The 56,327-nt window shown below is 70.3% G+C and carries 57 protein-coding genes, 1 pseudogene and 1 riboswitch (2 of these 59 running past the window's edge); of the genes and pseudogenes, 32 read left to right on the top strand and 26 right to left on the bottom strand.

Going from position 1 to position 56,327, the window contains the following annotated elements; translation table 11 throughout:
* Positions 1-3,259, top strand: partial view of a WD40 repeat domain-containing serine/threonine protein kinase gene (locus QSK17_RS03790; protein ID WP_285702958.1) — the 3' portion only. Its footprint begins 59 nt before the window's first position; 3,259 of the gene's 3,318 nt are visible here — the last part of the coding sequence; its start codon lies off the left edge, out of view; it ends in the stop codon at positions 3,257-3,259.
* 69 nt (positions 3,260-3,328) lie between these two features.
* Here QSK17_RS03790 and QSK17_RS03785 read toward each other — a convergent pair whose 3' ends face one another.
* The 8 genes from QSK17_RS03785 to QSK17_RS03745 form a co-directional block, all read right to left on the bottom strand.
* Entirely contained in the window at positions 3,329-3,751 is a 423-nt protein-coding gene (locus tag QSK17_RS03785; protein ID WP_285702957.1) for an SHOCT-like domain-containing protein, read from the bottom strand.
* 11 nt (positions 3,752-3,762) lie between these two features.
* On the bottom strand, positions 3,763-4,020 hold the full coding sequence (locus tag QSK17_RS03780; RefSeq protein ID WP_285702956.1) for a hypothetical protein: 258 nt from the start codon (positions 4,018-4,020) through the stop codon (positions 3,763-3,765).
* Positions 4,020-4,433, bottom strand: coding sequence for a DUF2089 domain-containing protein (locus QSK17_RS03775; RefSeq protein WP_285702955.1), 414 nt, complete (start codon positions 4,431-4,433; stop codon positions 4,020-4,022). The genes QSK17_RS03780 and QSK17_RS03775 overlap by 1 nt, the downstream gene beginning before the upstream one ends.
* Before the next feature lie 438 nt (positions 4,434-4,871).
* Positions 4,872-5,255, bottom strand: coding sequence for a VOC family protein (locus tag QSK17_RS03765; RefSeq protein ID WP_285702954.1), 384 nt, complete (start codon positions 5,253-5,255; stop codon positions 4,872-4,874).
* Positions 5,256-5,359: 104 nt separating this feature from the next.
* Complete coding sequence (gene glyA, locus QSK17_RS03760; protein WP_285702953.1) at positions 5,360-6,619, bottom strand: serine hydroxymethyltransferase; 1,260 nt, start codon at positions 6,617-6,619, stop codon at positions 5,360-5,362.
* Between the two features lie 29 nt (positions 6,620-6,648).
* A riboswitch (ZMP/ZTP riboswitch) is annotated at positions 6,649-6,745 on the bottom strand.
* Positions 6,746-6,924: 179 nt separating this feature from the next.
* Positions 6,925-7,872: a YihY/virulence factor BrkB family protein gene (locus QSK17_RS03755; RefSeq protein ID WP_285702952.1), complete on the bottom strand. Its 948-nt coding sequence runs from the start codon at positions 7,870-7,872 to the stop codon at positions 6,925-6,927.
* 65 nt (positions 7,873-7,937) lie between these two features.
* Positions 7,938-8,333, bottom strand: coding sequence for a YccF domain-containing protein (locus tag QSK17_RS03750; protein WP_285702951.1), 396 nt, complete (start codon positions 8,331-8,333; stop codon positions 7,938-7,940).
* Between the two features lie 40 nt (positions 8,334-8,373).
* The gene (locus QSK17_RS03745) at positions 8,374-9,168 is read right to left on the bottom strand and encodes a TIGR03084 family metal-binding protein (RefSeq protein ID WP_285702950.1); all 795 of its coding nucleotides are present in this window, start codon (positions 9,166-9,168) and stop codon (positions 8,374-8,376) included.
* 220 nt (positions 9,169-9,388) lie between these two features.
* On the opposite strand from QSK17_RS03745, the gene QSK17_RS03740 reads away from it, so the two are divergent.
* From QSK17_RS03740 to QSK17_RS03710, 7 genes are all read left to right on the top strand, one after another.
* On the top strand, positions 9,389-9,559 hold the full coding sequence (locus tag QSK17_RS03740; protein ID WP_285702949.1) for a putative leader peptide: 171 nt from the start codon (positions 9,389-9,391) through the stop codon (positions 9,557-9,559).
* Between the two features lie 204 nt (positions 9,560-9,763).
* Positions 9,764-11,443: a nitrite/sulfite reductase gene (locus QSK17_RS03735; protein WP_285702948.1), complete on the top strand. Its 1,680-nt coding sequence runs from the start codon at positions 9,764-9,766 to the stop codon at positions 11,441-11,443.
* Positions 11,444-11,479: 36 nt separating this feature from the next.
* The gene (locus QSK17_RS03730) at positions 11,480-11,635 is read left to right on the top strand and encodes a DpnI domain-containing protein (RefSeq protein ID WP_067131354.1); all 156 of its coding nucleotides are present in this window, start codon (positions 11,480-11,482) and stop codon (positions 11,633-11,635) included.
* Positions 11,636-11,666: 31 nt separating this feature from the next.
* The gene (locus QSK17_RS03725) at positions 11,667-12,395 is read left to right on the top strand and encodes a phosphoadenylyl-sulfate reductase (RefSeq protein ID WP_285702947.1); all 729 of its coding nucleotides are present in this window, start codon (positions 11,667-11,669) and stop codon (positions 12,393-12,395) included.
* A gap of 178 nt (positions 12,396-12,573) precedes the next feature.
* The gene (locus tag QSK17_RS03720) at positions 12,574-13,323 is read left to right on the top strand and encodes a sirohydrochlorin chelatase (protein ID WP_285702946.1); all 750 of its coding nucleotides are present in this window, start codon (positions 12,574-12,576) and stop codon (positions 13,321-13,323) included.
* Between the two features lie 100 nt (positions 13,324-13,423).
* Positions 13,424-13,708, top strand: coding sequence for a type II toxin-antitoxin system Phd/YefM family antitoxin (locus tag QSK17_RS03715; protein ID WP_285702945.1), 285 nt, complete (start codon positions 13,424-13,426; stop codon positions 13,706-13,708).
* A 5-nt stretch (positions 13,709-13,713) separates the two neighbouring features.
* Positions 13,714-14,109 (top strand): type II toxin-antitoxin system VapC family toxin, encoded by a 396-nt coding sequence (locus QSK17_RS03710; protein ID WP_285703250.1) that lies wholly within the window; start codon positions 13,714-13,716, stop codon positions 14,107-14,109.
* A 91-nt stretch (positions 14,110-14,200) separates the two neighbouring features.
* Here the strand turns inward: QSK17_RS03710 and QSK17_RS03705 are convergent, their stop codons facing one another.
* Entirely contained in the window at positions 14,201-15,127 is a 927-nt protein-coding gene (locus tag QSK17_RS03705) for a DUF1707 SHOCT-like domain-containing protein (protein ID WP_285702944.1), read from the bottom strand.
* Between the two features lie 81 nt (positions 15,128-15,208).
* Here QSK17_RS03705 and QSK17_RS03700 point away from each other — a divergent pair, with 81 nt between their 5' ends.
* The 4 genes from QSK17_RS03700 to glgX all read left to right on the top strand — a co-directional run bounded on the left by QSK17_RS03700 (position 15,209) and on the right by glgX (position 21,230).
* The gene (locus QSK17_RS03700; RefSeq protein ID WP_285702943.1) at positions 15,209-16,684 is read left to right on the top strand and encodes an ankyrin repeat domain-containing protein; all 1,476 of its coding nucleotides are present in this window, start codon (positions 15,209-15,211) and stop codon (positions 16,682-16,684) included.
* Between the two features lie 15 nt (positions 16,685-16,699).
* Positions 16,700-18,343 (top strand): isovaleryl-CoA dehydrogenase, encoded by a 1,644-nt coding sequence (locus QSK17_RS03695; protein ID WP_285702942.1) that lies wholly within the window; start codon positions 16,700-16,702, stop codon positions 18,341-18,343.
* Positions 18,344-18,532: 189 nt separating this feature from the next.
* Positions 18,533-18,961: an OsmC family protein gene (locus tag QSK17_RS03690; RefSeq protein ID WP_285702941.1), complete on the top strand. Its 429-nt coding sequence runs from the start codon at positions 18,533-18,535 to the stop codon at positions 18,959-18,961.
* Between the two features lie 139 nt (positions 18,962-19,100).
* Positions 19,101-21,230 carry a glycogen debranching protein GlgX gene (gene glgX, locus QSK17_RS03685; RefSeq protein ID WP_285702940.1) on the top strand — a complete coding sequence of 710 codons (2,130 nt, stop codon included), beginning with the start codon at positions 19,101-19,103 and terminating at the stop codon, positions 21,228-21,230.
* Between the two features lie 16 nt (positions 21,231-21,246).
* On the opposite strand, the gene QSK17_RS03680 is transcribed toward glgX, so the two are convergent.
* Complete coding sequence (locus QSK17_RS03680; RefSeq protein ID WP_285702939.1) at positions 21,247-22,032, bottom strand: Clp protease N-terminal domain-containing protein; 786 nt, start codon at positions 22,030-22,032, stop codon at positions 21,247-21,249.
* Between the two features lie 159 nt (positions 22,033-22,191).
* On the opposite strand from QSK17_RS03680, the gene QSK17_RS03675 reads away from it, so the two are divergent.
* The gene (locus QSK17_RS03675) at positions 22,192-22,902 is read left to right on the top strand and encodes an AzlC family ABC transporter permease (protein WP_285703249.1); all 711 of its coding nucleotides are present in this window, start codon (positions 22,192-22,194) and stop codon (positions 22,900-22,902) included.
* On the top strand, positions 22,899-23,207 hold the full coding sequence (locus tag QSK17_RS03670; RefSeq protein WP_285702938.1) for an AzlD domain-containing protein: 309 nt from the start codon (positions 22,899-22,901) through the stop codon (positions 23,205-23,207). Before QSK17_RS03675 ends, QSK17_RS03670 begins: the two co-directional genes overlap by 4 nt.
* 71 nt (positions 23,208-23,278) lie before the next feature.
* On the opposite strand, the gene QSK17_RS03665 is transcribed toward QSK17_RS03670, so the two are convergent.
* On the bottom strand, positions 23,279-24,361 hold the full coding sequence (locus tag QSK17_RS03665) for an ATP-dependent DNA ligase (protein ID WP_285702937.1): 1,083 nt from the start codon (positions 24,359-24,361) through the stop codon (positions 23,279-23,281).
* A complete protein-coding gene (locus QSK17_RS03660; protein WP_285702936.1) occupies positions 24,345-25,082 on the bottom strand; it encodes a pyrimidine reductase family protein in 738 nt (245 codons plus the stop codon). The genes QSK17_RS03665 and QSK17_RS03660 overlap by 17 nt, the downstream gene beginning before the upstream one ends.
* A gap of 144 nt (positions 25,083-25,226) precedes the next feature.
* Here QSK17_RS03660 and QSK17_RS03655 point away from each other — a divergent pair, with 144 nt between their 5' ends.
* The gene (locus QSK17_RS03655) at positions 25,227-25,634 is read left to right on the top strand and encodes a hypothetical protein (protein WP_285702935.1); all 408 of its coding nucleotides are present in this window, start codon (positions 25,227-25,229) and stop codon (positions 25,632-25,634) included.
* A gap of 44 nt (positions 25,635-25,678) precedes the next feature.
* Here the strand turns inward: QSK17_RS03655 and ligD are convergent, their stop codons facing one another.
* Positions 25,679-26,677: a non-homologous end-joining DNA ligase gene (gene ligD, locus QSK17_RS03650; protein ID WP_285702934.1), complete on the bottom strand. Its 999-nt coding sequence runs from the start codon at positions 26,675-26,677 to the stop codon at positions 25,679-25,681.
* 367 nt (positions 26,678-27,044) lie between these two features.
* Between ligD and msrB the strand changes: the two genes are divergently transcribed.
* Positions 27,045-27,446, top strand: coding sequence for a peptide-methionine (R)-S-oxide reductase MsrB (gene msrB, locus QSK17_RS03645; protein ID WP_285702933.1), 402 nt, complete (start codon positions 27,045-27,047; stop codon positions 27,444-27,446).
* Between the two features lie 30 nt (positions 27,447-27,476).
* On the opposite strand, the gene QSK17_RS03640 is transcribed toward msrB, so the two are convergent.
* The 3 genes from QSK17_RS03640 to hemG form a co-directional block, all read right to left on the bottom strand.
* The gene (locus QSK17_RS03640; RefSeq protein ID WP_285702932.1) at positions 27,477-28,013 is read right to left on the bottom strand and encodes a hypothetical protein; all 537 of its coding nucleotides are present in this window, start codon (positions 28,011-28,013) and stop codon (positions 27,477-27,479) included.
* A gap of 295 nt (positions 28,014-28,308) precedes the next feature.
* Positions 28,309-29,010 (bottom strand): hydrogen peroxide-dependent heme synthase, encoded by a 702-nt coding sequence (hemQ, locus tag QSK17_RS03635; protein WP_285702931.1) that lies wholly within the window; start codon positions 29,008-29,010, stop codon positions 28,309-28,311.
* A gap of 18 nt (positions 29,011-29,028) precedes the next feature.
* Positions 29,029-30,483: a protoporphyrinogen oxidase gene (gene hemG, locus QSK17_RS03630; RefSeq protein WP_285702930.1), complete on the bottom strand. Its 1,455-nt coding sequence runs from the start codon at positions 30,481-30,483 to the stop codon at positions 29,029-29,031.
* A gap of 152 nt (positions 30,484-30,635) precedes the next feature.
* Between hemG and QSK17_RS03625 the strand changes: the two genes are divergently transcribed.
* Entirely contained in the window at positions 30,636-31,682 is a 1,047-nt protein-coding gene (locus QSK17_RS03625; RefSeq protein ID WP_285702929.1) for a DUF4349 domain-containing protein, read from the top strand.
* 40 nt (positions 31,683-31,722) lie between these two features.
* On the opposite strand, the gene hemE is transcribed toward QSK17_RS03625, so the two are convergent.
* Positions 31,723-32,781: a uroporphyrinogen decarboxylase gene (hemE, locus tag QSK17_RS03620; RefSeq protein WP_285702928.1), complete on the bottom strand. Its 1,059-nt coding sequence runs from the start codon at positions 32,779-32,781 to the stop codon at positions 31,723-31,725.
* 526 nt (positions 32,782-33,307) lie between these two features.
* Between hemE and QSK17_RS03615 the strand changes: the two genes are divergently transcribed.
* Both QSK17_RS03615 and QSK17_RS03610 read left to right on the top strand, forming a co-directional pair.
* Positions 33,308-33,904 carry a DUF3000 domain-containing protein gene (locus tag QSK17_RS03615; RefSeq protein WP_285702927.1) on the top strand — a complete coding sequence of 199 codons (597 nt, stop codon included), beginning with the start codon at positions 33,308-33,310 and terminating at the stop codon, positions 33,902-33,904.
* Positions 33,905-33,907: 3 nt separating this feature from the next.
* The gene (locus QSK17_RS03610; RefSeq protein WP_285702926.1) at positions 33,908-35,131 is read left to right on the top strand and encodes a ribonuclease D; all 1,224 of its coding nucleotides are present in this window, start codon (positions 33,908-33,910) and stop codon (positions 35,129-35,131) included.
* A 90-nt stretch (positions 35,132-35,221) separates the two neighbouring features.
* Here QSK17_RS03610 and QSK17_RS03605 read toward each other — a convergent pair whose 3' ends face one another.
* A complete protein-coding gene (locus tag QSK17_RS03605; protein WP_285702925.1) occupies positions 35,222-36,352 on the bottom strand; it encodes a DUF1648 domain-containing protein in 1,131 nt (376 codons plus the stop codon).
* Entirely contained in the window at positions 36,349-36,750 is a 402-nt protein-coding gene (locus tag QSK17_RS03600) for a GntR family transcriptional regulator (RefSeq protein WP_285702924.1), read from the bottom strand. The genes QSK17_RS03605 and QSK17_RS03600 overlap by 4 nt, the downstream gene beginning before the upstream one ends.
* A gap of 64 nt (positions 36,751-36,814) precedes the next feature.
* Between QSK17_RS03600 and QSK17_RS03595 the strand changes: the two genes are divergently transcribed.
* The 3 genes from QSK17_RS03595 to QSK17_RS03585 are packed head-to-tail and all read left to right on the top strand — an operon-like array spanning position 36,815 to position 38,894.
* A complete protein-coding gene (locus QSK17_RS03595; protein WP_285702923.1) occupies positions 36,815-37,171 on the top strand; it encodes a hypothetical protein in 357 nt (118 codons plus the stop codon).
* Complete coding sequence (locus QSK17_RS03590) at positions 37,168-38,085, top strand: ABC transporter ATP-binding protein (protein ID WP_285702922.1); 918 nt, start codon at positions 37,168-37,170, stop codon at positions 38,083-38,085. Before QSK17_RS03595 ends, QSK17_RS03590 begins: the two co-directional genes overlap by 4 nt.
* A complete protein-coding gene (locus tag QSK17_RS03585) occupies positions 38,082-38,894 on the top strand; it encodes an ABC transporter permease (RefSeq protein WP_285702921.1) in 813 nt (270 codons plus the stop codon). The genes QSK17_RS03590 and QSK17_RS03585 overlap by 4 nt, the downstream gene beginning before the upstream one ends.
* A 31-nt stretch (positions 38,895-38,925) precedes the next feature.
* On the opposite strand, the gene QSK17_RS03580 is transcribed toward QSK17_RS03585, so the two are convergent.
* The 3 genes from QSK17_RS03580 to QSK17_RS03570 all read right to left on the bottom strand — a co-directional run bounded on the left by QSK17_RS03580 (position 38,926) and on the right by QSK17_RS03570 (position 41,786).
* On the bottom strand, positions 38,926-39,171 hold the full coding sequence (locus QSK17_RS03580) for a YbdD/YjiX family protein (RefSeq protein WP_285702920.1): 246 nt from the start codon (positions 39,169-39,171) through the stop codon (positions 38,926-38,928).
* Between the two features lie 7 nt (positions 39,172-39,178).
* A complete protein-coding gene (locus QSK17_RS03575) occupies positions 39,179-41,419 on the bottom strand; it encodes a carbon starvation CstA family protein (RefSeq protein ID WP_285702919.1) in 2,241 nt (746 codons plus the stop codon).
* A 163-nt stretch (positions 41,420-41,582) separates the two neighbouring features.
* Positions 41,583-41,786, bottom strand: coding sequence for a DUF3311 domain-containing protein (locus tag QSK17_RS03570; RefSeq protein ID WP_285702918.1), 204 nt, complete (start codon positions 41,784-41,786; stop codon positions 41,583-41,585).
* A gap of 401 nt (positions 41,787-42,187) precedes the next feature.
* On the opposite strand from QSK17_RS03570, the gene QSK17_RS03565 reads away from it, so the two are divergent.
* The 3 genes from QSK17_RS03565 to QSK17_RS03555 are packed head-to-tail and all read left to right on the top strand — an operon-like array spanning position 42,188 to position 44,612.
* A complete protein-coding gene (locus QSK17_RS03565; protein WP_285702917.1) occupies positions 42,188-43,756 on the top strand; it encodes a sodium:solute symporter family protein in 1,569 nt (522 codons plus the stop codon).
* Positions 43,753-44,352: an RNA polymerase sigma factor gene (locus QSK17_RS03560; protein ID WP_285702916.1), complete on the top strand. Its 600-nt coding sequence runs from the start codon at positions 43,753-43,755 to the stop codon at positions 44,350-44,352. The genes QSK17_RS03565 and QSK17_RS03560 overlap by 4 nt, the downstream gene beginning before the upstream one ends.
* Positions 44,352-44,612 carry a hypothetical protein gene (locus QSK17_RS03555; RefSeq protein ID WP_285702915.1) on the top strand — a complete coding sequence of 87 codons (261 nt, stop codon included), beginning with the start codon at positions 44,352-44,354 and terminating at the stop codon, positions 44,610-44,612. The genes QSK17_RS03560 and QSK17_RS03555 overlap by 1 nt, the downstream gene beginning before the upstream one ends.
* 87 nt (positions 44,613-44,699) lie before the next feature.
* Here the strand turns inward: QSK17_RS03555 and QSK17_RS03550 are convergent, their stop codons facing one another.
* A complete protein-coding gene (locus tag QSK17_RS03550) occupies positions 44,700-46,151 on the bottom strand; it encodes an aminotransferase class V-fold PLP-dependent enzyme (protein ID WP_285702914.1) in 1,452 nt (483 codons plus the stop codon).
* Positions 46,152-46,189: 38 nt separating this feature from the next.
* The gene (locus QSK17_RS03545) at positions 46,190-46,693 is read right to left on the bottom strand and encodes a RidA family protein (RefSeq protein WP_285702913.1); all 504 of its coding nucleotides are present in this window, start codon (positions 46,691-46,693) and stop codon (positions 46,190-46,192) included.
* A 213-nt stretch (positions 46,694-46,906) separates the two neighbouring features.
* On the opposite strand from QSK17_RS03545, the gene QSK17_RS03540 reads away from it, so the two are divergent.
* The 6 genes from QSK17_RS03540 to QSK17_RS36040 all read left to right on the top strand — a co-directional run bounded on the left by QSK17_RS03540 (position 46,907) and on the right by QSK17_RS36040 (position 52,402).
* Positions 46,907-47,686 carry a hypothetical protein gene (locus QSK17_RS03540; RefSeq protein WP_285702912.1) on the top strand — a complete coding sequence of 260 codons (780 nt, stop codon included), beginning with the start codon at positions 46,907-46,909 and terminating at the stop codon, positions 47,684-47,686.
* A gap of 54 nt (positions 47,687-47,740) precedes the next feature.
* Positions 47,741-48,925 carry a thiolase family protein gene (locus QSK17_RS03535; protein WP_285702911.1) on the top strand — a complete coding sequence of 395 codons (1,185 nt, stop codon included), beginning with the start codon at positions 47,741-47,743 and terminating at the stop codon, positions 48,923-48,925.
* The gene (locus QSK17_RS03530) at positions 48,922-51,024 is read left to right on the top strand and encodes a 3-hydroxyacyl-CoA dehydrogenase NAD-binding domain-containing protein (RefSeq protein WP_285702910.1); all 2,103 of its coding nucleotides are present in this window, start codon (positions 48,922-48,924) and stop codon (positions 51,022-51,024) included. Before QSK17_RS03535 ends, QSK17_RS03530 begins: the two co-directional genes overlap by 4 nt.
* A gap of 160 nt (positions 51,025-51,184) precedes the next feature.
* Positions 51,185-51,499, top strand: coding sequence for a DUF6247 family protein (locus QSK17_RS03525; protein ID WP_285702909.1), 315 nt, complete (start codon positions 51,185-51,187; stop codon positions 51,497-51,499).
* Entirely contained in the window at positions 51,496-51,744 is a 249-nt protein-coding gene (locus tag QSK17_RS03520; RefSeq protein WP_285702908.1) for a hypothetical protein, read from the top strand. The genes QSK17_RS03525 and QSK17_RS03520 overlap by 4 nt, the downstream gene beginning before the upstream one ends.
* Positions 51,745-51,862: 118 nt before the next feature.
* Positions 51,863-52,402 (top strand): LysE family translocator, encoded by a 540-nt coding sequence (locus tag QSK17_RS36040; RefSeq protein WP_352231765.1) that lies wholly within the window; start codon positions 51,863-51,865, stop codon positions 52,400-52,402.
* A 21-nt stretch (positions 52,403-52,423) separates the two neighbouring features.
* Here the strand turns inward: QSK17_RS36040 and QSK17_RS03515 are convergent.
* Together QSK17_RS03515 and dxs are read right to left on the bottom strand one after the other, a co-directional pair.
* Positions 52,424-53,848 (bottom strand): annotated as a pseudogene (locus tag QSK17_RS03515) (amino acid permease); the annotation flags it as partial.
* Between the two features lie 98 nt (positions 53,849-53,946).
* Positions 53,947-55,848 (bottom strand): 1-deoxy-D-xylulose-5-phosphate synthase, encoded by a 1,902-nt coding sequence (dxs, locus tag QSK17_RS03510; protein ID WP_285702906.1) that lies wholly within the window; start codon positions 55,846-55,848, stop codon positions 53,947-53,949.
* A 246-nt stretch (positions 55,849-56,094) separates the two neighbouring features.
* On the opposite strand from dxs, the gene QSK17_RS03505 reads away from it, so the two are divergent.
* On the top strand, positions 56,095-56,327 hold the beginning of the coding sequence (locus tag QSK17_RS03505; RefSeq protein WP_285702905.1) for a neutral zinc metallopeptidase. The gene runs 454 nt beyond the window's last position; the window shows 233 of its 687 coding nt (coding positions 1-233); the start codon lies at positions 56,095-56,097; its stop codon lies beyond the right edge, outside the window.

Here is a 56,327-nt window from a genome sequence, read left to right as displayed (position 1 = left end):
GCTGGGCGCCGGCGGCCAGGGGGTGGTCTACGAGGGCTACGCCGAGGACGGCACCCGCGTGGCCATCAAGGTGCTGCACGGTGATCAGGTGGCGCAGCTGGCCAAGGAGGCCGCGGCCGCGCAGCGGGTCTCCTCGTTCTGCACGGCGCGGGTGATCGAGGCGAACCTGGAGGGACCCAGGCCCTACCTGGTCAGCGAGTACGTTCCCGGACCCAGCCTGCGCAGGGCGGTAGTGGACGGGCGCAGATTCCACGGCGGTGACCTGCACCGGCTGGCGACGGCCGTGGCCACCGCGCTGACCGCGATCCACGACGCGGGCGTGGTGCACCGCGACCTCAAACCGGACAACGTGCTGCTCGGTCCCGACGGGCCACGCGTCATCGATTTCGGCATCGCCAGGACCGCCGAGATGTCGCTGACCGCGACAGGAATGGTGACCGGCACCCCCACGTACATGGCGCCCGAGGTGTTCAGCGGGCAGCGGGCGGGCGCGCCCGCCGACGTGTTCGCCTGGGGCGGCATCGTGCTGTTCGCGGCGACCGGGGTCGACCCGTTCCAGGCGGAGAGCCTGGGCGGGGTGATGCACCGGGTCCTGTCCTCCAGCCCCGACCTGAGCGTGCTGCCCGAGTCCGTGCGATCGCTGGCCGCCGCCGCGCTCATGAAGGACCCGCGGGAACGCCCGTCCGCGCGGCAGCTCCTGCTCGCGCTGGTCAGCGGCGACGGCAGGATCGACACCGGGCGGCTGCTCGCCCGGGGCAACCAGGCCGCCGCCCAGATGATCGGGGCCGATGACGACCCGGCGCTCGGCACGCTGGCGGAGAAGTCGTACGAGCTGCTCGGCCCGGCCGAGCGCGAGCTGGCGCCGGAGGTGTTCCTGCGGCTGGTCACGGTGGGCGAACGCGACGAGCTGTCAGTACGGCACGCCGGCCTGTCCGAGTTGGTGGAGGACAGGCCGCTGCCCGAGGTGTCGGCGATCACCAGGATCCTGGAGGTGTTCGCGTACCTGCTGGGCAGAGACGGCGAGGAGATCTGGCTGGCCCACCCCGCGCTGCCGCTGGCCTGGCCCCGCCTGCGCCGCTGGGTCGACGCCAACCGTGACGGGCTGAGCGTGCACGGGCAGATCCTGGCCGCCGCCAAGCGGTGGGCGGTCGGCGGGCACAAGGACGGCGACCTGTTCCAGGGCACCGCTCTGGAGAACGCGCTGCAGTGGGCGGCCACCTCGCGAAGGAACATCACGCTCTCCCTCGCCGAGCGCGACTTCCTGGAGTCGTCGGCGCGACAGACCAGACGCCGGGCCAGGCGAACCAGGCTGGTGTCGCTGAGCCTCGCGGGCGTCCTGGTCATCGCGGTGGCGGCGGGCGGGCTGGCCGTATGGCAGGGCGCGGTCGCCGACTCCCGGGCCGAGCTGCTGGCGGCGCAGTTGAACACGTCGGAGTCGATCCGCCTGGCCGCACTCGCCGACACGACCAGGCGAACGGATCCGCGCCTGGGCATGCTGCTCAGCGTGGCGGCCTGGCGGCTGCAGGCCACGCCGCAGGCCAGGGCGGCGCTGAACGCCTCGCAGGCCCAGCGCGAGCGGGCCATGTTCCGCGACCCGTACGGATCGAGCCTGGCGGAGCTGGGTGCCGACGGGCGCACGCTGGTGAGCATCGGCGACGGCCAGGCGCGGCTGTGGGACGTACGCAGCGGCAGGCAGATCGCGTCGATCCTCGATCTCCGGCTCGACGGCGGCAAACTGACGTGGATCCAGCTGTCGCCCTCCGGTCGCACGCTCGTCGGCGCGAACGGCACCCACGCCGGGGCCTGGGACACCCGCTCCGGGAAACTCGTCAGCTCGTGGGCGTACCGCCGCCTGGCCTATCTGACCAGCGGTTGGATCGCGGCCGTCAAGAAGAACGAGGGCGCCGAGGCGACCATCGACTCCTCGCGGCGTGTGAAGGGCAAGAACGGCGTCGTAAGCCCCGACGGCACCTGGCACGTCGCGTACGACAGCTTTCTGACGATGACCAACCTCAAAGAGGGCTGGTCCGAGGACGTCGGCAAGGGCACCTACAACAGAGGTGAGCCGATCTTCAGCGGAAACGGCCGGTTGCTGGCCACGCTGTCGCGGGAGGGCGTCCAGTTCTGGCGGCTGCCCGACTTCGAGCTGCTCACCAAGGCCGAAGTCCTGGGCGACGGCGACACGGGGATGATGCCGACCGGCGGCGCCTTCGACGGCTCGACGTTCCGGTATCTCATGGGCGATCAGGTCTTCTCCGTGGACGTCTCCGACCTGATGGCGTCGCGTGAGGGTCCGCCGGAGGAGGAGCCCGTGGACCGGGCGACGTTCAGCAAAGACGGCCGGTACCTGATGGTCACCGACGACGAGGGCTCTGCCACGATCCGCGCGGTCGCCACGGGGAAGACCACGGCCACCATCCCTACCCCGGACACCTTCGACTTCAGCGGTGACGGCCGGCTGGCGGGCACAGCCGGCGGCCAGGTCAAGGTGACGGATCTGGCCACGGGCAAGGCGCTGGCCGCCTTCGCGGCAGGGAAAGGGAGCTCTCTGCCGTTCTTCAGCCCTGACGGGACCAGGCTCGCGATCGTGCGGAGGTCCACCGTCGAGCTCTGGGACTGGCGCTCGGGCCGCAGGCTGTGGCAGGCGGCGGTCCCGGCGCCTGCGGCGGCGGCGTTCTCACCTGACGGGCGGCGTATTGCCGTCACCGGACGAGACCAACGGCTCCTGGACATGGCCACCGGCAAGCAGATCGGCCGGCCCTTCGGCGACGAAGGTGGCCTCGAGGCGTGGTTCACTCGCTCGGGCAAAGTGCTGGCCGTGTTCGACGACAGGGGACGTTTCACCCGCTGGGACATCGACAGCCGCGCAGTCGTCGGGGTCCCAACGCGGAACTTATTCGGGCGCGAAGCCGCGTACTCGCCCGTCGAAGACCTCATGGCGCTCCCGGGTGTCAAGGGCAGGGCGCTGCTGCTTGACCCGGTGTCCGGCACCCTGCTGGGCCACTCCGCCGACACGGGCGGCGGGCTCGACCCCGGGATCGACATGCTCTGGTCCGTGGCCTTCACCCCCGACGGGAGCGAGCTGCTCACCGCGGACAGCAGCGCCAGGATCAGACGGTTCCCCGTGGCCGCGCCGGCCGTGGCCGCGGCGGTCTGCGCCAAAGCCGGACGGTCGCTGACGACCCAGGAGTGGGCCCGCTTCGTTCCCGCGCTCCCCTACCGGGAGATCTGCCCGTCCACGACCCCGCGCGTGCCGTGACGCCGTCTGGGCGCGGCCTCGGGAGGGTGTTCCAGCACCCTCCCGGGGGCCCGTCCAACGGGACGGCGCCTACTCGCAGAAGATACGCACCTGGGCATCGGGCTGGTCGATCTCCACGGTCATCTCGTCGAGGTGCTCCACGAGCGCCTCGAGTTGTTCGGGCTTGATCTGTTTCAGGTCGAACGGCACGCCCGACTTGTTGAGTTCGGTGTTGGCCCGATCCAGCGCCTGCGGCGGGATCAGGGCCGCCAGCTGTACGCCGGCCCGGATCAGCTGCAGCGGTACCCGAATGTCGACCCGCCCCGGCTCGCCGTCCTCAAGGGTGTTCACCATCAGTCGCAGGTACTTCGCCTTGCCCTTCGGTCGGGCGTCGAGTCTCGACGCCGCCGACGGCTGGTCCCGTTCGAGCGCGGCGATGAGCTGCTCCGCCTCTTCTGTGGTGATCTTGCCCTCGGCCAGCATGTCGAGGATGTCCTTGCGCTGTTCGTTCATCGGAATCTCTCCTATCGGATAGCTACGAGCACTCCCGTACGGCCCTGTTCGATGTCGAACCGGGTGCCGGGCAACGCGGAGACGATGCGCCAACCGGTGCCGAGCGCCCGCACCACATCGATGCGGTACACCAGGCAGGCCACGGCCGCCCCCAGGACGGCCAGGACCACCACCGGTGAGAGCACGAGCACGACGGGAAGCACCGGGACCCAGATCCGGATGGGGCGACCGTCCCGGCGTTTGACCCGTACGGTCAACAACTGCGGCATCACGTCCGGCCCTCCATTTCGGACAATGCCTGCTGTGCGGTGATCTCGCCGCGGCGCAACCGATCGATGACCTCGGCCCGTGACGGCCCCGGATCGATCTCGACGAAGTCGAGCATCTGGGTGATCCGGTTCAGTCGTGACTTGATCGTCGGGTAGCTCACCCCGAAGATCCGTTCCATCTGCTTGATGGAACCGTGGCACCGCACGAACGCCGTGACGAAGATCTGATCCTCGACGCTGAGCTGAGCCAGTTGCGGTAGCTCGAACTCGCCCTCGATCGCGATGCCGCTTCCTGCCAGGCGCACCCGCTCGACGACGAACGGCTGGCCCCGGGTCAGGTTCGTGAGTTCCTGCCAGTCCATCGCCTGTTCTGTCATATTTAAAGCTATACCGGGCTCGCATTCAACTTTCAAGATGTTGATCTTGATTTTCTTAAAGCAGCACTTCCTTTGGGCTCCTTGCTGGTCCGCCGCCCCGCCCTGCCGCCCGAACGGCGTCCGGACGCAACTCTTGAAGCGAAAACCCCGGTGGACCGCTGACCTCGTCCAAGTCGCCGGGGCTAGGGCGTTACTTTCGGATCACCTTGCCGTGCAGATGAGGATGGCTGCGAGGTGGAGTGCGGCCCGGTAGGCGGTGGCGGTCTTGTCGCATCGCATGGCCAGGCCGCGCCAATGCTTGAGCGTGTTGATGCACCGTTCGACGGTGTTGCGCTGCTTGCAGGCGTCGCGGTCGAAGGCCGGCGTCGATGAACAAGGCGGAACTCAAGCGCAAGCTCGGGTGCTGACACCGACGAGCAAAAACCCCCGGCCTCACTCGAACGGCCGAGCGGCTTGGCGCCAGGAAGCACGTGGTCAGAGGGGCTTGAGCCGGGTGTGCAGGAGGCAGAATTCGTTGCCTTCTGGGTCGGCCAGGACGTGCCAGTTCTCGGTGCCGGTCTGGCCGACGTCGACGGGCCTGGCGCCGAGAGCGAGCAGCCGCTCCAACTCGGCGTCCTGGTCGCGGTCGGTGGCGTTGACGTCGATGTGCAGTCGGAGCTTCCCGGCCCGCGGGTCGCTGCTGGGGCTGAGGATGAGGGTGGGCTGCAGGCCGCCGAAGCCGACGCCGGGCGGCCCGATCTCGATGCTTCCGTCGTCCTCCCGGCCGAGTTCGACGTAGCCGAGGACCTTGCTCCAGAATGCGGCGAGCCGGTCGGGGTCGGCGGCGTCGATGACCAGCTCACTGATGCGGCATGCCATGCCCGTCAGTGTACGTAGACAACCCGGGACGCACCGGCTGGGGACGCCGTGAACGACGCGTGGCCACGCCCCCGGAAGGGACGTGGCCACGCGTACGCGAACGGTCAGGAAAGTCCGGGCGCCGGGAACTTGGCCGTCAGCTCGCTGACCTCGCCGTGAACGCGAGCGATCACGTCCTCGGCGTCGCCCTTGGCCACCGCGGTGACGACCTCGTCGATCCAGGCGCCGATCTGGCGCATCTCCGCCTCGCCCATGCCGCGCGAGGTGACCGAGGGGGTGCCGATGCGGATGCCCGACGGGTCGAACGGCTTCCGCGTGTCGAACGGGACGGTGTTGTAGTTCGTCTCCAGACCCGCCCGGTCGAGCGCCTGGGCGGCGGGCTTGCCGCCGACGCCCTTCGGGGTCAGGTCCATCAGGATGAGGTGGTTGTCGGTGCCGCCGGACACCAGGTCGAAGCCCCGCGAGGACAGCTCCTCGGCGAGCGCCTTGGCGTTCTTCACGACCTGCGCGGCGTACGCCCTGAACTCCGGCTGGGACGCCTCGCGCAGGGCGACGGCGATGGCGGCGGTCGTGTGGTTGTGCGGACCGCCCTGCAGACCCGGGAAGACCGCCTTGTTCAGGGCCGTCGCGTGCTCGTCGGAGGTGGCCATCAGCATGGCGCCGCGCGGGCCGCGCAGGGTCTTGTGCGTGGTCGTGGAGATCACGTCGGCGTACCCGACCGGCGACGGGTGGGCGCCGCCGGCGACGAGACCGGCGATGTGCGCGATGTCGGCGGCGAGGACCGCGTCCACCTCACGGGCGATCTCGGCGAACGCCGGGAAGTCGATGGTGCGCGGGATCGCGGTGCCGCCGCAGAAGATCAGCTTGGGCCGGTGCTCCAGCGCGAGGGCGCGGACCTCGTCCATGTCGATGCGGCCGTTGTCCTTGCGCACGCCGTACCGGACGGGGTTGAACCACTTGCCGGTCGCGGAGACCGACCAGCCGTGCGTGAGGTGCCCGCCGAACGGCAGGCCCATGCCGAGGACGGTGTCGCCGGGCTTCAGGAACGCCATGTAGATCGCGAGGTTGGCCGGGGAGCCGGAGTACGGCTGGACGTTGGCGTGGTTCACGCCGAACACCGACTTGGCCCGCTCGATCGCGATGGTCTCGATCTGGTCGATGACCTGCTGGCCCTCGTAGTACCGCTTGCCGGGGTAGCCCTCGGAGTACTTGTTCGTCAGAACGGTCCCGGTGGCCTCCAGCACGGCCCTGGAGACGTAGTTCTCCGAGGCGATGAGCTTGACGGTGTCGGCCTGCCGCCGCTCCTCCGCCTTGATCAGCTCGGCGATCTCGGGATCGACGACGTTCAGCGAGTTCTCAGCCATTGGCGCCTTTCCTTGTCAACATCGACAGCCGCGGTGACCCAGGCGCACGGCCTCCGCACGTTCGCTTCCCAGTGGTGCCCCACCTAGCACGTGCCCGAGGGCACGTCAGCGCCAGTCGCGACGTCTCCACCCTATCTGAGCCTCGGGTACGGCTCACGCCCGCGAGACCCGGAACGTCACGGAACGCCCCGGCCTGGAGGCGTACGCGCCGGGCGACCCGCTTCGCCGTCCCGACGTCGTCCCGCCGACAATCATCCGGCGATCATCCAGCGGTCACCCAGCGATCATCCGGGGCCATCCGGCGGTCATTCGGACTGGCGGCGGGCCGTGCCGGCCAGGGGCCACATCCGGTCCACCTCGGCGTTGAGCGTCGCGCCGATGAGCACGGCGAGCGCCGTGATGTAGAGCCAGAGGAGCACGGCGATCGGAGCGGCGAGGGAGCCGTAGATCGACAGCGGCGTGAACCACGCCGCGAGCACCTCGCGCAGGACGGCGCCGCACACGATCCAGATGATGAGCGCGAGCACGGCTCCGGGGACCTCGCGCCACCAGCGGGTCCGCATCGGCACGCTGACGTGGTAGAGCAGCGTGAGCATGAACACGGAGCCGACGATCACCACGGGCCAGTAGAACACCGTGACGAGCACGCTGTAGCTCGGCAGCGCCCCCGCGAGCAGCGTCGGGCCGATGACCAGCACGGGCATGACGATCATGCCGATGAGCAGGGCGGCCAGGTAGAGCCCGAAGGACATGACCCGGGTCCGGATGATCCCCCGGGTCTCCCCCAGGCCGTACGCGATGGAGATGAGGTCCACGTAGACGAAGAGGGCCCGGGAGCCCGACCACAGCGACAGCAGGAACCCCACCGAGATGAGCGAGACCTGCCCCCCGCTGAGCACGTCGTTGAGCAGCGGCTGGACGACCCGGTCCACGGTGTTCGCGGTGAACAGCAGCTCGGCCTGGTCGATCACCCACTGCTTGATCTGCAGGACGGTCTGGTCGCCGAGCAGGCCGCTCAGGTGGCCCATCACACCGAGTAGCCCGAGCACGAACGGCGGCAGGGAGAGGAGCGCGAAGAAGGCCGCCTCCCCGGCGAGCCCAGTCACGCGGTAGTTGACTCCCGCCAGGGTGGTGGACTTGGCCAGCGCCCACGCGCTCGACCCTCGGACCCAGTCCATGCGGGCCCGAGCGCGTGCCATGCCCCGGCGCGAGTCGTGTCTCGGCCGGTGGGTGGGCGCGTCGGCGGACGTCATGGCATCTAACCGTATTCGCACAGGCGGTGTGTCATGACACCGATGAGTGAATCAACGACTACCCGTTACCGTGACGAATAGTACGGATTGTCCGCGTCCACGATACGGGCGCCGAGCGGCAGAAGCGATACGGGAATCATCTTGAGGTTGGCGATACCCAGCGGAATGCCGATGATCGACACGAACAGCGGGATCGCGGTGACGATGTGCCCGATCGCCAGCCAGATCCCGGCGAAGATCAGCCAGATGACGTTTCCGATCGTCGTCAGGACGCCCGCCCGAGGATCCCGGACGACGGTGCGCCCGAACGGCCACAGCGCGTACGCCGCGATCCTGAACGACGCGATGCCGAACGGGATGGTGATGATCAGGATGCAGCAGATGATCCCGGCGAGCACGTAGCCCAGGGCGAGCCACACGCCGGCGAAGACCAGCCAGATGACGTTCAGCAGTGTCCGCATATGTTCATCATGGCTCACGCTATCTCCCGATATGGCGGGCCTATCCGCGCGTTCCGGGCGCTCGTCCCTTACCCGCCGGCCCCGCGAACGCCTGGGCGACGGACATCCACGCGCGGGCGGTCTCGCCCGTCACGGTGAGGGAGGTGTCGGCGACGTGGCACCGCTGCGTGACGACCAGGCAGAAGTCGGCGACCGAGCCGCGCACGACGTCCGGGACGCCGTCCGGCCCGGAGACCCACCACGTGCCGTCCGGCATGGCGAGCTCCACCCTGACCGGCGCCTCGGGCACCGGCAGCCCCCGCACCGCGAAGCCGTACGGCAGGGCGCGCACGCCCAGCATGGCCACATGGCGCAGCCTCATGCTCGGCGCGCGCTCGATCCCGAGGGCGTCGGCCACGTCCTGTCCGTGCGCCCATGTCTCCATCAGGCGCGCGGTGGCGAACGAGGCGGGCGACATGTCCGGGCCGTACCACGGGAGCCGCGCACTGGGGTCGACCGCGCCCAGCGCCTCGGCCATCCGGGCTCGTGCCGTGCGGAACCACTCCAGGACCTGCGGCGGGGCCAGCTCGCGGGCGGCGGCGGCCAGATCGTCCACGGCGGCCTCGCCCCTGGCCATCAGGGCCGCGCGCGCGGCGCGGAACCCGTCGGGGTCGGTCAGGGCGGAGGTGGCGGCGTCGTCGAACCAGGCCAGGTGGGTGATCTGGTCGCGGACGGCCCACCCCTCCGCGGGAGTGGGCAGTTCCCAGCCGGGAAGGTCCAGAGCACGCACCATCGCGTACAGCTCGCTCAGGTCGGCGATCAGTTCGGACATCAGCTCGGACTTGGAAACGACCATGGCACACCCTCCTGAACGGCGAGCGTAACGGAATATTCTTCTACCGGAAACAGCGAGATCATGATCTGCGACGCCTGCAAGAACCGGCGGCACGACGAGTGCCGCGGCGGTTCGTGGTGCGACTGCCAGCACCACGAACCGGCCGAAGAGGCCACCCGGACGGAGCCGGCGCAGAACTGGATCAGTCAGGGCTGACCGCGCCGTCCGCGTCGACGTCCACATGGACGCTCGCATCGACATGCACAGCGACGTCCACATCGTGAAACCGAACTTGGACATCAAGGACGCCCCGGGTATCGTCTGGGACATGCCAGCGGACCCGTTGCTCGTCGTGCGACGCCACGTCGACCTTCTGCGCGTCCGCAGCGCCATCTGTATCGACGCCCGTTGACCGTCGCCCGTCTGCTTCTGACATTGGGCGCGTGATCAGGCGTCTTTTTCGTGTTTTTCCGTGTTCGCTCCCCGTACTCGACGATGAGGCGGGACCGCCTGAGGCACGCGTTCGAGGTCACTTCTGTGACCTTCCACCTGGTTTTCGACCTGGTTTTCGACCTTAAGGATCCGCAGTCGGATCCTTCGGATTAAGGACGCCCTCATGAGCACCCCGGCCCGCCCGGCGAACCGCCACCACAAGCGCCCGCGCGGCGAAGGCCAGTGGGCTCTCGGTTACCGTGAGCCGCTGAACAAGAACGAGGAGAACAAGAAGGCCGACGACGGGCTCAACGTCCGTCAGCGGATCATCGACATCTACTCCAAACACGGGTTCGACTCGATCGACCCGGCCGACCTGCGCGGCCGGATGCGCTGGTACGGGCTGTACACCCAGCGCAAGCCCGGGATCGACGGCGGCAAGACCGCGATCCTGGAGCCGGAGGAGCTCGACGACCGCTACTTCATGCTCCGTGTGCGCGTCGACGGCGGCCAGCTCGACCTGGAGCAGCTCCGCGTCATCGCCGACATCTCCAACGAGTACGCCAGGGGCACGGCCGACATCACCGACCGGCAGAACATCCAGCTCCACTGGATCGAGATCGAGTCGGTGCCGGACATCTGGAACCGTCTGGAGGCCGTCGGCCTGTCCACCACCGAGGCGTGCGGCGACACCCCGCGCGTCATCCTGGGCTGCCCGCTCGCCGGGATCGACGCCGACGAGGTGATCGACGGCACCGCCCAGATCGCCGAGATCACCAGCCGGTACGTCGGCGACAAGGCGTTCTCCAACCTGCCGCGCAAGTTCAAGACCGCCATCAGCGGCTGCTCCGCCCACTGCACCGTGCACGAGATCAACGACATCGCGTTCGTCGGCGTGACCCACGAGGGCGAGCAGGGCTTCGACGTCTGGGTCGGCGGCGGCCTGTCCACCAACCCGATGTTCGCCAAGCGGCTCGGCGCGTTCGTCCGGCCGGAGCGGGTGCACGAGGTATGGGCCGGCGTCTGCGGCATCTTCCGCGACTACGGCTACCGCCGGCTGCGCCACCGGGCCAGGATCAAGTTCCTGATCAACGACTGGGGCGCGGAGAAGTTCCGCGAGATCCTGGAGACCGAGTACCTCGGCTACCGGCTGCCCGACGGGCCCGCCCCCGAGGAGCCGCGCGGCGGACGCCGCGACCACGTCGGCGTCTTCCCCCAGAAGGACGGCAACTTCTACGTCGGGTTCGCGCCCAAGGTCGGCCGGGTCAACGGCGACAAGCTACGCGAGATCGCCGACATCGCCGAGCGGCACGGCTCCCGCCGGGTCCGCACCACGGTCGAGCAGAAGATGGTCGTCCTGGACGTGGCCCCCGACCAGGTGGACTCGATCGTCGCCGAGCTGGAGGCCGCCGACCTCCGCGTCACCCCGTCGACGTTCCGCCGCCAGACCATGGCCTGCACCGGCATCGAGTACTGCAAGCTCGCCATCGTCGAGACCAAGGCCACCGCGGCGAAGCTGATCGACGAGCTGGAGACCCGGCTGCCCGACTTCGCCGAGCCGCTCACGATCAACGTCAACGGCTGCCCGAACTCCTGCGCCCGCATCCAGGTGGCCGACATCGGCCTCAAGGGGCAGCTCGTCGTGAACGACAGGGGCGAGCAGGTCGAGGGCTTCCAGGTCCACCTCGGCGGCTCGATCGGTGTCAACCCGAACTTCGGCCGCAAAGTCCGCGGCCTGAAGGCCACCGCCGAGGAACTCCCCGACTACGTCGAGCGCGTCGTACGGAACTTCGAGAAGCAGAAGAACGACGGCGAGACGTTCTCCGAGTGGGTCCACCGCGCCAACGAGGCGGACCTCACGTGACGGCCGGCACCGGGCGAGACGGCAGGCGACATCGTCATGAGTGAGCGCGCGGCCCCCTACTACTGCCCCTACTGCGGTGACGAGGACCTGGAGCCGTACGCCTCCGAAGAGGAGAGCTACGGCTGGTACTGCCGCTCCTGTGCCCGCGCCTTCCGCGTGAAGTTCCTGGGCATCGGCGTACGGCACAGCTAGCCCCCTCGAAGTACGACGTTTAGGAGTAGTCATGACCCTGGTGGAGATAGAGGCCGGTCTGGAACGCCAGCGCGGCGTGCTCGACCTGCAGAGCATCGTCGAGTCCGCCGCGCGCTTCCTGGAGGACGCTCCCGCCCGCGAGATCATCCGGTGGGCGGCGGCCACGTTCGGCGACCGCCTCTGTCTCACCTCCTCGATGAGCGACGCGCTGCTGATCGATCTGGTGAGCCGGGTCAAGCCGGGCGTCGACGTGCTGTTCATCGACACCGGCTACCACTTCGCGGAGACCATCGGGACGCGGGACGCGGTCCAGGCGGTCTACGACGTCAACGTGATCGATGTGACGCCGTCCCGGACGGTGGCGGAGCAAAACCGCGACCTCGGGCCCCGGCTGCACGGCCGTAACCCCGACCTGTGCTGCTACCTGCGCAAGGTCGAGCCGCTCAACCGCGCGCTCGAGCCGTACCTCGCCTGGGTGTCGGGCATCCGGCGCGACGAGTCGCCGACCCGGGTGACCACGAAGGTCGTCGAGTGGGACGCCAAGCGCCAGATGGTCAAGATCAACCCGATCGCGCGGTGGACCCAGGACGAGGTCGACAACTACATCGCCGACAACGGGGTGCTGATCAACCCGCTGCACTACGACGGCTACCCCTCGATCGGCTGCGCACCCTGCACCCGCCGGGTCGCTCCCGGCGAGGACCCGCGCAGCGGCCGGTGGGCCGGGCTCGGCAAGATCGAGTGCGGCATCCACCTGTGAACCTTTGCCGCTGATCTGGCCGGGGTTTCCGCCCCGCTTGGATTACCGGCGGACCACTGCCGGCCATGCCGCGCGTGACCGCGCGCGGACGTCCCGTTGACCTGGCCGACATCACGTCCAGAACTCCCGGAAGAGTCCAGAAGAGCCCACCGGAAGAGCCCACAAAAAGAGCCCATCTGTGAACACGAATCCGACCGGCCCGCCGCTGATCGCCGTGGCACACGGGTCACGCGACCCACGCGCCGCCACGGCGGTCGAGGCGCTGCTCGACGGGGTGCGGCTCGCGCGCCCGGATCTGGACGTGCGGACCGCCTACCTGGACCACGCGCCGCCGACGCTGGGGCGGGCCCTGTCCGGGCTGGACGAGGCCGTGGTGCTGCCGCTGCTGCTCACCGCGGCCTACCACAGCCGGGTGGACATCCCGGCCGCCCTGCGCGAGGCGTCCGCGCGTCGGCCGCGACTGCGGGTCCGCCTCGGGCCGACCCTTGGCCCGCATCCGCTGCTCGTCACCGCCCTGGAGCGCCGCCTGGCGGAGGCGGGGGTGGAGATCGGCGATCCTGGCACGGCCGTCGTGCTGGTCTCCGCCGGTTCGAGCGACACCCGGGCCAACGCGGTCGTGGCGCGCGTGGCTCGCTCTTGGGCGCGACACCGTTCCTCGTGGTCGGTGACCCCCGCCTACGCCTCCGCCGCCGCTCCGGCCCCTCAGGACGAGGTCGTACGGCTGTCGCGCGCCGGGGCGTCCCGGGTGGTCGTCGCCCCCTACCTGCTCGCCCCCGGCCATTTCGCCGACAAGGTACGCCGCGACACGCTCGCCGCCGGGGCGCACCGGGTCGCCGACGTCCTCGGCCCGGCCCCCGAACTCGTCACGCTCCTCCTCGATCGCTACGGGCAGGCCGTCCACCGGCCCGAGCCCGCTGCGACCGCCTAGAACCACCCAGAGCAATATTCCGACTACCCATCGTGTCGTTTCGGCCACAAACCGGAGTGCGCGGCTCTACGGTGACCTCGTGAAACGCATCATGGAAGCTATGGAACGCATCGGAGTCACCGAGTTCGCCGATCACGCCGCGGACTGCCTCGACAAGGCCCTGGCAGGCGAGACCATCGAGGTGATCAAGGACGGTCGCACTGTCGCGCGGCTGGTTCCCGTCCCAGGCCCGACGACGATCCTCGACGAGTGGGTCGCCCAAGGCCGCGCCACCCCGGCGACACGCCGATTCAGCGACGTGGTAGCCGAGATGGACACCGAACCGTACGACGACGTCAACGCCGCGGAGGACATCATCCGCACGAGGGAGGAGGAGCGCTTTTGATCTACATGGACAGCGCCGCCATCGTCAAGATGATCCACCCCGAACCGGAATCGCTGGCACTGCGAGAGTGGCTGACGAGCCGACCGGACAATCCCCCACTCAGCTCAGCGCTGGTCGAAGTCGAGGTGCCACGAAGCATACGGCGTGTCGCCCCGGAGCGCCTCGATCGAGTTCCTCCCGTCCTTGCCGGCATCCAGAGGATCGACATCGACGTGGCCGTTCGCGGCGTGGCCGCCACCTTCTCCGATTCGATGTTGCGTAGCTTGGACGCGATCCATCTCGCGACGGCGATGCAGTTCGGGGTTGTCGTGGATCATTTCGTGACCTACGACAAGCGTCTGCTGGCCGCCGCCTCCGCACTCGGCCTGCCGGTCGCCTGCCCCGGCTCATCGCTCAACTGACGCGACCGATCGACTGACCTGACGCCCCCCGAGCCGAGCCGGGCCGGGCCGTTGCACGCGGGTCAGTCGGACACGGGCCGGGTCCGGGCGATCACCAGCGGGGCGCCTGCGGCGGCTCCGGGGGAGAGGGGGGCTCGGGCAGGTAACCGTCGCGGGCCGCGCGCCACGCGTCCCGTTCCTCTCTGCGCGTCTCCCGCGCATCCCTGCGCATCTCCCTGTGGGTCTCCCGGACTTCCCGGCGCATCTCGCGAAAGGCGTCCCGCGCCTCGCCGAGCGCCTGGCGGGGGTCATGGTGGAGATCGCGGTGGAGATCGCGGTGGAGATCGTGGTGGAGATCGTGCCGCATGTCGTGACGGAGGTCGTGGCGAGGGCCGTAGCCGGTCTCTCCGCGGCGCTCCTGCCACCAATCGCTCCACGCGAACCAGCCGCGCTTGATCGGCTTGGCCCGGGAGTCACCGATGATCTTGATGTCACCCATCACGGCGTACGCACGCACCCGGACCACGGGGGCGTTCTGGTTCGGCGGGGCCTCGACCACCTGAACCTTCTTGTCGCCCATGATGGCCATGCCGGAGAGCTCGACGTCCACACCGTCGGGCACGATGATCTTGATGTCCCCCATCACGCAGGTCGCCACGATGTCGATCGTGTTCGAGCGGACCTCGGCCTCGCGCAGGTCGAGCGTGACATCGCCCATCACGCAGACCGCGCCGATCTCCTGGTCGACGCGCCAGCTGCCCTGCCGCTTGGTGTCGCCCATCACCGCGACGATCCACTTGCGGACCTTGCCGCCGCCACCGCCGGTGGCCGGCGGGCGATAGGAGGGAGCGGGCGCTCCACCGGGAAGGTCCGAGGTGAGCTGCGCGAGCTCGGCGTGAGTCTGGGCCAGGTAAGCCGCCTCCGTGCGCTCCGTCAGCTCGGCGAGGGTCAGCCGTCCATCGACGGACGCCTCTCGCAGCCGCTCCACCACGGCCTCTCGTTCCGCGTCCGACGCCCGCATTCCACCCAGATCACTCACGGGACAACAGTATCCCGGTGAACGCGGCCGCCCATCCTCCCTGGGAAGGAACCATTTGTCCACCTGTGTGACCATGGAAGAGTGACATACCGTGAGCTTTTGCACGCGGTTTCGGAGGGTGACGTCGGCAGGGTGCGACGGATGCTCCATCCCGACACGGATCTGAACCGCGCACCGGGGACCACTCCGCTCTATCGGGCGGCCGTCAACGGCGACCACGAGATGGTGCGGCTGCTGCTGGAGTACGGGGCCGACCCGGACCGGCCGAGCGGGGGCAAGGACGAAGGGCTACCTCTCTGCGCGGCCACCTGCTGGAACCACTGGGAGACCATCCAGGCCCTGGTCGACGGAGGTGCCGACCCGAACGCCGCGGAGGGCGGCGGCTTGACCGCCCTGCTCTGGGCCGCCGCCCAGGGGCATCTCAGGTCCGCGGACGTCCTCCTCGACGCCGGCGCGGATCCGGACATCGCCGACGAGGAGGGCACCACGCCGCTCACCGCGGCCGCGCGCTTCGGCGCGTACGGGATCGTCTGGTCCCTGCTGGAGCACGGCGCCGACCCGGCACGGCCGGACGGCGCGGGCGACACGGCCCTGGACGTCGCCAGGCGCTGGGCGGGCGCCGACCTGGAGGCCGAGATGCGGGAGGAGGTCGCCCGGCACGCCGAGCCGGGGTGGGCCGTCATGGTGGCCAGGGGCCACGCCGACGACGGCACCGAACTGATCACCGCCGAGGCCAGGGACGCGAAGGGCGACGGCTTCTGGACCGCGCGCCAGCGTGGCCACGCGGCGATCACCATCCTCCTCGAAGAGGCACTGGGCCTGCGCACGCCGGCCGAGGACCTGGTCGCCCGCGCCGCGCCGTACCGGGACGTGGACGAGGACGGCGAGACCTGGTGGGCGGCGGTCCACGCGTTGCAGAAACGCCATGACGACGTGACGTTCGAGGCGGCGGCGGAGCTGTGCGAGAGCGGCGATCCGCTGGACCGCGAGTTCGCGGTGGACGTCCTCGCCCAGTTCGGCTACGACGCGAGCGATCGGCCCTTCCACGAGCGCAGCCTGGCGATCCTGCGGCGGCTGGCCCGGACCGAGACCGAACCCAAGGTCGTCGACGCGGTCCTCGGCGCGATCGCGCACCACGGCGACACGGAGGCGCTGCCCGAGGTGCTGGAGATCGTGGACCGCCCGGGGCGGCAGCCCTCCACGAGCGACGCCATGGCGCTCGCCGCCGTGCTGCCCCCGGATGACGAGGAGGGGCTGTCCCGGCTGGTACGGCTGAGCCAGGAGGGCGACACCGAGGTCCGCGACTGGGCGACCATGGGCCTCGCCGGCCTGGACGCCGACACCCCGCGCATCCGTGAGGCGCTGGCCGCGCGGCTGGCCGACGGCGACATCACGACGGTCGCCGAGGCCGTGCGGGGGCTGGCGGCCAGGGGCGACCGGCGGGCGATCGGCGGAATCCACCGGGTGCTGTCGGAGACGGACGACGACTACGCGCGCGACCTGGCCCTGGACGGCGCGACGCAGCTAGGCCTGGACATCGAGACCGTCATCCGCTGACCCTGTTCAGAGGAGATGTTCGAACGAACCAGGACGAGTTTCACAGGAGGGGCACCGGTGACCCACGACGTCTTCAACCAGGTACCGCCGCTCACGGGACACGACGTCTCATCGGACGCGGCGCTCCTCGACGGGCTGGCCCGGGAGGGCGCGGACTGGGCCGCGGGCGAGCTCCGGCAGCTCGGCGTGCTCGCCGGTTCGGCCAGGGCGCAGGAGTGGGGCCGGCTGGCCAACGAGCACCCGCCCACGCTGCGGACCCACGACCGGTACGGCAACCGGATCGACGAGGTGGAGTTCCACCCGGCCTGGCACGAGCTGATGGGCGTGGCGGTCGAGAACGGGCTGCACGCCGCGCCATGGACATCCGCGCGGCCCGGCGCGCACGTCGCGCGAGCCGCCAAGTTCTACGTCTGGTCCCAGGTCGAGGCGGGGCACGGCTGCCCGATCTCGATGACGTACGCGTCGGTGGCGGCGCTGCGGCACTCGCCCGCGCTGACGGCGGAATGGGAGGCGGCGCTCGCCTCGCGCAGCTACGACTTCGGGCTGCGCCCGCCCCACGAGAAGCGCGGCCTGCTCGCCGGGATGGCGATGACCGAGAAGCAGGGCGGCTCCGACGTCCGGGCCAACACGACGACGGCGGATCCCCTCTCCGACGGCTCTTACGCGATCACCGGGCACAAGTGGTTCAACTCCGCGCCGATGTGCGACGTGTTCCTCGTGCTCGCCCAGGCTCCGGGCGGCCTGTCGTGCTTCCTGCTCCCCCGCGTGCTGCCGGACGGTACCCGCAACGCGATGCGGCTGATGCGGTTGAAGGACAAGCTCGGCAACCGCTCGAACGCCTCGGCCGAGGTGGAGTACGAGCGCGCGGTGGCGTACCTGGTCGGCGAGGAGGGCCGCGGGGTCCGGACGATCCTCGAGATGGTCAACATGACCCGGCTCGACTGCGTGATCGGCTCGGCCGCCGGCATGCGGTACGGCGTGACCCAGGCGGCGCATCACACGCGGCACCGGCGCGTGTTCGGCAAGGCGCTGATCGACCAGCCGCTGATGCGCAACGTGCTGGCCGATCTCGCGCTGGAGTCGGAGGCGGCGACGACGCTCATGATGCGCCTCGCCGGGGCCACGGACCGGTCGATCGCCGGCGACGCGGCCGAGGGCGTGTTCCGGCGGACCGCGCTCGCCGCCGCGAAGTACTGGGTGTGCAAGCGGGCTCCCGCGCACGCGGCGGAGTCCCTCGAATGCCTCGGCGGCAACGGATACGTCGAGGAGTCCCAGATGCCACGCCTGTTCCGCGAGTCGCCGCTCAACGGCATCTGGGAGGGCTCGGGCAACGTGGCCGCCCTGGACCTCATGCGGGCCCTGACGCGGGAGCACGACGCCGCCGAGGCGTTCTTCACCGAGGTCGAACTGGCCGACGACCGGCGGGTGAAGGAGGCCGCGGCCCGGGTCCGCGCGACCCTCGCCTCCTCCGGCGAGTCCGGCGCTCGCCGGGTGGCCGAGGAGATGACCGTGCTCCTCCAGGCGTCCCTACTCGTACGGCACGCGCCCGCCGCCGTGTCGGACGCGTTCTGCGCCTCGCGGCTGGGCGGCGACTGGGGGCACGCCTTCGGCACGCTGCCGGACGGCCTCGACCTGGAGGCTCTCATCGAGCGCTGCTGACCTCCGCTCCTGGACGCGCTCCCGGACCTCCCGGACACGCTCCCGGACGCGCCCGCGGCCGGGTCCGTGGCCGCCTGCTTCGGAGTCACGGGATCTGATCGCGGGCCGGTTCCGTGATGTCGCTCCCGGCGGCGTTAGGGTCGCTCATTGAAACTGAAGCTGAGGACTTACGACTGAAGGGATATCGCCATGGCGACCACCCGTACCGCGACCACCCAGTGGAAGGGCGCGCTCCTCGACGGCTCCGGCACGGTCTCTCTGGACTCGTCCGGCGTCGGCACCTTCGACGTCTCCTGGCCGTCCAGGGCGGAGCAGGCGAACGGCAAGACCAGCCCCGAGGAGCTGATCGCGGCCGCTCACTCCTCCTGCTTCTCGATGGCGCTGTCCAGCGGCCTGGCCAAGGCCGGAACTCCGCCGCAGTCGCTGGAGACCAGGGCGGACGTGACCTTCCAGCCCGGCGAGGGCATCACGGGCATCGTGATCTCCGTCCGCGGCCAGGTTCCCGGCATCTCGGCCGCGGACTTCCAGCAGGCGGCCGAGACCGCCAAGGCCAACTGCCCGGTGAGCAAGGCCCTCGCGGGCACCACCATCACCCTGAACGCCGAACTCGTCGGCTGAACCGCCTCACGGGCCCCCGCTCCGGCCGTCCCGGCCCGGCGGGGGCCCGTGCGTCTGCATGAACACCGGCAAGACGGGCTGGATCTCGCAGATCTTTTGGGGTACACGAAGGCCCCTCCCAGGAGGAGAATGGGGTCACATGCGCGAAGTCTGGCCTGGAGAGCCGTATCCACTCGGCGGCACCTGGAATGGCGTGGGCACCAGTTTCTCGGTGTTCTCCGAGGTCGCCGAGCGGGTCGAGCTGTGCCTGTTCGACGACGGCGGCGCCGAGACCCGCGTCGATCTGCCGGAGATGGACGGCTTCGTCTGGCACGGCTACCTGCCCGGGATCACTCCCGGCCAGCAGTACGGCTTCCGCGTGCACGGGCCGTACGAACCGGAGCACGGCCACCGCTGCAACCCCGCCAAGCTGCTCCTCGACCCGTACGGCAAGGCCATCGAGGGCGACGTGCGCTGGAACGAGGCGCTGTTCTCCTACCACTTCACCGATCCGGGGCGGCTGAACACCGACGACTCCGCGCCGCACATGCCGAAGAACGTGGTGATCAACCCGTTCTTCGAGTGGGGAAACGACCGCCCGCCGCGCACGCCGTACCACGAGACCGTGATCTACGAGGCGCACGTGCGCGGGCTGACGATGCGGCATCCGGACGTGCCGGACGAGCAGCGCGGCACCTACGCCGGGCTGGCCCATCCCGCGGTGATCGAGCACCTGCTGTCGATCGGCGTGACGGCGGTGGAGCTGATGCCGGTCCACCAGTTCGTGCCCGAGCACGCCATGGTGGCGCGCGGCCTGACGAACTACTGGGGCTACAACACCATCGCCTATCTCGCGCCGCACAACGCGTACTCAAGCGCGGGGCAGCGGGGCGAGCAGGTGCTGGAGTTCAAGGCGATGGTGAAGGCCCTGCACGAGGCCGGCATCGAGGTCATCCTCGACGTGGTCTACAACCACACGGCCGAGGGCGACCACATGGGACCCACCCTCGGCTTCCGGGGCATCGACAACGCGGCCTACTACCGGCTGCACGACTCCGACCGGCGCTACTACCTCGACTACACCGGCTGCGGGAACTCGCTGAACGTCCGCTCGCCGCACGCGCTGCAGCTGATCATGGACTCGCTGCGGTACTGGGTGCTGGAGATGCACGTCGACGGCTTCCGGTTCGACCTGGCCGCCGCGCTCGCCCGCGAGCTGCACGACGTGGACCGGCTGTCCGCGTTCTTCGACCTGATCCAGCAGGATCCGGTGATCTCGCAGGTCAAGCTGATCGCCGAGCCGTGGGACGTCGGCCCCGGCGGCTACCAGGTCGGCAACTTCCCGCCCCTGTGGACCGAGTGGAACGGAAAGTACCGCGACTCGGTCCGTGACTTCTGGCGGGGCGGCTCACGCACGATGCCCGAGTTCGCGTCACGCCTCACCGGATCGAGCGACCTGTACGCCACGAGCGGCCGCCGGCCGGTGGCGTCCATCAACTTCGTCACCTGCCACGACGGGTTCACTCTCACCGACCTGGTCTCCTACAACCGCAAGCACAACGAGGCCAACGGCGAGGACAACCGCGACGGCACCGACGACAACCGCTCGTGGAACTGCGGGGCCGAGGGCCCGGTCGTGGACCCCGGGATCGTCCGGCTCCGCCACCGGCAGCGGCGTAACTTCCTCGCCACGCTGTTCGCCTCTCAAGGCGTCCCGATGCTGCTCGCGGGGGACGAGTTCGGACGCACGCAGCGCGGCAACAACAACGCCTACTGCCAGGACAACGAGATCTCCTGGGTGGACTGGTCGCTGGCCAAGACCGAGGCGGACCTCCTGGAGTTCGTCCGAACGCTCGCCGCGCTCCGGCGCGACCACCCGGTGTTCCGCAGGCGCCGGTTCTTCTACGGCCGCAGGGCGGACGACGACCTGCGCGACATCGTCTGGCTCACGCCGTCGGGCAAGGAGATGGTCTCCTCCGACTGGCACGCGAGCTACGCCAAGTCGCTGGCGGTGTTCGTCAACGGCGACGCCATCTCCGAGCCCGGCCCCCGCGGCGAGAGGATCACGGACGACTCGTTCCTGCTGCTGATCAACGCCCACCACGAGAGCCTCGCCTTCACCCTGCCCGGCACGGAGTTCGGCGACCGCTGGCACCCCGTACTCGACACGGCCGACGAGGCTCCCAGCCACGGGCCCTTCCCCGGCGAGGTCTGGCCGGCGGGCGTGGACGTGTCCGTCGCCGCCAGGTCCCTCCAGATCCTGCGCCGCCCCAGGGAAGACCCCGCCTGAGGGGGCGGGCCCGGGGTCACCCCTCCGTCCGGCCCTCCTGCCCCTGCCCCGCCTCCCCGGCCTGCTCGTGCTCCCGGGCCGCGAGGATGGCGGCCAGGGTGGCCCTGATGTACTCCTCCGCGGCCGGCTTGGCGATGCCGAGGCCGGAGAACACGCCCGCGCCGTCCTCCAGCTCCAGCAGCGCGAGCAGGATGTGCTCGGTCCCGACGTAGTTGTGACCCATCAGCAGGGCCTCGCGGAAGGTGAGCTCCAGCGCCTTGCGCGCCTGCGCGTCGTACGGGATGACCTCGGGCACCCGTTCGGCGGCCGGCGGCAGCGTCGCCGCCACGGCCTGCCGTACGGTCTCCAGCGCCACCCCCTGGGCGACGATGGCCTTCGCGGCCAGGGCCTCCGGCTCGCTCAGGAGGCCCAGCGCCAGGTGCTCGGGCCGGACCTCGTCGTTGCCTGCCGCTTGTGCCTCGTTGTGCGCGGCCATCACGACGTTCCTGGCACGCGGGGTGAACCGCCGGAATCCCTGGTCGGGGTCAAGCGTCGACGGCTCCGCGGAGGCCTTCGGCACGAACCGCTTCTGGGCGGCCTGCTTGGTTACGCCCATGCTCCTGCCGATGTCGGTCCAGGACGCGCCTGAGCGCCGCGCCTGGTCGACGAAGTGGCCGATCAGGTGGTCGGCGACCTCGCCGAGGTGATCGCCGAGGATGACCGCGTCGGCGAGCTGGTCGAGCGCGTCGGAGTGCGCCCTCTTGATGGCCTCGATCAGGTCGTCGAGCCGGACCGGGTGCGTGAACGGAACGGGATTCGTCATACCGTCAACGTTAGGTTGACGATGTCCGATCGTCAACCCGCAGTTGACGACACCCCTCACTTCACCCGCGTCCCCGGCGTGCCTCCCGGGGCGTGCCAGCGCGAGCGAAAGAACGTACAAGACCGTTTTGGCGGCGCCGCGTAATCTCGGCGCGTGACCATGGAATCTGCACAAATCCAACGAGAACGGGCACCAAGCCGTCCCCGGGCGGCGGTCATCCGTGACGCCCTGGGGGTGGGGATCGCCGTCGGCCTGTCCGGGTTCGCGTTCGGCGTAACCTCGGCCGGGTCCGGGCTGAGCCTGGCGCAGACGTGCGCGCTCTCACTCTTCGTGTTCACCGGGGCGTCCCAGTTCGCTCTCGTCGGCGCGCTGGGAGCGGGCGGCAACCCCGTCGCCGCTGTGGCGGGCGCCCTGTTCCTGGGCGTGCGCAACGCGTTCTACGGGCTGCGGCTGTCGCACCTGCTGGGCCTGCCCCGGGCGGTGCGCCCGTTCGCCGCGCAGTGGATCATCGACGAGACCTCGGCCGTGGCCATGGCCCAGCCGGACCGGGACAGCGCCAGGCTCGGCTTCACGGTCACCGGGGCCAGCCTGTACGTGCTCTGGAACCTCACCACCTTCCTCGGCGCGCTGGGAGCCGCCGCACTCGGCGACCCGTCGGCCTGGGGGCTGGACGCCGCCGGACCGGCCGTCTTCCTGGCGCTGCTCGCGTCCATGCTGCGCGGGCGGCAGGAGGCGCTGGTCGCGGTCCTCGCCGTCGTGCTGGCGTTGGCCTGCCTGCCACTGCTGCCCACCGGCGTCCCCGTCCTGGTCGCGGCCCTCGCCGCGCCGATCGTCCTGGCCGTCACCCGCCGCGAGGAGGCACACCCGTGATCGTCTGGATCTCCATCGCCGTCACGGCGCTTGGCTGCTACGCCGTCAAGCTGCTCGGCCTGTCCGTGCCCGCCGGGCTGCTGGAGCGGCCCCTGGTGCGGCGGATGGCGTCTCTGGTGCCCGTCGCGATGCTGGCCGCGCTCACCGCCATCCAGACCTTCGGGAGCGGGCAGGCGCTGGTCGTCGACGCGCGGGCCGCCGGGCTCGCGGCGGCGGCCGTCGCGCTTCTGCTGCGGGCGCCGTTCCTCGTGGTCGTCGGCGCGGCCGTCGTTGTGACCGCCGCTGTCCGCGCGCTGACCGGCTGAGGCGCCGGTCTCCCCCGCTCCCCCGCTCCCCCGCCCTCCCGGGCGAATCGGCGCGGATCAGCGCGGGCCGGTCAGCGCGGCAGGATCTCGTCGAGGTCGTAGGCGACGGGACGTTCGAGCTGCTCGTACGTGCACGAGGACGGCTCGCGGTCGGAGCGCCAGCGGCGGAACTGGGTGGTGTGCCGGAACCTGTCGCCCTCCATGTGGTCGTAGGCCACCTCTACCACCAGCTCGGGCCGGAGCGGGATGAACGACAGGTCCTTCTTGGCGTTCCACCGGGAGACCGCGCCGGGCATCCGCTGGCCGCCGTCGAGGGCCGTCTCACCGGTTTGCGCCGCCCACGACGCCCACGGGTGCTCGCTCAGGTCCTCCAGCCGGTACGGCGCGAGCTCCCCCACCAGCTCGGCGCGGCGCTTCATGGAAAACGCCGCGACCACGCCCACGTGGTGCAGCCGCCCGTCGGCGTCGTACAGCCCCAGGAGCAGCGAGCCGACCACCCCGCCGGTCTTGTGCTCGCGGTAGCCGGCGACGACGCAGTCGGCCGTCCGCTCGTGCTTGACCTTGAACATCACCCGCCGGTCCGGTTCGTACGGCAGGGTGCCCGGCTTGACGACGATGCCGTCCAGCCCCGCCCCCTCGAACGTGTCGAACCACTCGGCCGCCTGCCGCTCGTCCCGCGTGACCGGCGTCAGCCGGATCGAGCGGCCGGCGCCGGCCAGCGCCTTCTCCAGCCGGGCCCTCCGGTCGGCGAACGGCGCGCCCATGAGGTCCTCGTCGCCGAGGGCGAGCAGGTCGAACGCGACGAACGACGCGGGCGTCCGCTCGGCGAGCAGCCGCACCCGGGACTCCGCCGGATGGATGCGCTGCTGGAGCGCGTCGAAGTCGAGCGTCTGACCGCTCATGACGACGATCTCGCCGTCGACGACGCACCGCTCGGGCAGCTCCTCGCGCACGGCCTGGACCAGCTCGGGGAAGTATCTGGTGAACGGCCGCTCGTTCCGGCTGCCGAGATAGACCTCGTCGCCGTCGCGGAACACGATGCAGCGGAAGCCATCCCACTTCGGCTCGTAGAAGAGCGAGCCGTCCTGGCCCGGTAGCCGCTTCACCGCCTTGGCCAGCATCGGGGCCACAGGTGGCTCAACCGGCAAGCTCATCCGACGTCTCCCTCATGTAGCGGCAGAACAGGAATCCCTCCTCCTGGAGGACCTGGGCGAGCGCCAGCCGGGTCTGGGACGCGGCGCCGTTCAGGATGCGGGCCGCGTCGCCGCCGATCAGCAGCGGGCTGACGGTGAGGCACAGCTCGTCCACCAGACCCGCGGAGGCGAGCTGGGCGTTCAGCCGGGGGCCGCCCTCGCACAGGATCGCGGGCAGGCCGCGCTCGCGCAGCTCGCGCGCCGCCAGCGTCAGATCGACGCGGTGTTCCCCCGCGGTGATCACATCGGCCTTCTTGGCGGCCTCCGCCCGCCGGTCGGGCGGCGCTGACTCCGTGGTGATCACGATCGTCCGCGCGTACGGCTCGGTCTCGGTGAACAGCGGGCTGCCGAGGTCCAGGTCGAGCCGCCGGGTGACGACCGCCACCGGCGGGGCGGGCGGGCGGCCCACGCGAAGGGCGCGCCACGACGCGCGGGGCCGGGCCGGACCGTACCCCTCGGTGCGCACGGTGGCGGCACCGGCGAGGATCACGTCGGCGAGACCGCGCAGGATGCCGAACACCCGGCGGTCCCCCTCGCTGGAGAGCCCGCCGGACAGGCCCTTGAGCCAGGCACCGCCGTCCGCGCTGGCCACCATGTTGATCCGCAGCCACTCGCCCGGGGGCTGAGCGTAGGCGGCGACGAGATCAGGATCGTCTTCGAAGTCGGGATGTATGCGGCGCACGCTCTCTACAGTGACACATCCGCCCGACAGATAACGGTTCGATGTCCCCTGTTCCCGCCTGCGGAAGGACGGTGTTGGATCGTGCCAACGGGACCGACGGGCCGACCAGGACGCCCGCTTCCGGGTCCGCTCCGGAGGGGACGCTTGGAACTCGCCGCGCTCGCAGTCTGGATCCTCACCGCGCTGGCCGGGCTCTACCTGCTGGTCCTGTGGCTGGCGGGCAGCGGCCTGCGGCAGCAGGCGACGAAGGTCACCGCGTTCCCGACGGCCCTGATCCTCACCCATCCCGCCCTCGCGGTCGCGGGACTCGGGCTGTGGGTCGGCTTCCTGCTCACCCACGAGAGCGGGTACGCCTGGGGGGCCTTCGCGGTGCTGACCGCCGTCGCGCTGCTCGGCTTCACGCTGTCCACCCGCTGGCTGGGCGGAGTGGGCCGCCACGCCCGGGGCACGGAACGCCGCTTTCCGATGATCGCGGTCGCCCTGCACGGCGTCGCCGGGATCTCCACGTTCGTCCTGGTGCTGCTGACCGCCTCGATGGTCCAGCGGTTCTAGCCCGCAGCGACCGCAGTAGGCCAAAAAGATCCACGAAACACGACCTAACCTTCCGGGCGGGCTTTGGACGGCTGGACGCGCTTGGGCTCGCCGGGCATCTTCGGATAGTTCGGCGGGTACGGCAGGTCACCGCGATCGTCGGCGGCGTACCGCTCCAGCAGCGCCTCGATGCCGAACGCCTCGTCGTCGATGGCCCGCTGCACATCGCCGAGCCGGGCGAAGCGCTCCGGCATCGTCCTGATGTCGAAGTCGCGCGGATCGCACCCGGCCAGCTCGTCCCAGGTGACCGGCGCGGACACCTGAGCCTCCGGCCGGGCGCGCACCGAGTAGGCGGCGACCACGGTGCGGTCCCTGGCGTTCTGGTTGTAGTCGATGAAGACCCGCTCGCCGCGCTCCTCCTTCCACCACGCCGTGGTCGCGAGGCCGGGAGCGCGCCGCTCCACCTCGCGGGCCAGCGCGATGGACGCGTGCCGCACCTCGGTGAAGGTCCACTCCGGCCGGACGCGCACGGCGACGTGGATCCCGCGGCTGCCGGAGGTCTTCGGGAAACCGCGCATGCCCAGGTCGGCGAGGACCTCCCGGACGACGAAGGCGACCTTGCGCGCCTCGTCGAAGCCGGTGCCCGGCTGCGGGTCGAGGTCGATGCGAAGCTCGTCGGGATGCTCCACGTCGGCCGCCCGGACGGGCCAGGGGTGGAAGTCGATCGTGCCGAGGTTCGCGCACCAGGCCACGGCGGCGATCTCGGTCGGCCGGAACGCGTCGGCCGTGCGCCCGCTGGGGAAGCGCACCGTCACCGTCTCGATCCAGTCGGGGTGCTTGGGCATCCGCTTCTGGTAGATCGCCTCGGTCTCGACACCGTCGGGATGCCGCTTGAGGTGCGTGGGGCGGTCGCGCAGCGCGCGCAGGACCCCCTCTCCCACGCTCACGTAGTACTCCACCAGGTCGCGCTTGGTGGCCCCTACGCCGGGGAAGTAGATCTTGTCCGGATTGGTCACTTTGACGGTCCGGCCGCCCGCCTCGATCTCTATGTACGGCGAAGCCATGCCTGCGACCCTACCCGGGACGGAGCGGGTCCGTCCCGGACCTCGGCGTTCGGCGATCGGTGCTCGGCACTGGGCACCGGCCGCCTCGGCCGGAAGGTCGGATGGGACGGACCCGGCGTGCCGCCCCTTCGGACGGCAACCCTCCTGCCGTACGGGCGGCGTCCAGCACGGGTAGGGCGCTTCGCCGCCGCGACGGCGGGACGGCCGATCCCTCCCTCTCGGGGAGGATCAGCCCTCTCACCAGTGAAGACGCCAAAACGACCTCCGAAGGATGCTTCACCCGGAAAGAACTCCGCCGGGAAGGTCTCAGGGTGCCGTGTGGTTCTACGCGTTGACCACGCGACCGATCCCACATAGGCAGGCGAACATGGACAAGGTCATCAAGAGTGACGCCGAGTGGCGCGTCCAGCTTTCCCCCGAGGAGTTCCGCGTGCTGCGCCAGGCGGGTACGGAGCGTCCCTTCACCGGTGAGTACGTCGACACGAAGACCGTGGGGGTCTATTCCTGCCGCGCGTGCGGAGCCGAGCTGTTCCGTTCGGAGGCCAAGTTCGACTCGCACTGCGGCTGGCCGTCGTTCTTCGAGCCGTCGGCGTCGAAGGCGGTCACCCTGCACCAGGACGACTCGCTGGGCATGACCCGCGTGGAGGTCCGCTGCGCCCGGTGCGACTCGCACCTGGGGCACGTCTTCCACGGCGAGGGGTACGCCACGCCCACCGACGACCGCTACTGCATCAACTCCGTCTGCCTGACTCTCGAACCGGCCGAGTGAGACCCGGCTCCGCCGATCACCTGGGGCCGATCACCTGGGCTTGGGGTGGGTGACGCGGCAGGTGTGATCGTCCGGGCCGAGGATGTTGGCCAGGACGGGGTTGCCGTTCCCGCCGAACTTCGCCTGGACGAACACCACCGGGTTGGTCTCCCCGATGTCCTTGAGGTACTCCAGGCCCCTCTTGCACAGGGTGATCGCGGACTTGGAGTTGTCGGCGGTCTCGGGGAGGTCCGTATAGATCCGCAAGTATCGGCCGGCCGTCCGGATCTCACGCACCCGCTTGGTCGTCTTGTCGTTCCACCGGCTCGTGAAGTAGGTGAGCGCCTGCTCGTCGGTGTACTTCGACCGTCCGGACGCCATCACCTCGCCCTTGGATCCGCCGACCCGGCCGGACTTCGCGGCGCCGCCCGCGCTGGTGACGGTCAACTCGCCCACGGGGCCGGGGCTCGCCATCGGCGCGACGGCGGCCGCGCGGACGGGGGACGGCTCGCCCGAGCCGGCGAGCAGCGGCCGCGACGCGGCCACACCGGCGGCGACCGCCGCCAGGCCGATGGACACCTTGATCACGCGCGATCTGGTCCGCCGCTTCCTGCGACGGCCTCTGGAACGTGCCAGAACCCTCGACACCTCGCCTCACAACGACATAAGGGCTTTGCCCGAGTATGACAAAGATAACGAGATCATATCGGTGTTCCCGGCATTTGGTACAGCGAGGGTCATCCTCTCGTATAGGGAGGGTGATGCACGGGGGTCCTACCCGCGCGGTGGGCGCCGTACGCGCCCGGGTCCGGACACGCACGACGCCCGCCGGTGTCACCGGCGGGCGTCGCGGTTGGAACGTGGCTGGAACGCGGCAGGAGGGTCAGGGCAGGGCCGTGACCAGCTCGCTCACGGGCTTCCTGTGCCCGGTGAAGAACGGGATCTCCACCCGGGTGTGGCGGCGCGCCTCGGCCGCGCGCAGGTGGCGCATGAGGTCGACGATGCGGTGCAGCTCGTCGGCCTCGAACGCGAGCATCCACTCGAAGTCGTTCAGCGCGAAGCAGGCCACGGTGTTCGCCCGTACGTCCGGGAAGTCACGGGCCATCCTGCCGTGCTCAGCGAGCATGGTGCGGCGCTCGATGTCGTCGAGGAGGTACCACTCCAGGGAGCGCACGAACGGATAGACCGAGACGAACGCCCTCGGCTCCTCCTCCGCCAGGAACGCGGGGATGTGCGACTTGTTGAACTCGGCCGGGCGGTGCAGCGCCATCGCCGACCAGACCGGCTCGCTCGCGCGGCCGAGCGCGGTGCGGCGGAAGCGGGAGTAGACCTCCTGCAGGTCCTCCGCCGCCGGAGCGTGCCACCAGAACATGTAGTCGGCGTCCGCGCGGAACCCGGAGACGTCGTAGCAACCGCGGGTCACGACGTCCTTGCCGCCCGCCTGTGCGAGCAACTCGTCGACCTCGTCAGCGACGCCCTCGCGACCCGGGGGCAGCTGGTCGCGCAGCCGGAAGACCGACCACATGGTGTACCGGATCACCTGGTTGAGATCACGCGCCTTTGGACGCGATGTGCCCTCCGTCATGCGTTCCATTCTGCCGTCTCACCCCTCCGGGTCTTCGGCCGCCCCGGCGGCTGACCGGGGCTCGCTCGCGGCGAGATGGTCGAGGATCAGCGCCGCGGCCGTACGGGCGGTGGCGACGCACGCGGGGATCCCGACGCCGTCGTAGGCCGCACCGCAGACCGCGAGGCCGGGCTGGATGGCCGTCGCCGCGCGGATGCGGGCGACCCGGTCGAGATGGCCCACGTTGTACTGCGGCAGGGAGCCGCCCCAGCGGGTGATCCGGGTGTCGATCGGGAACCCCCGCACCCCCGTGATCTCGGCCATCTCACCCACCGCCGTGGCCACCAGCTCGGCGTCGTCCCGCTGCAGGACGTGCTCCTCGCCCAGGCGCCCCATGGAGCAGCGGACGATCACCACGCCGGGATCGGCCTCGGCCAGGTGCGGCCACTTGATCGTGCTGAAGGTGGCGGCCTTGACCGGTCTGCGCTCGACCGGCGGGACCAGGTAGCCGCTGCCCGACGGCAGCACGGGGAACGCGTCCCTGGGGTAGGCCAGGGTGGCGATGGCCATGCTGGCGTACTCGATCCCGGCGAGCTCGGCGGCCGCGCCCGGCACCTCGCGCCGCAGCAGCCGCGCCGCGGCGATCGCGGGCACGGCGAGCACGACGGCGTCGGCCTCGACGATCTCCTCGTCCCTGGTGGGGCCGGTGACGAGCCGCCAGCCGCCCGGCATCCGGATCAACTCGCGCACCGTCACGCCGGTTCTGACGTCGGCGCCCGACGCCTTCGCGACCGCCTCCGGCAGGCTGCCCATGCCGTTCCTGAGCGTGGCGAAGACCGGGCCGGCGTCCTTGGGCGCCGCCGCGACGATGTCCGCCGCGGCCTTCGCCAGGGAGGGCTCCGTACGCGCGACGGCGGCGATCTGCGGCATGGTCGCGTCAAGCGAGAGCATCTCGGACCGGCCGGCGTAGACCCCGCCGAGCAGCGGCTCGACAAGGCGGTCGACGACCTCGGTGCCCATGCGGGCCCGGATGTACGCGGCCACGGAGACGTCCGTGGTGACCAGGCTCGGGGGAAGGACCCGATCGAGCGCGGCCCGGGCCAGTCCCCCGGGGGACAGGACGCGCGAGCGGGCGAGCGCGGCCAGGTCGGAGGGCACGCCCATCACCTGGCCGCTGGGCAGCGGGTGGAGCGCTCCCCTGGACAGGATGGACGCGTGCGTCGCGTCGGGATGGACCAGCATGTCCTCCAGCCCGGCGAGCCGGGCCAGCTCCTTGCCCTCGGGCCTGCGGGCCAGCATGGCCTCGGCCCCGGCGTCCACCTCCAGGCCGGCCACGTCGGACGCGTGGAGCTTGCCGCCGATCCGCGGCGCCCCTTCCAGAACGGTGATCCGAATCTCGCGGGTGGCGCCGCGCCGCAAGTAGAGTGCGGCGGCCAGGCCGGCGATTCCACCGCCGACGACCACGACATGGCGCGGAGCTGGGGTTCCTTCCATAGTCGTCAAAGCTACCGGGCAGGAGGCGCGCCCCCCGAACCGCCGTGACCGCACCGACCATGAGCGCCCCGTGACCGCACGGTGCGGAACCCGTGACAGGACCGTGACGCCGATCACCGAACCCGCCCGCTCCACAGCCCGTCTTCACGGACATGACCAGATTCCGGTACGGAACGGCTGTTATCGTCACGGCCGCCTTTCTGCTCTCCGGCTGCGGAGGGGTCGACGGCGGCTCCTCGCCGGCCGTGGCCCGCGACGAGGCGGCCTCCGCTCCACAGTTCGCGCAGGCCGACCCGGCCAGTGGCGGCGCAGGCGCAGGCGCCGACTCCACCGGTAAGTCGGCACGCACGCCCCAGAAGGCGAAGATCGCGCTCGACGACCGGGCGGTGATCTACACGGCCCAGCTGACCGTCCGAGTGAAGGACGTCACCGCGGCCGCCGACCAGGCCAAGCAGATCGTGACCGGCGCGGGCGGCTACGTCTCCGAGGAGCGGAGTAACTCCTACTCCAAGCGGGACGAGGCGGTCATCGCGTTCAAGATCCCCCCGGCCGGCTACCCCGACGTGCTGGCCCGGCTCAGCCGTGACCTCGGCAAGCGCGAGTCGCTGAACCAGGGTGCGCAGGACGTCACCGAGGAGGTCGCCGACGTGGCCAGCCGGGTGAAGTCGGCGGAGTCGGCGCTCGGCCAGTTCCGCACGCTGCTGAGCAAGGCGCAGAAGATCGGCGAGATCCTGGAGATCGAGCGCGAGATCTCCAGCCGCGAGGCCGAGCTGGAGGCGCTCCAGGCGCGGCAGAAGGCGCTCGCCGCCCAGACCGGCATGGCGACCGTCACCCTCAACCTGGCCGGGCCCGCCGCCACGCCTCCCAAGCCCAAGCCGAAGAAGACGTCCGGGTTCCTCGCCGGCCTCGACGCCGGCTGGACCGCGCTGGTGACCGCTGTCGGGATCGGCCTCACCGTGCTGGGCGTACTGCTCCCCTGGCTCGTCCTGGCCGCCATCCTCGGGCTGCCCTTCTATCTTGTCCGCCGCCGGGCCGGCACCCGCCGTACGGCGAGGACGGAGGCGCCCAGGGCGGAGGCCAGCAGGACGGAGGCGTGGCAGGAGGAGGACCGCCCGTACGGGGACACCGCCGGGAGCACTCCCGCCGTGGAGCACCCGTCCGGCGACGGCGAGGACGGTTCACCCCGGACGTCCGGCTGACGGCCGCCCCGGTGCGACTCCCGCACCGGAGCGCCGGGCGTCAGCGGGCGGACGCCTCGTGGACGAAGTCGGCCAGCCGCGCGAGCTGGTCGGGGTCGGTGGAGGGCAGGACGCCGTGGCCGAGGTTGAAGACGTGTCCCTCGGCCACCCGGCCCCGCTCGAGCACGTCACGGGCACGGGGCTCGACGACGTCCCAGGGCGCGAACAGGACGGCCGGGTCGAGGTTGCCCTGGAGGGCCTTGCCCGCGCCGACGCGCAGCGCGGCCTCGTCGAGCGGCACCCGCCAGTCGACGCCGACGACGTCCGCGCCGGCCTCCCCCATCAGTCCGAGCAGCTCGCCCGTGCCCACGCCGAAGTGGATGCGGGGCACGTTCAGGTCGGCCAGGCCCGCGAAGATCTTGCTGGTGTGCGGCAGCACGTAGGTGCGGTAGTCCACCGGGGCGACCGCGCCCACCCACGAGTCGAAGAGCTGGATCGCGGAGGCGCCCGCGGCCACCTGGATGCGCAGGAAGGCCAGCGTGATCGTGGTGAGCCGGTCCATCAGCTCGTGCCACAGCTCCGGCTCGCCGTACATCATCGCCTTGGTGCGGTCGTGGTTCTTGGAGGGCCCGCCCTCGATGAGGTACGACGCGAGCGTGAACGGGCCGCCGGCGAACCCGATGAGGGGCACGCCGTCGAGCTCCTTCACGAGGGACTGCACGGACTCCGTGACGTACGGCACGTCGCCCGGCTCGATGGGCCGCAGGGAGGCGACACCGGAGGCGTCGCGGATCGGGCTGTCCACCACGGGACCGACGCCCGGCACGATGTCGAGGCCGACGCCGATGGCCTTGAGCGGGACCACGATGTCGCTGAAGAAGATCGCGGCGTCCGTGGAGTATCGCCGTACCGGCTGCATGGTGATCTCGACCACGAGGTCCGGCGTCGCGCACGCGGCGAGCATCGAGGTGCCCTCGCGCACCCGGCGGTACTCCGGGAGCGACCGCCCGGCCTGGCGCATGAACCAGACGGGCGTGTGCGGGACGGGCTCGCGACGGCAGGCACGGAGAAAGGCTGAGTCGGCAAGGTGGGCAGTCACCGTCCCAGCGTCCCACGTCATGGGTCCGGGCCACGCACCGGTCGCGCGATACGGCCGGCCCCGCGCACCGGCCACAGCGCGCCGACGGTACGCTCCGGGCCAAGCATCGGTATGGTGAACCTCTCCGCATCGTGAGGTACGCCTCACAGCTCGGCAAAGTGTTCGCAATCGTGCTTCCAGCATCGATTCCAATACCACTTTCGAGACACGCCGAGCGCGTTGCGGGGAAATGTCGGCGGGACATGTCAACGTCAGAGCAGTCCCGATCACTAGGGACACAACCGTGGATCCGACGAGAGGCCCCGGAGCGATGACGTCGATGTGGAGTTCCCCCGAACACCGCACTGAGCACTGTGCCGGTTGCGACGCCGAGCGCGCGTTGGAACGGCCGCCCTGCCCTGACGCTCACGACGATTGTCCCGAACGGGTGTGCACGACCTGCGGATTCGCCCTGTTGCTTGCGACGGCTTCGGTTTGATCGGTACGTATGCCCCCCACAGCCATCCCCCTGCTTCGTGCACTCCCGACTCCGGCCTACGCTTCGGCTATGACCCTCGGTGACGCACCCGTGCCTCCGGCCGCCTTCCGGCGGGCGCTGGAGACGTTGCGGCCCGCCAAGGTCAGGCCGGAGATCGAGCTGGAGGACATCCCCGCGCCACAGCGCCTTGCGCCCTACTCCGGGGCGGTCGGTGCCTCCGTCTACCGCGACGACGACGAACTGGCCGTCGGCCGCCTGATCATGCTGTTCGACCCGGACGGCCAGCGCGGCTGGGAGGGGCAGTTCCGCCTCGTCGCGTACGTCCGCGCCGACATGGAGCCGGAGATCACCACGGACCCGCTGCTCGGCCCGGTGGCCTGGAGCTGGCTCACCGAGTCGCTCGACGCGCACGGAGCGGCCTACGCCGCGGCCGGCGGCACGGTGACCCGTGCGGTCTCAGAGGGTTTCGGGAACAAGTCCGGCGATCCCGTGACCACCGAGCTGGAGCTGCGGGCCTCCTGGTCTCCTCTCGACGAGGACCTGTCCGCGCATGCCGCCGCCTGGTGCGATCTGATGTGTCTCGCCGCTGGCATCCCACCCCTTCCACCCGATGTCGCGGCGCTGCGGCTCCGCCCGGCGCGTCGTGAAGATCCGAAAGCCCCGTAACTCGTGACCGAACCTGAAGTTCAGCTCTTGTTGGAGCCGCGTGAAGGAATCCCGCCCGTCATCGAGGACGACTCCGCGCTCGCGGCGGTCGTGCGCGCCTTCTCCGGGGGGAGCGGCCCCATCGCGGTGGATGCCGAGCGCGCCTCCGGCTACCGCTACAGCGGCCGTGCCTATCTCGTGCAGTTGCGCCGCGCCGGGTCGGGCACCGCGCTGATCGACCCGGTGGCCTGCCCCGACCTGACCGCCCTGGATCAGGCCGTCGCCGACGGCGAGATCGTCCTGCACGCGGCGACGCAGGACCTTCCGTGCCTGACGGAGCTCGGCTTCCGGCCGCGGAAGCTGTTCGACACCGAGCTCGCGGGACGGCTCCTCGGCTACGAGCGGGTCGGGCTGGGCACGATGGTCGAGGTCGTCCTCGGCCTGCGACTGGAGAAGGGCCATTCGGCCGCCGACTGGTCGAACCGCCCCCTCCCTGAAGACTGGCTGCGCTACGCGGCGCTGGACGTCGAGGTGCTGATCGAGCTCAGGGACGTGCTGTTCGCGGAGCTGGCCTCCAGCGGCAAGCTGGAGTGGGCCCTGGAGGAGTTCTCCTCGATCCTCGCGGCCCCGACCGCCCCACCGCGCAGCGATCCGTGGCGACGCACCTCGGGCGTCCACCGCGTGCGGTCGTTGCGCGGGCTCGCCGTGGTCCGCGAGCTGTGGACGCTGCGGGACGAGATCGCCCGGGAGATCGACCTCGCTCCCGGCAGGGTGCTGCCGGACTCCGCGATCGTGCAGGCGGCACTCGACCAGCCGCGCACCACGAAGGCACTGACCGAGGTCGCCCCGTTCACCGGCAGGAGCGCGCGTCGTCACCTGCGCGACTGGCTGGCTGCGGTCACCCGGGGCCGGACGATGCCCGACGCGGAGCTGCCGCAGCCGATGGGGCCGGGTGACGGCCCGCCCCCGGCCAACCGGTGGGCCGACCGCGATCCGGCCGCGGCGAAGCGGCTGGCGGCGGCCCGGACGGTGGTCGCCGCGCTCGCCGACGAGCACCGGATGCCGACCGAGAACCTGCTCCAGCCGGACGCGGTGCGACGGCTCACCTGGGAGCCGCCCGACGACCTGTCGCGGGAGTCCATCGCCGTGCGCCTCGGCGAGCTGGGCGCCCGCCAGTGGCAGATCGGCCTGACGGCCGTCCCGATAGCGAAGGCGCTGCAGCGGTTGGACGCCAAGAGCACGGCCTGACCTCCGTCCCCTGCTTCCGGGACGGCGAACGCCGAGCGTCGGCCGGCGCTCGGCGTTCGGCGCTTGGGGTTCGGCGCTTGGGGTTCGGTGTCAGAGGCCGCTGTGCCGTACGGGCAGGTCGATGACGCCGAAGGCGGCGAGCAGGCCGGCCACGACGAGGACGGCGAGGAGGACCCATGCGACGGGGTGCCCGAGGTTGAGCGTCCAGGACGCCCCGATCCGGGCATGGAGCAGGATCGCCGGGTCACGGCGGTTCACGTACACGGTTCCGGCCAGAAACCAGTGCCGGTCGTCGTCGCGCTGCGTGACGCCGGAGTCCTCGTCCTTCTCCCCGGGCAGCGCGGGCAGCCGATGTCCCGCGTGGCCCACCCGGCTCTCCCAGACCAGCCACGCGACCAGCAGGGCGACGAGCGGCAGGTAGGTGACGACGGTCCATAGCATCGAGGGTTCGACGACCGTCCACAGCTGGAGCGCCGAGGCGAGCAGGCCGAGGTTGAGGCACGCCGCGCCGAGGAGCGACAGGCGCGCCACGCCGCCCAGGTAGGCGCGGTATCTGCGGGCCGAGCCCATGGGGCGGGCGGCGTCGAGGTCGGGGCGGGCGTGCAGCAGGAGCAGCGTCACGGCGGGGATCAGCAGAGAGATCGCGAGCTGATACAGCACCGGTGCGAAAGCGGTCAGCACCGTGACGGGTTCCCGCCGGGCCGCGTCGACGCCATAGCCGGGAAAGCCCGGCAACGTGGCGGGCAAGTCGCCGTACCGCCACCAGCCGAGGCCCGCGGTGAGGAGGAGGATCGCCGACGCCGGGAGCGTCCAGGACCAGGGCAGCCGCACCGGATCGGTGCGGAAGGTGGTGTCCACGGTGACGCCCTGGCGCTGCTCGTCCCGCCACCCTCCGGCCAGCTTGGCCGCGCTCAGCCGGCGCGCGGCCCGCCAGTACAGCAGCAGATCCGCCACGATCAGGGCCGTCGCGGTGGCGCCGATGACGGTCGCGGACCCTCCTCCCACGAGGACCGGCACGGAGACGGCCACGGCGCACACGCCCGCCGCGAGCGCCAGCCTGGCGTAGGCGCGCCGCTGGGCGATCACGGCCGGATCGGCGGCCCTGGCGCGGGACACGCGAACGCCGAACGGCGTCGTCGGCCCGGCCATCGCGGGAACGGCCAGCATCAGGCAGGTGACCAGCACGACGACGGTCAGGTCGGCGGCGATCAGCGGTGTCATGGTGTCGCCCTCTCCTCGGCGCGGAATCCCGACAGCATCGCGGCGCATCGCCGTACGACGTCGTCGCGGTCGAGCCCGTGGACGGTGGCCTCCGCGAGCAGCACGCGCATCCTGTCCTCCCAGTGGTCGGCGAACCCGGGATCGGGCGGCCCGGAGTGCGGGTCGCGGCGGATCACCGCGCCGCTCTTGCGGTTGACGCGGATGACGCCCTCCTGGCGGAGCAGGTCGTACGCCTTGTTCACGGTGTGGAAGTTGATCCCGAAATCGGCGGCGAGCTGGCGCGTGGACGGCAGCGGGTCGCCCTCCACCGCCTCTCCCCGGGCGACCGCCTCCACGATCCGGTCCCTGATCTGCTGGTAGATCGGGACCTCGCTGTCGAGATCGAGCGTCAGGTTCACACAGAGGAGCTTAGCTGATATACAACTTATAGAACAGATACACCTGGTACGTCAGGAGGGCGACGTGATCCAGACAGAGATCCGCGACGGAATACTGGTGGCGACCTTCGCGCCATGGACGCGGCCGTTCGTACGGCGAGCCGAGATGAGGGTGCCGCTGACGGCGATCCGCGAGGTACGTGTCGAGGCGAATCCGCAGGCCGTCGCCACCGGGACGCACGCGGGCCTGCTCGTCAGCGGGTTCATCAAGGTCGGCACATGGACCGGCCTGAACGGCGTCCGGCGGCTGGTCTGCGCCCGCCGCGACCTGTCCGGCGTGCGCATCGTCCTGACCGGCAGGACCGAGAACGTCGACGAGCTGGTCCTCAGCGTTCCGGACGCGCCCGGGCTCCAGGCCGAGATCATGGGGGCGAACGCGTGAACACGGGATCCTGGGACATCGAGGTGCACGGTCTGACCAAGACCTTCGGCACCGTGGAGGCGGTCACCGACCTCGACTTCACCGTCTCGCCGGGCACGGTGACCGCCTTCCTCGGCCCGAACGGGGCGGGCAAGACGACCACCATGCGAATGCTGCTCGGCCTGGTCACACCCACCTCCGGCCGCGCCACCATCGGCGGCCTGCGCTACACGGAGCTGCCCCGTCCGGCCGCCACGGTCGGAGCCGTGCTGGACACGTCGGGGTTCCACCCCGACCACACCGCCCGCGACCATCTCAGCGTGTACGCCCGCCTGGGCGGATTCGCCCGGTCGCGGGTGCGCGAGGTCATGGACCTGACCGGGGTGACGCCGTTCGCCGGGCGGAGGACGCGGGCGCTGTCCACCGGGATGCGGCGGCGGCTGCACCTGGCGACGGCACTGCTCGGCGATCCCCGCGTGCTGCTGCTGGACGAACCCGGCAACGGCCTGGACCCCGAGGGCATCGCGTGGCTGCGCCGGTTCCTGCGCGAGCTCGCCGCCGAAGGCCGCACGGTCCTGGTCTCCAGCCACGTCCTCAGCGAGGTGGAGCAGATGGCCGAGCGCGTCGTGATGATCCGCGACGGGCGGCTGGTCGCGGCCGGCGCGGTCGCCGACCTGTACGGCGAGGCCGCCGTGCGGGTCCGCTCACCGCAGGCGGGGCCGCTCACCACCGCCCTGCTGGCCGCCTACCCCGGCACGGTCCGCGTGGAGGCCCTGGACCAGGACACGTTGCGGATCCACGGCCTGACCACGGCCGGGATCGCCGCGGACGCCGCGGCGCGCGGCATTCCGCTGCACGAGATCACTCCTGAACGCCCCACGCTCGAACACGCCTTCCTCCACCTCACCGGACACGACCAGGGGGACACCCGATGACCGCGCTCGTCTCGCTCGGCAGGCTCGTCTCGGCGGAACTGCGCCGCCTGGCGGCCACCCGGCTCCCCATGTGGGGATCGCTCGCCGCGCTCGGCAGCGGCGGCTTCGTCGGCCTGCTCGCCCTCGTCGGCCCGGAGAACTTCGATCCGCCGGTGCCCGGCCTGGATACGGCGCCGGGCGTGCGCATGCTGCTCGGCCTGCTGGGTATGTGCGCGTTCGTCCCCGCCCTGCTCGGCACGACCGCCGTGGCCTCGGAGTACCGCCACCGGACGATCACCACGACGGCGCTGTTCGCGCCCCGGCGATGGACCATGCTGGCCGCCAAGCTCACGGCGTACGCGATCGCCGGGCTCGCCTACGGGCTGATCGCCGTCACCGTGGCCGGGGCGGCCCTCTTCGGGGCGGCGGCGATCAAGGGGGTCGTGCTCGGCCTGCCGACGGCCACGGTGCTGGCCCTGCTCTCCAGGATCGCGGTGACGATGGCCGTCTACACCCTGGTCGGCGTGGCGGTCGGCGCCCTGATCCCCAACCAGGTGGCCGCGGCCGCGATTCTGGGCGCCTATTTCTACATGATCGAGACGGCCCTGCTGCTCATCCCCGGCGTCAAAGAGCTCTATCCCTACCTGCCCGGCGGCGCGACGGCGGCGCTCACGGGGTTCACCTTCCTGGCCGACGCGCTGGCCGAGCAGATGGGCGGAGGCGCGACCTCGCTCCTCTCTGCCCCACTCGGCGCCGCCGTGCTCGTCGGATACGCGCTGGTGGCCGCCGCGATCGCGGTCATCGCTCCCCTGCGGCGCGACATCACCTGACCGCCGCCGGCCGCCCTGTGGAATGCGCCTGCTAGCAGCAGCGGCTCTTCGGGTCGGCCTCCATGCGGTCGATCTTCGCGCGCTCGAAGTCGCGGCGCGACATCGGTTCGACCTCAGGGTGATGCTTGCGCAGGTGGGCGACGTAGTGCTGGTAGTCGTTCTCGCCGACGACCTCCTTGACGTACCACCCGATCCACCCGATCATCCGCAGGGTGTGGCGCAGCGCCGCCCCGGCCCGCTGGAGGCCGGGGGACGCCGCGCCCGTCTTCTCGTTCACCCGCCGGTCAACTCCCGGCCGACGCCGGAGATGACCCGGTTCCCGCGAGCTCGCTCCTGGCCGCCTCGTAGTCCCGCCACCGCTGCTGGAGTTCCTTCTCCTCGGCGGTGGCGAACAGCCCGGACGGCGCGAACACGCGTGACGGCTCGGCGGGATGTTCGGTGTCGTTGACGCGCCCGCTCCTGATCGCGGACACCGACCTCCGTATCGCGTCGACGAGGACGATGATGATGAGTACGGCGAAGATGACGGACAGGGTGCCCTGGACAAACGTGTTGCGGACCACCTGCTCCATCTGGTCGGGGTCCTTGGCCGCTCCGAGCGAGGTCTTGCCTGCGGCGATCGCCGCCTTGTACGTCTGGTGCTGCGCCCAGTAGCCGATGGACGGCTCGCTGCTGAAGATCTTCTGCCAGCTCGCGGTGAGGGTGACGACGGCGTCCCAGACCAGTGGGATCCCCGGCACCCAGGCGTAGCGGACCCGGCCGGTCTTGCACAGGATGGTGACGCAGACGGCGAGCGCGACCGCGGCGAGCAGCTGGTTGGCGATGCCGAACAGCGGGAACAGCGTGTTGATGCCGCCCAGCGGGTCGCTGACGCCCATCAGCAGGATCGACCCCCACCCGGCGACGATGACCGCGCTGGCGATGATCGAGCCGGCCTTCCACGAGGTGTCCTTGAACTTCGGGATCACGTTCCCCAGCGTGTCCTGCAGCATGAAGCGTCCGACCCTCGTGCCGGCATCGACCGTGGTCAGGATGAACAGCGCCTCGAACATGATCGCGAAGTGGTACCAGAAGGCCTTGGCCGTAGCCCCGCCGAAGATCGCACCGAGGATCTCCGAGATGCCGATCGCCAGGGTCGGCGCGCCGCCGGTCCGGGAGACCAGTGTCTGCTCCTGCACCGCCGCGGCCGCCTGGTTGAGCGCGTCGGGGGTCGTCGACACCCCGGCCAGGCCCAGCCCGTTCACGAAGGTCGCCGCACCTTCGGCGGTTCCGCCGGTCATGCCGGCTGCGGAGTTCATCGCGAAGTAGAGACCCTGGTCGATGGTGCAGGCCGCCACCAGCGCCATGATCGCCACGAACGATTCGGTGAGCATACCGCCGTAGCCGATGAGCTTGACCTGACGCTCCTTCTCCACCATCTTCGGGGTCGTACCCGAGGAGATCAGCGCGTGGAATCCGGACAAGGCGCCGCACGCGATGGTGATGAAGACGAACGGGAACATCGACCCGGCGAACGCCGGTCCCTTGCCGTTGAAGGCGAAGTCGGTGAACGCCGGCATGGTCGTGGCCGGCATGGCGATCAGGATGCCCAGGGCGAGCAACGCGATCGTGCCCACCTTCATGAAGGTCGACAGATAGTCGCGCGGCGCCAGCAACATCCACACCGGGAGCACCGAGGCGAGGAACCCGTAGATGATCAGGCACCAGACGAGGGTGACCTTGTCGAGGGTGAACACGTCCGCCAGCGCCGAGTCGGCCACCCAGCCGCCGGCGACGATCGCCAGGATCAGCAGCGCGCAGCCGATGAGGCTGACCTCCGAGACCCGGCCGGGGCGCAAATAGCGGAGGTAGAAGCCCATGAACAGGGCGATCGGGATGGTCATCGCGATGGAGAAGACGCCCCACGGCGACGCCGCCAGGGAGTTGACCACGACGAGCGCCAGCACCGCCAAAATGATGACCATGATGGCGAGCACCGCGATCAGCGCGGCGACGCCGCCGAGCGGGCCGATCTCGTCGCGGGCCATCTGGCCGAGCGAACGCCCGTTCCGGCGCATCGAGAAGAACAGCACGACGAGGTCCTGCACCGCACCGGCGAAGATGACCCCGACGATGATCCAGATCGTGCCGGGGAGGTAGCCCATCTGGGCCGCCAGCACCGGGCCCACCAGTGGTCCCGCCCCCGCGATCGCGGCGAAGTGGTGGCCGTAGACCACTCGGCGGTCGGTGCGGGTGAAGTCGAGGCCGTTCTCCATCCGCTCGGCCGGTGTCGCCCGTTTGTCGTCGGCGCGCAGGACCTTCGTGACGATGAACCGGGCGTAGAACCGGTAGGCGATGGCGTAAGAACTCAGCGCAGCGAAGATGAACCACACGGCGTTGACATGCTCACCGCGTCCCAACGCCAGAACCGACCAGGCGATCCCGCCCAGCAGCGCGATCGCCACCCAGACGGCCACCCGTGGTGGTGTCCAGCGCGTTTTGTGTTCCGCCTCGACCGGCGGTGGCTGCAACTCGACCGTGCCCATGTGTGCTCGTATCCTCCGGGGATCATGAACCGGCGCGCCGCGTGACGCGCTCGGGAATCTCGTGTGCCGGGTACCAGTGGGGATCTCGTGTGCTGGGAATGTGCTGAGAACTACGTGTGGCGGCAGACGGGTGACGGCCGGTGCTCAGGCCCGACGGCCACTCTCACTGCCTTCCCACCTGGCCGGCCCGCTCCCTCCGCCGCGCGAGAAAGTACGCGCTGACCAGCAAGAATGCACTGAGGGGAATCCAGATCAGCTGGGACCAGTAGAAAAGCGGCAAACCACCGAGGCGCGGCTGCTCCCGCACGTACAGGGGCACCAGCAGGGGCCCGAGGAACGCGGCGAGCAGGCAGGTCCAGATGACCACCCTGGTGAGGGTGGACCGGCGTGGTGAACGGTGTTCATGCATCGGGGAGCAGCCTCTCGCCGCATCGGTGGGGTATTGGCGGGGTCATGGTGCGGAGCCGGTGAAGGCAGGGCGATGTCCGGCTCCGCGCCGCGTTGCGCATGCCGGAGAGCCCCTATCTTCTGGGACGGACAGATGATTCAATTTCTAACCATCACTCCTCCTTGCAGGTGATGCGCTCCGCGGCTTTCCGATGTGTCTCCTCTGCCCGATCAGTTGCGCGAAAGCCCAGACGGTTTACCGCGACTTACCGCGACTTGGTCGGACTCCATCCGGCTGACGGCTGTACCGCCGTGACGCCGGGCTGTGGGGTCGGAAGGTCGGACGGCGGTTCCCGAACCGCCAACGAGTACGGAGGAGTCATGCGTGACCTCATCCCGATGATCACCTGCGCGGCCGTCGTACTGGTGGCCTCGCTCAGTGCGCTACTGGCCGCCCGCGGCGCGTCAGGCCGGAGCCGGGCAGAGGGGGGCGTAGGCGGGGGTATCGAGGACTGGGCGCTGGCCGGCCGGGGGTACGGCGGGGTGCTCATGTGCTGTCTGCTCGGCGGCACCGTGTACACGGCGTACACGTTCATGGCGGTACCGGGGGCGATATTCAGTTCTGGGGGCATCGGGTTCTACGCCCTGCCATACACGATCGTCATCTGCGCGATCGCGTTCGTCCTGCTGCCGCCGCTGGCGTCGATCGCGCGCTCACACGGCTACGTCACGGTCGCCGACTTCGTGCGCGGACGTTACGGATCGCCGCTGCTCTCGCTCGCGGTGTCACTCACCGGCATCTTCGCGACGATGCCCTATGTCGCACTGCAGTTGCTCGGCATCCGCGCGGTCCTCGGTGCTCTGGGGCTCTATCCCCGGGGTTTCCTCGGCGACGCCGCGCTCACGGCGGTCTTCGCCGTACTCGCCGTGTCGACCTTCCGTCACGGGCTACGCGCCCCGACCCGGGTCGCGGTGGTGAAGGCGGTGCTCGTGGTGATTTCCACGATCGTCATCGCCATGCTGATCACCGCGGAACTGGGCTCGCCGGCCACCGTGTTCGCCCGCGCCGAGGCGGTGTCCGGCCCTCCGCTGGTGCTCGCCCCCGGCCTCGGGCCGGCCTATGTGTCACTGGCGCTGGGCTCCGCGCTCGCGCTGTTCGCGTTCCCGCACGTCCTGCTGGTGGTCTTCTCCGCGCGCGGTTCGGACACCCTGCGGCGGACGTCGATCAACCTGCTCGGCTGGACGACAGCGCTCGGCGCGTTCGCGCTGTTCGGCGTCGCGGCGATCGCCTCGGCCGTCGATCCGCCGCCGGGGCGCGCCGAACTCGCCATACCCCTGCTCGTACGGGGTCTCGCACCGGACTGGCTGACGGGCCTCTTGCTCGGCGCCCTCGTCGTGACGGCGCTCGTGCCCGCCGCGGTCATGTCCATCGGTGCCGCGACCCTCTTCGCGCGCAACGTCTACGTGGAGTTCGTCAATCCCGTGGCGACCGCGGCACAGGAGACCCGGATGGCCAAGCTGATGTCGCTCTTCGTCAAGGTGGGCGCGCTCGCCTTCGCGCTGAGCCTGCGCGATCAGGCCGCCATCAACCTCCACCTGCTCGGGGCCGTCTGGGTGTTGCAGACCTTGCCGGCGATCACTCTGGGGCTGCTGCGCCGGGCGCCGCACCACCTCTCCCTACTCATGGGATGGCTGCTGGGCATGGTCATCGGCACCGCTCTGGTCCACGCGGGCGGGTTCTCACCGGTGGTGCCACTGGACATCGGCCCCGTGCACGTCCAGCTGTACGCCGGGGTGGTCGGGCTGGCGGTGAACCTCGTCGCCGTCGCGGTGACCAGTCCGCTGCTCGACCGGCTGCGGGTCCCCCGTGGACTCGCCACGGTCGTCCGCGTCGCCCGCGCCCGCAGCACGGCTACAGGCGCCGGAATCGACGACGGGGTGCGGTCATGACTGCCAGGGACACGCACCGGCCGGCCCCTCCCGTCAGTGACGCACGGCCCGCGGCCGCCCCCGCGACGCCGCCACCCGCCGGCATGGAGCCCGGCCTGGATCTACGCGACGTCGAACGGGAGACGGCACTGATCCGGCTGTTCGACGGGCACCACGCCCAACTGGTGCGCCTGGCCGTCCTGCTCGGCGCGGAACAGGACGCCGAGGACATCGTGGCCGAGGCGTTCTGCGAGCTGCATCGCCGCTGGTATCGCCTTCGCGACCCCGAGGCCGGACCTAGGTATCTTCGTTCTGTGGTCTGCAACCTCGTGCGGATGCGGATCCGGCACATCAAGGTGTCGCGCAAGCACTCGCGTGTCGAAGAGCGCAGCATCGAGTCCGCCGAGTCGGCGGTGTTGCTGCGCGAGGACCAGCGGAAGGTCGTCGACGCGTTGAAGAGTCTGCCCGACCGGCAGCGCGAGGCGCTGGTGCTCAGATACTGGATGGACCTCAAGGAGAAGGAGATTGCTGAAGCGATGGGAATCAGCAGCGGGGCGGTGAAGTCGCACATCTCCCGCGGTATGGGAGCCCTGACCCGGGCCATGGGAGCTCACTAGTGAAAGCGGGCGACCCCGAGGCGCGGCTGCGCGAAACCCTCGACACCCTCGCCACGACAGTGGTGGCATCCCCTGACGCCTACGCCAAGGCGCGTTCGGAGTGGCAGCGCAGGGAACGGCGCCGCCGCCTGGTCATGCTGGTGCTGGCTCTGGTGATCGTCGTGGTCGCGGATGTCGTGGGGCTCTGGGCTCTCAACTCCTTCTCCGACCCCGTTCCTCCCACGGAGAGGACCCGGATCGACGTGGTGATCCAGCCCTGACAGTCGTGCGGGAAGGGCCCGCGGAGCGAACTCCGCGGACCCTTCCCTTCATCCGAGCGGTCAGCCGGCGGTGCGGCCGAGCGATGGTCAGGCCATCTTGCCCGACAGCTCCCACATCGCGTCGACGACGCGGTCGACGTCCTCACTCTGGTGGAACAGGTGGGTGGACACCCGTACCGGGACGTGCTCGGCCGAGGAACCGATCACCGGGAAGTTGCTGTTGCGGATGACGATCCCGTACTCGTCCTTGAGCCGCGCGACGAAGGCCGCCGACTTCTTCGCGTCAAGAACGTCGTTCACGTCGCGGAACGGGTTGAACGAGGTGAGCGCGCAGACGAGCCGAGGGTCGTCCTTGGGTGAGTACAGGGACTGCACCCCCCACCGCTCCACGATGAGATCCTTGAGATGGCTCGAGAGGCCCAGGACGTAGTCCTGGATGCGCCCGCGGCCGATGCGGTCCCACACCTCGCACACGTTCTTGACCCCGGCCATCACCGCGATACTGCCGTTGCCGACGGACTGCAGGTATTTGGCGATGTCGTAGCTTTCCTTGCTGCCGCTCGACCGCGGCGGCAACCCGCCCTCAGCCGGGTAGCTGCTGGAGATCATCGGCCAGAACTCCGGCAGCGGATTCGGGTTGTACTGCGAAAGCACCTTGTTGCGGATGTAGAGGACGCCTGTCCCGCCGGGCCCGCACTGCCACTTCGCGGCCGATCCGGCGAGGAAGTCCACGCCCAGTTCGTGGAAGTTGTAGGCCATCATGCCCGGGATGTGAGCGCCGTCGACGAGGGTGGTCAGCCCGTGTTCCTGGGCGAGCTTCGCGAGCATGGCGATGGGGAGCATGGTCCCGGTCTTGTAGGTCGGGGCCGAGAACAGCATCACCTTGGTGCGCGATGTGATGGCCGCCCGGAACAGGGCCACGTAGTCCTCGGCCCGCTGGTCGTTGCCGACCGGCACCTCGACCCGCTTGATCACCACTCCGTAGCGGTCACGCGCCATGGCCATCGGCGCGTTTCCACCGGCGTGCTCATGATTGGTGGTGAGGATCTCGTCGCCCTCGCGCAGTCCGAGACCTGCCAGGACCTTCGACATCCCGTCGCTGGTGTTGTGCGTGACCACGACCTCGTCGGGGTCGCACCCGTAGCCGCCGGCCAGGACCGCGCGGACATCGGCGAAGTCGCTGTAGCCGGACTTGGCGCCGATCGCGACCTCACGGTGGACCCGGTCGACGGTGGCGACCACCTCCTCCGGCGGCGAGCCGACGGTGCCCACGTTCATGAAGAGCACCTTCTTGTCGAGCATGAACAGGCGCTGCACCGCGCGCCAGTAGTTGCGGTCCGCCGGTGAAGAAAGGGCAGGCAGGGAGGCCGCCGGTGCTGCCGCGTGCGCGCGTGGGGCGAGCCCCACACCGCCGGCACCGGCCACCGCCACTCCCGCTCCGAGCCCGAGGAAGCGGACGAAGCCGCGCCGGGAGACGTCGGACGAAGGCGCTTGGTGAAGATTCGGCTGACGAAGATTCGGCTGACGAAGATTCGACACTGCGATGTCCCTTCAGCTGTGACTTGTCGGACGGCGACTTATCGGACGGCGATGGCGGAGATCTCGACCTTCGCGTCGCGCGGCACGCGCGCGACCTCGACGGTCGCTCTGGCCGGTGGGGAGTCGGTGCCGAAGAACTCGGCGTAGGCGGTGTTGAACCGGGCGAAATCATCGAGATCGGCGAGGTAGACGGTCGTGGACACCACGTTCGCGAGTGTCATGCGGTCCGCCTTGAGCACGGCCTCGACGTTGCGCAGGACCTGCCGGGTCTGGTCTTCGATGGACGCCTCGGCCGGCAGCGTGCCGGTCCTGGGATCGATGGGGAGCTGGCCCGAGACGAAGAGAAGCTGGCCGGTCGAGATGCCCTGCGAGTAGGGGCCGATCGCGGCCGGCGCGTCGGGCGTGGAGACGGCCTTGTGCCGAGCGTGGGCGTCGGCCACCGCCCATGTGCCGCTCGCGACTACGAGTGCCAGTGCCGCCGCGAGCGCGGCGAGCGTTCCTCGGCTCCGGCCGAGCCGATGACCCCGGTGTGACTTTTCCACGGAATCTCCTCCTGGAGGGCGAAACGTTCACGAACCGAGCCTGATGACCTATACGTTGTCGAGCCGGGCGTGAGGGTTTACCGTCTCGCCGCAGTGATGTGGAACTCTCGGATCCCGGTTTCGGCCGCGACAAAACAGGGGAGAGAGAAGCGGTTCCCGGGAGATATCCGCGTTTTGGCCCACGATCGCGTACGGTAACGGCATCATTACGAGATGTCCGCCCTGACACCGCGGCGTCGTCCCGCCCCCGACGGGCTTCCCGCGTCCCCCGGATCCGCACGGCTCACCCTCCTTCGCGAGCGGGCGGCCGGAGCCCGGCGCTCCGCGCTCCTCACACTCGGAATCTCGACGACCCTCCTCGTCACCGTCCAACTCCTGGCCGAGCGGGCCGACACCGGCCGGGCCGCCGCGCCGTACGCCGTGGCGGCGCTCGTGCTGTTCGCCGTGACGCTGCCCGCGCTGACGGCCAGCCAGGTGCTGTGGGGCATCCGGGAGCAGGAGGCCAGGAGCGGCGAGCGCGAGGTGTTCGCGACCAGGAGCCGCCCGGACACCCGGCGCCTGCTCACTCGACTGGCGGTCGCGGCCTGCTGGGCGGTGGTGGTCCTGCTCGGGCTCACCTTGCCCCGCCTGTTCACCGACGCCGGTCTGTACGGCGCGGCGGACCGGCTGGGGTCCGCCGCCGAGACGCTGGCGATGACCTGCTACATGGGCGGGATGGCGTTCCTCCTGTGGTGGGGCAGGGACGTGATCGTCGCGGCGGCGAGAAGGCAGCCGCCCCCGGATCCCTGGAACGACGCCGCGCCATCCCGGCCACGGGCACGCCGGTTGCCGTCGACTGCGGCGATCACGCTGGCCCTCGCGCTGATCTCCGCCCGCGCGCACCTGTGGGCCCCGCACACCGTGACGGTGCTCGCCCTGGCCGCGGTGGCACTGGCGGCCTGCGTCGTGGCCGTACTCGGCGCGCCCAGCCGGACACCCCGCTCCCAGGAGTAGTTACCGATAAGTAGCATTGGTCCGAGAAGCTACCGATCAGTAGGAGCGAACCTCGTGCCTGCGTCCCGTGAAGTCGTCTTCGTCGACGGCGTGCGCACGCCTTTCGGCAGGTCGGGCCCCAAGGGCCTGTACGCCGAAACGCGTGCCGACGACATGGTTGTCCGCGTCATCCGCGAGCTCATGCGCCGCAATCCCGGCCTCCCGCCCGAGCGGGTGGACGAGGTGGCCATCGCGGCCACCACCCAGATCGGCGACCAGGGCCTGACCATCGGCCGCTCGGCCGCGGTGCTGGCCGGGCTGCCCAAGTCGGTCCCCGGCTATGCCATCGACCGGATGTGCGCCGGCGCGATGACCGCCGTCACCACCGTGGCGGGCGGCATCTCCTTCGGCGCCTACGACGTGGCCATCGCCGGCGGCGTCGAGCACATGGGCCGCCACCCGATGGGCGAGGGCGTCGACCCCAACCCCCGATTCCTGTCCGAGCGGCTGGTCGACGGATCCGCCCTGATCATGGGCATGACGGCGGAGAACCTGCACGACCGCCACCCGTCCGTCACCAAGGAGCGGGCCGACGCGTTCGCCGTGGCCTCCCAGGAGAAGGCCGCCAAGGCGTACGCCGATGGCAAGATCCAGCCGGACCTGGTCCCGATGGCGGCGCGCAAGGCGGCCGAGGGCTGGGGCCTGGCCACCGCCGACGAGGCACCGCGCCCCGGGACGACCATGGAGGCGCTGCGCGGCCTGAAGACGCCGTTCCGGCCGCACGGCAGGGTCACCGCCGGGAACGCCTCCGGCATCAACGACGGCGCCACCGGTTGCCTCGTCGCCGCGCAGGACGTCGCCGAGGAGCTGGGGCTCCCCGCGCGCATGCGGCTGGTCTCCTACGCGTTCGCGGGCGTGGACCCCGAGGTCATGGGCATCGGCCCGATCCCCTCGACCGAGCGGGCGCTGCGCCTGGCCGGGCTGTCCATCGACGACATCGGCCTCTTCGAGATCAACGAGGCGTTCGCCGTGCAGGTGCTCGCGTTCCTCGAGCACTTCGGCATCGCCGACGACGACCCCCGGGTGAACCCGTACGGCGGCGCGATCGCCTTCGGCCACCCTCTCGCCTCCTCCGGCGTACGGCTCATGATCCAGCTCTCGCGCGAGTTCGCCGAACGGCCGGACGTCCGGTACGGCATCACCACGATGTGCGTCGGCATGGGCATGGGCGGCACGGTCATCTGGGAGAACCTCGCATGAGCGACATCGAGACGTACAAGAGCCTGCTCTCGGGCAAGGACACCGGCGAGGTCGTCACCAGGGCCCTGGCGCGCGACGTCGAGCTGCCGTACGGCGCGGGCACCATGGCGCTGATCACGCTGGACAACGGGCTCGACCACACCAAGCCCAACACGTTCGGGCCGCAGGGCCTCCTCGCGCTGAACGACGCCCTGGACGCCATCGAGGCGCGGGGCGACGTCGCGGCCGTCGGCGTCACCGGCAAGCCGTTCATCTTCGCCGTCGGCGCCGACCTCAAGGGGGCGGCGGCGGTCGCGACGCACGAGGAGGCCACCGCCATCGGCGCGCTCGGCCACCACGTCTTCCGCCGCCTCGGCGAGCTGGGCGTCCCGACGTTCGCGTTCGTCAACGGCGCGGCCATGGGCGGCGGCCTGGAGATCGCCCTGCACTGCGCCTACCGGACGGTGTCGTCCGGCGTGCCGGCCATCGCGCTCCCCGAGTGCTTCCTCGGCCTGGTCCCCGGCTGGGGCGGCACCCAGCTCCTCCCCCGGCTGATCGGCCCGGAGAAGGCCATCAAGCTGATCATCGAGAACCCGCTCTCGCAGAACCGCATGATCAAGGGGAGGGACGCCTACGAGCTGGGCGTCGCCGACGCGATGTTCGAACCGGCCGACTTCCTGGAGGAGTCGATCCGCTGGGCCGCCCGGGTGCTGCGCGGCGAGGAGACCGTGACGCGCGCGCCGTACGAGGGCGACTGGGACAAGGCGGTCGCGGACGCGCGCGTCCTGGTGGACCTGAAGCTGCGCGGCGCCTCGCCCGCGCCCTACCGCGCGCTCGACCTGATCGCGCTGGCGAAGACCGCCTCCAGGGACGAGGGCTTCGCCGCCGAGGACCGGGCGCTCGCCGACCTGCTGATGGGCGACGAGCTGCGCGCCGGGCTGTACGCGTTCGACCTGGTGCAGCGCCGGGCCAAGAAGCCGGCCGGCGCGCCGGACAGGGCGCTGGCCCGCAAGGTCACCAAGGTCGGCGTGGTGGGCGCCGGGCTGATGGCGTCCCAGCTCGCGCTGCTGTTCGCGCGGCGGCTGGAGGTGCCGGTCGTGCTGACCGACCTCGACCAGACGCGCCTGGACAAGGGCGTCGGCTACGTCCACACCGAGGTGGACAAGCTACTCGCCAAGGGCCGGGTCTCGGCCGACCAGGCGGGCCGGCTCAAGGCCCTGGTCACCGGGTCGCTGACCAAGGACGCGTTCGCCGATGCCGACTTCGTCATCGAGGCCGTCTTCGAGGACCTCGACGTCAAGCGCACGGTGCTGGCCGAGGTCGAGGCGGTCGTCTCGGACGAGTGCGTCCTGGCCACCAACACCTCCTCGCTCTCGATCACCGCCATGGCGTCCGGGCTGCGGCGTCCGGAGCGGGTCGTCGGCTTCCACTTCTTCAACCCGGTGGCGGTGATGCCGCTCCTGGAGATCGTCCGGGGCGACGCCACCGACGACGCCACGCTGGCCACGGCGTTCTCGGTCGCCAAGACGCTGAAGAAGTCGTCCGTGCTGGTCAAGGACGCCCCGGCGTTCGTGGTGAACCGGCTGCTGACCCGGTTCATGGGCGAGATCACCGCCGCCGCCGACGAGGGTACGCCGCTGGAGGTCGCCGACCACGCGCTGGACGGTCTGGGGCTGCCCATGACGCCGTTCACGCTGCTCCAGCTCGTCGGGCCGGCCGTGGCGCTGCACGTCGCGGAGACCATGCACGCCGCCTTCCCGGAGCGGTTCGCCGTGTCCGGCAACCTGGCCAAGCTGGTCGCCGCAGGCAAGCCGGGCGTCTACGGCGCCGACTTCCAGATCGACCCCGAGGTGCGCGCGCTGTTCGAAGGCGGCTCCTCCCCGTCCACCGGCGAGGAGGTACGGCTCCGCGCGCTCAGTGCGCTCGCCGAGGAGATCCGCCTGATGCTCGACGAGGGCGTGGTGGCGGCGGCCCAGGACATCGACCTGTGCATGATCCTGGGCGCGGGATGGCCGTTCCACACCGGCGGCATCACGCCGTACCTGGACCGTGAGGGCATCTCCGAGGCGGTGACCGGCTCCCGGTTCCTCGCCCCCGGCGTGGCCTCCGTCCCGGTCTAGGCGACACACCCAGCGCCTGCCTTATGGTCGTCGTCCACCCGGGGTCACGGAACAGTGGCTCCGGGTGGAATTCTCTCCCCTCCCGACACAGTGGGAACGGCGGGCCGCGGGCGCGAGGCTTAAGCTGTCCTCACCCGAACCGGCCCGGCCGTGAAGGAGAGTGACGGTGACCGGACAAGCCATCCGGACCGACTCAGCCCCTCGGATCGAGAAGGTCCCCGAGTCCATCTGGTCAGCCCTACCTCGCGATCTCAAGGACCGGTTCCTTAGCGAGTACCGGCAGGGGCTCCGGGAAGCGGGCGAGAGCCTCCGGCTCGATCCTGTGAACGAAATCATCGAGAAGTGGTGGCGACGAGCCGTGCTGGCCAATCACAGGCTCAGCGCGGAGACGATGGATGTCGTCCACCGGCTCCGGGCGGGCGAGGAGGTCGATACCGTCCCCGCCGATCTCGACGAGTTGCGCCGCCGGACATGAGCTATGTGATCAGGTATTCGAAAGAGGCCGGAGCCCAGGCCGATGACCTGCCGATCGAGTCTGCGGCCCCGTTGGCCCTCCTCCTTGAACGCATCCGGCAAGATCCTTGGCACTACCCGCAGTACAACATCGCTGAATTCCCCGATCTCCGGGCCGCGTTCTTCTGCAGCTCAGGCCTGGCCGTCTTCCATGTCAGCGAACGACGCCGAACGATAACGATCGTGCACATAACCTGGCTCGACTGACCCAAGCGGTCCCGATACCCTTCTGCGCGGATTCGGAGGGTTTTGGTTGCGGGAGTTGTTACTGGGGCTGAGCCTCGGGCTGGGCGCCGGGGTCGCGCCGGGGGCGCTGCTCGGTCTGGTGATCACGGCGAGCCTGCGGGGCGGCTTCCGGGCCGGGCTGAGGCTGGCCTGCGTCCCCCTTCTCTCCGACTTCCCGGCCGTGCTGCTCTCCGTCACCGCCGTCGGCGCGCTGCCCGAGGCGTTCCTGCGCGTCCTGTCCGTCGTGGGCGGCCTCTACGTCATCTACCTGGCGATCTCCTCGACCCGCGAGGTCCGTACGGCCCGGCCGCCCGAGCCCGGCGTCACGGCGCCCTCCTCCGCCAGGGAGCTGCTGCGCGGCGTCGCGGTCAACATGCTTAATCCGCACCCATGGCTCTTCTGGATCGCCGTCGGCGCTCCGATCTTCGCCACCGCCTGGGAGAGGGCCCCGACCGCCGCCCTGGCCTTCACCGGCGGCTTCTACCTGGTGCTGGTCGGTTCCAAGGTGGTCCTGGCGGCACTGATCGGCGCGGGACGGCATCGCCTCGGGGTGCGCGGCTACCGCGTTCTGCTCGCCGGGAGCGCCGTGCTGCTGGCCGTCACCGGGCTGCTGCTGCTGGTCCGGGGCGTCACCGGCTAGCCGGAGCCTGCTGTGGCGAGCGCCGTACGCGAAGTAGAGCACGACGCCGACGGCCATCCACACGACGAACCGCAGCCAGGTCTCCACCGGAAGGTTGATCATCAGGTAGAGACAGGCGAGCACGGACAGGATCGGCAGTACGGGGACCCAGGGCGCGCGGAAGGCGCGGGGCAGGTCGGGCCGGGTCCGGCGCAGGATGACCACGCCGATCGAGACCAGCACGAACGCGAAGAGCGTCCCGATGTTGACCAGCTGGGCGATCGCGGCCAGCGGGATCAGCGCGGCGAGGATCGCGGTCGTCACGCCGATCAGGATGGTGATCACGTACGGCGTGTGGAACCGCTGGTGGACACGGGCGAGCCCGCGCGGCAGGAGGCTGTCGCGGCACATGGCGAACAGGACCCGGCTCTGGCCGAGCATGAGAATCATCACCACGGTGGTGAGCCCGGCGATGCCGCCGAGGCTGATCACCGTGGCCAGCCACGCCTGCCCGACCGAGAGGAACGCGTCGGCGAGCGGCGCCGTCTCGCTCAGCTCCGTGTACGGCTGCATGCCGACGACCACCAGGGAGACCGCGACGTACAGGAACGTGCAGATCCCCAGGGAGGCGAGGATGCCGATCGGCAGGTTGCGCTGCGGGTCGCGGGTCTCCTCGGCGGCGGTGGCGACCACGTCGAATCCGATGTAGGCGAAGAAGACCAGCGCGGCGGCGGTGAAGATGCCGGAGATGCCGAACGCGACGGGCGTCACCCCGAACAGCACCTGGATGAGCGGCGCGGCGAGCCCTCCCCTGGTCGCGATCTCCTGGGACGGGGGGATGAACGGCTGGTAGTTCTCCGCCTTGAGGAAGAACAGGCCGGCCACGATGACGAGCAGCACGACGCTGATCTTGATCGCCACCATGGCGGCGTTGAACCGGGCGGACGTCTTGATGCCCGCGATCAGGATGGCGGTGAGCAGCAGCACGATGGCCGCGGCGGGGACGTTCACCACGGCGGTGTCCCCCGCGATGGAGGGGGGCAGGTTGACGCCGACGCTCCGCAGCAGCGAGGTGAAGTAGCCCGACCAGCCGGAGGCGACCACGGCGGCGGCGAGGGTGAGTTCGAGCGTCAGGTCCCAGCCGATGATCCAGGCCGGGAGCTCGCCGATCGTCGCATACGCGAAGGTGTAGGCGGAGCCCGCGACCGGCACGGTGGCCGCGAACTCCGCGTAGCACAGGGCGGCCAGGCCGCACGCGATCGCCGCGACGACGAAGGAGACCGCGACCGCCGGGCCCGCCGCGGTCTTGGCCGCGACGCCGGTGAGCACAAAGATGCCGGTGCCGATGATGACGCCGACACCGAAGACGGTCAGATCGAGGGCGTTCAGGGTGCGGACGAGCCGGTAGTGCCCGCCCTGCGTGTCCTGGATGGACTCTTCAACCGACTTCGTGCGAAATATGCTCATCCGACTCATCCGCAGGCCCCCGATCCCCGATGACCTGCAGAGTTCCCGGAAACGCGCAGATCACGCGCGTTTCCGCGTTTCCGGGAACGGGGCCGGCGTCACACCTGGCTGGCCGGGTCGTCCTCCAGGACGGGCGAGCGCCGCGCGACCGCCTCGGTGATCTCGCGGGCGAGGTCCTGCCCGGTGAGGCCGATCTCGGCGAGGATCTTCGGCCGCTTGGCGTGGTCGAGGAACCGCTGCGGGATGCCGTAGGTGCGCACCGGCACGTCCACGTCGGCGTCGCGCAGCATGCGGGCGACCGCGTCGCCCACGCCGCCGACCCGGCCGTTGTCCTCGACGACGACCACGAGCTTGTGCTCGGCGGCGGCCGGGACCAGCGCCTCGTCGAGCGGCTTCACCCAGCGCGGGTCCACCACCGTGGCGGAGATGCCCTGGGCGTCCAGCAGCGCCGCGGCGTCGAGGCAGATCTCGGCCATCGAGCCGACCGCGACCAGCAGCACGTCGGGCTCTCCGGAGCGGAGCACGTCCATCGTGCCGATCTTGCCGACGGCCTCGGTGTCCTTGGCGACCGCGCCCTTGGGGTAGCGGACCACGGACGGCCCGTCGCCGATCGAGACGGCCTCGCCGAGCAGCTCGCGCAGCCGTACGGCGTCGCGCGGCGCGGCGATCGACAGGCCGGGGATGACCTGGAGGATCGACAGGTCCCACATGCCGTTGTGGCTGGCGCCGTCGTCACCGGTGACGCCGGAGCGGTCGAGCGTGACGACGACGGGCAGCCGGTGCAGGGCGACGTCCATCAGGAGCTGGTCGAAGGCCCGGTTGAGGAAGGTGGCGTAGAGCGCGACCACGGGGCGCATCCCGCCCAGCGCGAGCCCGGCCGCGGAGGTCAGGGCGTGCTGCTCGGCGATGCCGACGTCGTAGATGCGGTCGGGGTACGCCTCGGCGAACGGAGCCAGCCCGACGGGGTGCAGCATCGCCGCGGTGATCGCGACGATGTCCGGGCGCTCGGCGCCGAGCCGGACGATCTCGTCGCTGAACACGTTCGTCCAGCTGTGCGGTTTGGGGCGCTCCTCGCCCGTGACGGGGTCGAACGGGCCGGGACCGTGGAAGTTGTCCTCGTCGTGGTTCTCCGCGGGCGAGTAGCCCTGGCCCTTGCGGGTGAGGACGTGCACGATTACGGGCCCGCCGAAGCCCTTGGCCTTGCGCAGGGCGGCCTCCACGGCCTCCTGGTCGTGGCCGTCGATCGGGCCGACGTACTTCAGGCCGAGGTCCTCGAACATCGCCTGCGGGGCGAGGATGTCCTTGATCCCCTTCTTGACGCCGTGCAGCGCGTCGTAGAAGGGCGCCCCCACGACGGGGACCTTGGAGAGGTTCTCCTTGACGAACCCCAGGGCGTCCTCGTACTTCTGCGTCATCCGCAGAGAGGACAGGTGCGAAGCGAGGCCGCCGATGGTCGGGGAGTACGACCGGCCGTTGTCGTTGACGACGATGATCAGCGGGAGGTCCTTGCGTCCCGCGATGTTGTTGAGCGCCTCCCACGCCATGCCGCCGGTCAGCGCGCCGTCGCCGATGACCGCGACGGCCGTGCGGCCGGTCTCGCCGCGCAGCGTGAACGCCTTGGCCAGGCCGTCGGCGTAGGAGAGGGCGGTGGAGGCGTGCGAGTTCTCGATCACGTCGTGCTCGGACTCGGCCTGGCTGGGATATCCCGACAGGCCGCCCTCCTGGCGCAGCGTGCCGAAGTCGCCGGCCCTGCCGGTGAGCATCTTGTGCACGTACGCCTGGTGTCCGGTGTCGAAGAGGATGGGGTCGCGCGGCGATTCGAAGACCCGGTGCAGGGCGATGGTGAGCTCGACGACGCCGAGGTTGGGGCCGAGGTGCCCGCCCGTCTTCGCGACCGACGAGACCAGCAGTTCGCGGATCTCCGCGGCGAGCCGTGACAGTTCTCCGGCGTCCAGGCGCCTGAGATCCCGCGGGCCCTTCACCGTCTCCAGAATCCCCACGAATCTTCCTTCCCGCTCGCCGTCGAACAGAGCGAGTCTAGTTCGAGAACACCGTGACGCTTCCATGGGCTGCATCGAAGCTTCACACTATTTCAAGCAGAATCGGTATATTTGCGCTTTACCGGGGCTTGACCTTTCCCCTACGCTGTTGATCTCATGCGGAAATCCCTTATCGCGCTGCTCATGGGGCTGATCGTAAGCCTCCCCCTATCCGGTACGGCCGCCGCCTCCGGTTCTGCACGACCTGTGCCCTCCGGCAAAGCCGCGCTGACCAAGAACCCGATCTACACGACGGGCGAGTTCGACTTCACGGAGTGCAAGGAGCTGGACCGCCGGCCCGACGACGTCGACTCTTACAAGATCTATCTCGACCATCTGATGGACTGCCTCAACCTCTCCTGGGGGGAGGAGTTCAAGCAGGCGGGTCTGCCGTTCGCGAAGCCGAAGGTGCGGTTCATCACCTCGGCCGTCAAGACGGG

This window comes from Microtetraspora sp. NBRC 16547 (assembly GCF_030268965.1).
Classification (GTDB): domain Bacteria; phylum Actinomycetota; class Actinomycetes; order Streptosporangiales; family Streptosporangiaceae; genus Microtetraspora.
Note: the sequence above shows the minus strand (reverse complement) of the source record. Positions and strands in the feature narration are given on the sequence as shown.

Coding starts and splice junctions, on each gene's coding strand:
- QSK17_RS03785 (WP_285702957.1), bottom strand. CDS start 3,751: ATGAACGAACAGCGCAAGGACATCCTCGACATGCTGGCCGAGGGCAAG.
- QSK17_RS03780 (WP_285702956.1), bottom strand. CDS start 4,020: ATGCCGCAGTTGTTGACCGTACGGGTCAAACGCCGGGACGGTCGCCCC.
- QSK17_RS03765 (WP_285702954.1), bottom strand. CDS start 5,255: ATGGCATGCCGCATCAGTGAGCTGGTCATCGACGCCGCCGACCCCGAC.
- glyA (WP_285702953.1), bottom strand. CDS start 6,619: ATGGCTGAGAACTCGCTGAACGTCGTCGATCCCGAGATCGCCGAGCTG.
- QSK17_RS03755 (WP_285702952.1), bottom strand. CDS start 7,872: ATGACGTCCGCCGACGCGCCCACCCACCGGCCGAGACACGACTCGCGC.
- QSK17_RS03750 (WP_285702951.1), bottom strand. CDS start 8,333: ATGCGGACACTGCTGAACGTCATCTGGCTGGTCTTCGCCGGCGTGTGG.
- QSK17_RS03745 (WP_285702950.1), bottom strand. CDS start 9,168: ATGGTCGTTTCCAAGTCCGAGCTGATGTCCGAACTGATCGCCGACCTG.
- QSK17_RS03740 (WP_285702949.1), top strand. CDS start 9,389: ATGGACGCTCGCATCGACATGCACAGCGACGTCCACATCGTGAAACCG.
- QSK17_RS03735 (WP_285702948.1), top strand. CDS start 9,764: ATGAGCACCCCGGCCCGCCCGGCGAACCGCCACCACAAGCGCCCGCGC.
- QSK17_RS03730 (WP_067131354.1), top strand. CDS start 11,480: ATGAGTGAGCGCGCGGCCCCCTACTACTGCCCCTACTGCGGTGACGAG.
- QSK17_RS03725 (WP_285702947.1), top strand. CDS start 11,667: ATGACCCTGGTGGAGATAGAGGCCGGTCTGGAACGCCAGCGCGGCGTG.
- QSK17_RS03715 (WP_285702945.1), top strand. CDS start 13,424: ATGGAACGCATCGGAGTCACCGAGTTCGCCGATCACGCCGCGGACTGC.
- QSK17_RS03710 (WP_285703250.1), top strand. CDS start 13,714: ATGGACAGCGCCGCCATCGTCAAGATGATCCACCCCGAACCGGAATCG.
- QSK17_RS03695 (WP_285702942.1), top strand. CDS start 16,700: ATGTTCGAACGAACCAGGACGAGTTTCACAGGAGGGGCACCGGTGACC.
- QSK17_RS03690 (WP_285702941.1), top strand. CDS start 18,533: ATGGCGACCACCCGTACCGCGACCACCCAGTGGAAGGGCGCGCTCCTC.
- glgX (WP_285702940.1), top strand. CDS start 19,101: ATGCGCGAAGTCTGGCCTGGAGAGCCGTATCCACTCGGCGGCACCTGG.
- QSK17_RS03680 (WP_285702939.1), bottom strand. CDS start 22,032: ATGACGAATCCCGTTCCGTTCACGCACCCGGTCCGGCTCGACGACCTG.
- QSK17_RS03675 (WP_285703249.1), top strand. CDS start 22,192: ATGGAATCTGCACAAATCCAACGAGAACGGGCACCAAGCCGTCCCCGG.
- QSK17_RS03665 (WP_285702937.1), bottom strand. CDS start 24,361: ATGAGCTTGCCGGTTGAGCCACCTGTGGCCCCGATGCTGGCCAAGGCG.
- ligD (WP_285702934.1), bottom strand. CDS start 26,677: ATGGCTTCGCCGTACATAGAGATCGAGGCGGGCGGCCGGACCGTCAAA.
- msrB (WP_285702933.1), top strand. CDS start 27,045: ATGGACAAGGTCATCAAGAGTGACGCCGAGTGGCGCGTCCAGCTTTCC.
- hemQ (WP_285702931.1), bottom strand. CDS start 29,010: ATGACGGAGGGCACATCGCGTCCAAAGGCGCGTGATCTCAACCAGGTG.
- hemG (WP_285702930.1), bottom strand. CDS start 30,483: ATGGAAGGAACCCCAGCTCCGCGCCATGTCGTGGTCGTCGGCGGTGGA.
- QSK17_RS03625 (WP_285702929.1), top strand. CDS start 30,636: ATGACCAGATTCCGGTACGGAACGGCTGTTATCGTCACGGCCGCCTTT.
- hemE (WP_285702928.1), bottom strand. CDS start 32,781: ATGACGTGGGACGCTGGGACGGTGACTGCCCACCTTGCCGACTCAGCC.
- QSK17_RS03615 (WP_285702927.1), top strand. CDS start 33,308: ATGACCCTCGGTGACGCACCCGTGCCTCCGGCCGCCTTCCGGCGGGCG.
- QSK17_RS03605 (WP_285702925.1), bottom strand. CDS start 36,352: ATGACACCGCTGATCGCCGCCGACCTGACCGTCGTCGTGCTGGTCACC.
- QSK17_RS03585 (WP_285702921.1), top strand. CDS start 38,082: ATGACCGCGCTCGTCTCGCTCGGCAGGCTCGTCTCGGCGGAACTGCGC.
- QSK17_RS03575 (WP_285702919.1), bottom strand. CDS start 41,419: ATGGGCACGGTCGAGTTGCAGCCACCGCCGGTCGAGGCGGAACACAAA.
- QSK17_RS03565 (WP_285702917.1), top strand. CDS start 42,188: ATGCGTGACCTCATCCCGATGATCACCTGCGCGGCCGTCGTACTGGTG.
- QSK17_RS03560 (WP_285702916.1), top strand. CDS start 43,753: ATGACTGCCAGGGACACGCACCGGCCGGCCCCTCCCGTCAGTGACGCA.
- QSK17_RS03540 (WP_285702912.1), top strand. CDS start 46,907: ATGTCCGCCCTGACACCGCGGCGTCGTCCCGCCCCCGACGGGCTTCCC.
- QSK17_RS03530 (WP_285702910.1), top strand. CDS start 48,922: ATGAGCGACATCGAGACGTACAAGAGCCTGCTCTCGGGCAAGGACACC.
- QSK17_RS03520 (WP_285702908.1), top strand. CDS start 51,496: ATGAGCTATGTGATCAGGTATTCGAAAGAGGCCGGAGCCCAGGCCGAT.